Below are 57,035 nucleotides of genomic sequence, written 5' to 3'. Positions count from 1 at the left end.
GCTTTCGCCGCCAGCGCAGCTGCAAGCCTGACAGGTGCGGGTGCAACTTTCCCGGCGCCGGTGTATGCCAAATGGGCGGATACCTATCAAAAAGAAACCGGTAACAAGATTAACTACCAGGGTATCGGTTCTTCCGGTGGCGTGAAACAAATTACCGCTAAAACAGTGGATTTCGGTGCCTCTGATGCTCCGCTGGCTGACGATAAACTGGCTCAGGAAGGTCTGTTCCAGTTCCCGACCGTTATCGGTGGGATTGTACTGGCTATCAACGTTCCGGGCATCAAATCCGGTGAGCTGGTGCTGGACGGTAAAACGCTGGGTGATATCTACCTGGGCAATATCAAAAAATGGGATGACGCAGCCATTGCGAAACTCAACCCAGGCCTGAAACTGCCTTCACAGAACATTGCTGTCGTTCGTCGTGCCGATGGTTCCGGTACCTCTTTCGTGTTCACCAACTACCTGGCGAAAGTGAACGAAGAGTGGAAATCAAAAGTGGGTTCCGGCTCTACGGTTAACTGGCCGACCGGCCTGGGTGGTAAAGGTAACGACGGTATTGCGGCATTTGTACAACGTCTGCCGGGTTCCATTGGTTATGTTGAATATGCTTATGCTAAGCAAAACAACCTGACCTACACCAAACTGATGTCCGCTGATGGTAAAGCGGTAAGCCCGACGGAGACTAGCTTCTCTAACGCGGCGAAAGATATCGACTGGAGCAAATCTTTTGCTCAGGATCTGACGAACCAGAAAGGCGCAGATGTGTGGCCAATCACCTCTACCACTTTCATCCTGGTACATAAAGAGCAGGCTAAACCGGAACAAGGCGCTGAAGTCCTGAAATTCTTCGACTGGGCGTACAAAAACGGCGGCAAACAAGCGAATGAACTCGACTATGCCACCCTGCCGGAAAGCGTAGTAACCCAGGTTCGCGCTGCATGGAAAGCCAACGTGAAAGACAGCAGCGGTAAGGCACTGTACTAATAGCAGATTTTTGAAGAATATGGCGGGTGGCGCTTACACCACTCGCCTTACAGATTCTCTGTAGGCCCGTAAGCGTGCACACGCGCCGACGGGCGAATTCGTAAGACGTTAAACTAAAGAGTAATTTATGGCTGCAACCAAGCCGGCATTTAACCCACCGGGTAAAAAAGGCGACATGATCTTCAGCGCACTGGTAAGACTGGCTGCGCTGATTGTGCTATTGCTGCTCAGTGGCATTATCGTTTCTCTGATTTTTTCCGCCTGGCCAAGCATACAGAAGTTTGGTTTCGCGTTTTTATGGACCAAAGAGTGGGATGCGCCGAACGATATCTATGGTGCGCTGGTACCGATTTACGGCACCATCGTGACCTCAGTTATCGCCCTGCTGATCGCGGTTCCTGTTAGTTTTGGTATTGCCCTGTTTCTGACTGAGCTGGCGCCGAACTGGCTGAAACGTCCGCTGGGTATCGCCATTGAACTGCTGGCGGCCATTCCAAGTATCGTTTATGGCATGTGGGGCCTGTTTATCTTCGCTCCGCTGTTCGCCACCTATTTCCAGGAGCCGGTGGGCAATGTGCTCTCCAATATTCCATTTGTGGGGGCGCTGTTTGAAGGCCCGGCGTTTGGTATTGGCATTCTGGCGGCCGGGGTGATCCTCGCTATTATGATTATTCCGTACATTGCGGCAGTGATGCGCGATGTCTTTGAACAAACGCCGGTGATGATGAAAGAGTCGGCTTACGGCATTGGCTGCACCACGTGGGAAGTGATATGGCGCATCGTGTTGCCGTTCACCAAAAACGGGGTCATAGGCGGCGTTATGCTGGGGCTTGGCCGCGCACTGGGTGAAACCATGGCGGTGACCTTTATCATCGGTAACACCTATCAGCTCGACAGCGCTTCGCTGTTTATGCCGGGCAACAGCATTACCTCCGCGCTGGCGAATGAGTTTGCCGAAGCCGAATCTGGATTGCATGTAGCGGCACTGATGGAGCTGGGCCTGATCCTGTTCGTGATCACCTTTATTGTGCTGGCCATCTCGAAAGTGATGATCCTGCGTCTGGCAAAAAATGAGGGGGCACGCTGATGGCTACGCTTGAAATGCAAAGCACGGCAGAGCTGGCCGAATCACGTCGTAAAATGCAGGCGCGTCGCCGTCTGAAAAACCGGATTGCATTGACATTGTCGATGGCGACCATGGCATTTGGCTTGTTCTGGCTGGTGTGGATCCTGCTGTCTACCGTCTCACGGGGTTTCGACGGCATGTCTTTGGCACTGTTCACCGAAATGACACCGCCGCCGAATACGGCTGGGGGCGGGCTGGCGAATGCGCTGGCGGGCAGTGGTCTGCTGATCCTTTGGGCGACGGTTATCGGTACACCGCTGGGCATTCTGGCGGGGATTTATCTGGCGGAGTATGGCCGTAAGTCTCTACTGGCGGAAGTGATCCGCTTTATCAATGATATTCTGCTTTCCGCACCGTCGATTGTGGTTGGCCTGTTCGTCTACACCATTGTGGTCGCGCAGATGCAGCACTTCTCCGGCTGGGCTGGCGTGATTGCGCTGGCGCTGTTGCAGGTGCCGATTGTTATCCGTACCACGGAAAACATGCTGAAACTGGTGCCGGACAGTCTGCGTGAAGCGGCGTATGCGCTGGGCACCCCGAAGTGGAAGATGATTGCCTCTATTACCCTGAAAGCCTCTGTCTCGGGGATCATGACTGGTGTACTGCTGGCGGTTGCGCGTATTGCAGGTGAAACTGCCCCGCTGCTGTTTACGGCACTCTCTAACCAGTTCTGGAGCACCGATATGATGCAGCCTATTGCGAACTTGCCGGTGACGATTTTCAAATTTGCCATGAGCCCGTTTGCCGAATGGCAACAGCTGGCCTGGGCCGGGGTTCTGATTATTACACTCTGTGTACTGTTGCTGAATATTCTGGCGCGCGTGATTTTCGCGAAGAGTAAACACGGTTAATTTTTGCGACGCGGCGACAGCGGCGTCGAGTTGAGGAACGAAATAAATGAGTATGGTTGAGACGACGCCGGGCAAAATTCAGGTTCGTGATTTGAACTTCTATTACGGCAAATTCCATGCACTGAAAAACATCAGCCTGGATATTGCCAAAAATCAGGTGACGGCGTTTATCGGGCCTTCAGGCTGTGGTAAATCAACGCTGCTGCGTACTTTCAATAAAATGTTCGAACTCTATCCGGAACAGCGCGCCGAAGGCGAGATCCTGCTGGATGGTGACAACATTCTCACCAATACGCAGGATATCGCGCTGTTGCGTGCGAAAGTCGGCATGGTTTTCCAGAAGCCGACGCCGTTCCCGATGTCGATTTACGACAACATCGCTTTTGGTGTGCGTCTGTTTGAAAAGCTCTCCCGTGCCGATATGGACGAACGTGTGCAATGGGCTTTGACCAAGGCCGCATTATGGAATGAAACCAAGGATAAACTTCATCAGAGCGGCTACTCTCTCTCCGGTGGTCAGCAGCAGCGCCTGTGTATTGCTCGTGGGATCGCTATCCGCCCGGAAGTGCTGTTGTTGGATGAGCCGTGTTCGGCACTTGACCCGATTTCAACCGGTCGTATTGAAGAACTGATCACTGAACTGAAACAGGATTACACCGTGGTTATCGTTACCCACAACATGCAGCAGGCTGCGCGTTGTTCCGATCACACGGCATTTATGTACCTCGGTGAACTGATTGAGTTTAGCAATACGGATGATCTGTTCACCAAGCCGAAAAAGAAACAAACCGAAGACTACATTACCGGGCGCTACGGTTGATATGCCCGAGCCGCAAAGGTTTAAGCAACCTTGTATTCACGAGAATTTTGTCGGGCATTTGGAGTTGAACCATGGACAACCTCAACCTTAATAAACATATTTCCGGGCAGTTCAACGCTGAGCTGGAAAGCATTCGCACTCAGGTAATGACCATGGGTGGGATGGTGGAGCAGCAGCTTTCTGATGCGATCACCGCCATGCACAACCAGGACAGCGAGCTGGCAAAGCGCGTTGTTGAAGGCGACAAACAGGTGAATATGATGGAAGTCGCCATCGATGAAGCCTGTGTGCGTATCATTGCTAAACGCCAGCCGACAGCGAGCGATTTGCGTCTGGTGATGGCCATTATCAAGACCATTGCCGAGCTGGAACGTATTGGCGACGTGGCGGATAAAATTTGCCGTACGGCGCTGGAGAAATTTTCTCAACAGCACCAGCCACTGCTGGTGAGCCTGGAGTCGCTGGGTCGCCACACCGTGCAGATGCTGCATGATGTGCTGGATGCATTCGCCCGCATGGATCTGGACGAAGCCGTGCGCATTTACCGCGAAGATAAAAAAGTGGATCAGGAATACGAAGGCATCGTGCGTCAGTTAATGACCTATATGATGGAAGATTCCCGTACTATTCCCAGTGTTCTGACTGCGCTGTTCTGCGCCCGATCTATCGAGCGTATCGGCGACCGTTGCCAGAATATTTGCGAATACATTTTCTACTTCGTGAAGGGACAGGATTTCCGTCACGTGGGTGGTGACGAGCTGGATAAGTTGCTGGCCGGGAAAGACCCAAAGGAATAAAGACTCACGCGTTATCGCTAAAAAGAACCCCCTCGTTGCTGAGGGGGTTTTTGTTTCAGGCTTTCTCCAGCATCCTGGAGGCCATGCTTTCAATATCTTCGCACTGCCACAGCTTCTCACGCCACGGTTGCGGGATGCCCTTCACGCCGTAATAAGCACCAGCAAGCTGGCCGACAATGGCGGCAGTGGTATCTGCATCATCGCCAAGGTTAGTGGCCAGCAGGATCGTCTCTTCAAAATCATGACCCTGCATGAAACACCACAGCGCGGCTTCCAGGCTCTGGACGCAGTAGCCAGTGCCGAAGATGTCCGCCCGTGATTTTTGCAGATAGCGACCTTCTGCAATGTGGCGAAGTTTTTCGGGCTCCGGTAACTGCGGAATAGCCGTCACTATGTCGTGCTTGTTTTTTCCGTTCAGCGCATTTATCAACATTTGAGCAAAAAGGCGGCAACTGGCGACAGCTTCCGGCGCGGCATGCGTGGTGCGTGAGGAGGCTTCGGCATACTCCAGCGCTTGCGTCACATCCGGGTAATACCACAACACCACAGGAGCAAGACGCATCAGCGAGCCGTTACCCGCGGTTCGCGGATCGCTGGAACCGGCAAACGGTTCGCCATCATTGGCGAATTTTTGCAGCGCGCCCGCCACGGTCATGCCGATGTCAAAGCAGTGACCCGTTGAGCTTAAATAACCCCACTTCCACCAGTTCAGATAACGGTTCATCTGATCTTTGGCATCAAAACCGTGGCAAGAAAGCAGGCTCTCAGCCAGACACAGCGCCATCGAGGTATCGTCTGTCCATTGCCCTGCCTGTAAATGAAACGGGCCGCCGCCCACCATATCGCTGACAGGTGGGAAAGAGTCTTTCGGGCTGAACTCCACCGTGGTGCCCACGGCATCGCCAGCGGCGAGCCCAAGAAGGCAACCCTGATAGCGTTCGATCAACTCAGGCATCGGTGTACTCCTTTTGCGTTGTCATCAGGAAAAATCGGCCCACAGCCGCAGTTTTCCGCAGTGTAAACAACGGAATAAATACCCCTGGCAGTCTCCACCATCCCGCAAATATTGCGCTAATTTATCGTATTCAATACCGATCGCGTGGCAGTCAGCATGCAGATCGACAAACTGATCCAGTTTATCGGCAATTTCTTCCCAGCCGACATAACCGACAAAGGCGCAAAAATCGTTGCAGTGTGCCAGCCAGTGCTCTTGTTGCCACCCGCAGTACCCGGGAGTTCGTTCAGTAAGCTCAATCAGGCTGGCCTCAGGCCAGGGGTTTTTGAAACCGGTGAATTCACCTTCATAGTCAAATTCACCTTCTACGCCATCAATGCTGGCTTCATCCTGAAAGCTGCCATCGAATTTTTGCGCAGCAGAGCCGTCTGCAATACACCACGGGCAGAGGTAATCAATCTCTTCTCTGCTATAGAACGGATTGGTGTAATACACCCCGGTCGATTGCTGACAGCAGGCGCATGTGACGATTTTGTCGTCGAAAAAGACCCCCGTTTCAAGGGGTTGAGGGTGATATTTAAATACCGGTAAAGGGCGATTTGCCTGAGCCATAAAAACATCCTGTTTAGTGGTTGGGTTTAACGCGTAAGAGTCCACCCGCGTGCGCGCCACAGCGCTGGCAACTGCGCTAACTCCGTGAATGTCGTCACTCTCGGGTGGTCGATAGGCTTGTTATGCGGATCGGCGCAGAAGTAAAACACTTCCATTCCCGCCGCAATGCCTGACTGGGCACCGGCGGTGGAGTCATCCACCAGAATGCAGTTTACCGGATCAACCTTCAGGGCCTCAGCCGCATGGTACATTAACGCCGGATCGGGCTTCCAGCGTTGGATGTCATAACCACTGAACAGTTTGTCAGGAAAGTGATGTAGCAAACCTAATTTGCCCAGCGAGTGTTGCATTTTGCTGACCGGTCCGTTAGAAACCACGCACATGGGTACGCTTACCGCATCCAGCAGCGCCCCGGCACCAGCAATGACGTCCAGCTCTGTATCAAACAGCCGTGCCACTTCCGCGCGGTAGAGGGGCTCCAGCGCTTCTTTCGCCAGCGTTACCCCATGCTCTTGTGCAATCACATCAATAATTTCGTACAGCTTCATGCCCTTAAAGCGTTTAAAGACGGTATCCAGATCCAGGGTGATGCCAAATTCCTTAAACATATGCACGTAAGCGCGGGAACAAATTACCTCACTGTCGACCAGGGTGCCGTCACAGTCGAAAAATACTGCTTCAATTTGGGACATGCCGTTTCCTGTTTCGTGTTTAGTTTAACGTTTACTTAACGCAGATGGCGGGACGCAATCGTTGCCGTATAAGTAAATTCAATGAAAAAAAGTGTGTGATAACCGTCAACATTGTCTCATTTTGGTATAGGATAGCGACGAATTTTCCCTCCTATTCCGGAAATTGATAATGAGCCAACAACACACTACCCAGCCGTCGGGCCAGGGGATGCTTGAGCGCGTCTTTAAATTGCGCGAGCATGGCACATCGGCACGCACCGAAGTGATCGCCGGTTTTACGACGTTTTTGACGATGGTGTATATCGTTTTTGTTAACCCCCAAATTTTAGGCGTCGCCGGAATGGATACCAGCGCAGTATTTGTGACCACCTGTCTGATTGCTGCCTTCGGCAGTATTCTGATGGGGCTGGTGGCCAACTTACCCGTCGCACTGGCTCCGGCCATGGGACTGAATGCGTTCTTCGCCTTTGTCGTGGTTGGCGCAATGGGCCTGCCATGGCAAATCGGAATGGGCGCTATTTTCTGGGGTGCTGTTGGCCTGCTGTTGCTGACCGTATTCCGTGTGCGTTACTGGATGATTGCCAACATTCCGGTCAGCCTGCGTGTTGGGATCACCAGTGGTATCGGTTTATTTATCGGTATGATGGGGCTGAAAAACGCCGGTGTTATCGTGCCGAATAAAGAGACGCTGGTGAGCATTGGTAACCTGACGTCCCACAGCGTTCTGCTCGGTGTTCTCGGTTTCTTCATTATCGCTATTCTTGCTTCCCGCAGCATTCACGCAGCCGTACTGGTGTCGATCGTGGTGACCACATTGTTGGGCTGGATGCTGGGTGATGTGCAGTATCACGGCATCGTTTCTGCGCCGCCGAGCGTGGCGACGGTCGTGGGTAATGTCGATCTTGCCGGTTCTTTTAATATCGGCCTCGCTGGCGTGATTTTCTCCTTCATGCTGGTCAACCTGTTTGACTCTTCTGGTACGTTGATTGGCGTAACGGATAAAGCCGGGCTGGTGGATGAGAACGGTAAATTCCCGCGCATGAAGCAAGCGCTGTTTGTTGACAGTATCTCGTCGGTTGCCGGTTCTTTTATCGGCACCTCTTCGGTAACGGCCTATATTGAGTCATCCTCCGGCGTGTCGGTGGGTGGGCGTACTGGCCTGACGGCTGTCGTCGTGGGGCTGCTGTTCCTGCTGGTCATTTTCCTGTCACCGCTGGCGGGCATGGTGCCTGGCTATGCCGCTGCGGGCGCGTTGATCTACGTTGGCGTACTGATGACGTCCAGCCTGGCGCGAGTGAAGTGGGAAGACCTGACTGAAGCGGTACCGGCGTTTATCACAGCGGTGATGATGCCATTTAGCTTCTCTATTACCGAAGGTATCGCGCTTGGCTTTATCTCTTACTGCGTGATGAAGATCGGTACCGGACGTTTTCGCGATCTCAGCCCGTGCGTGATTGTGGTTGCGTTACTGTTCCTGCTGAAAATCATCTTTATTGACGCGCATTGATGCGTCATTCCCCTCTCCCGGCCGGGAGAGGGGAAACCCATTACCGTTTAACGCGCTGAATATAGTCGGCAAAGGCCGTTAACTGGCCTGTCAGATGGTCAAGCGTGCTTTGATCGATCACTTCCCCCATCTGCTGATCCACTTTGTTCTGGATCACGCCGCCCATGAATTCCGGTTTGTTCATTACCATTGCATCAAGGAAAACGAGGATCTGACGCAGGTGATACTGGCAGCGCGCGCCGCCAATCGCACCCATTGAGCTGGTCTGAATCAATACTGGTTTCCCGGCCAGCGGCTGTTCCGGCAGGCGGGACAGCCAGTCAATTGCGTTCTTCAGCCCGCCCGGTACGGAGTAGTTATATTCCGGCGTGACAATAACTACGCCATCGGCCGCATGAATTTGCGCGGCAATGGCCTGAACACTGTCCGGAAACCCTTCTTCCTGTTGAATGTCCGCGTCGTATAGCGGAATACCCCCGATAGACGGCAGAGGCGTGACGTCCATACCTGCAGGGGCGAGTTTCGGCAGCGTGCGGGCAACCATAGCGTTAAATGAGCCTTTACGCAGGCTCCCGAGTAGTGTCACAACTTTGAGTTCAGCAGACATTGATGACTCCTTGCTCACGGATCAGTGAGGGATCAGGGATTTTTCGGCTGGTAAGCTGGTAAATCGCATCAAGCGGGAGGCTGGATCATTGGCGCGTGTTTGCACATCGGTGAGGTAACGCCACCCTTTTTGACTGTCAAATTCCCAGATTTTCAAACTTTCGATAGCAGGTGCAACGGCGACCGACCAGATTAAAACATCTTCAGCATCACACATGACTTCAACTTGCGCCAGTTCAGCCACGCGCAGTCGCCCGGAGCCCGGCAACAATTGCAGCAGACCCGGATCATCCTGCATTTGGTGGATAAGTTTCATCACGCTCTGGCGCAACGTCAGTAGTTGAATTTGTGCCTCGTTGGGATCGTTCTGGTTATTGATCCACAGTTGCTCGTTACCGGTGAAGGTATATTGCTTTTGCCCATGAGGACTGTGAAAGCCGCGGGTGGCACGCTGAAGCTCCATATCCAGACCGCATTCGCCTTCGGTGGTAAGTGCGACCCCTACCATGTTTCCGGCATAGGCCAGCGAAAAGTGCGGCAGGCTGCTATCGGCAAACACGGGCTTGCCACCCGGCAGGATGACGATCTCCGGCAGCTCGCCGATGCCGTAAAGCATAAACATCATTTCGGCGAGCAACGCACGTGAAGCCAGGTAACGCGAGCGGCGATGCTCAGGAAGCTGACGGGCGCTGTCATGGCAGGAGAGCGGCAATCGTGTGGAAACGAGGTGCCCCTCTGAAAGAATCCCTCTTGCAAAATGCGTAGCCATTTTTCGCTCCGTGATAATGGTCTGAGTTAGTCGAATCGGTGACCAATATTATCGCCGATAGTAAATAGGTTTTAATGCGGAAATTCGCATCTGAAAAGTCCTAACGGGTGATATTTACACTTTCTTTAGATAATCCTAAATCTGACCACCACACCACACTCATTCATCGTTCCACAAGGGTTTGAGGGCAAAACTGGCAGGGTGATAAGGTTAATCGTGTGTGTGCTGTATAATATACCCGAGCCGGAGGGGTCGCTCATCTGAAGCCAGGGCGGGCAGCCGAAAACCGGTCCTGCCCGCTGTTTTACCCGGTTTATTTGCCAATACAGAAGCTGGAGAAAATACGTCCCAGTAAATCATCGGAAGTGAACTCGCCGGTGATTTCGCTTAAGTTTTGCTGAGCCAGGCGCAGTTCCTCGGCCAGTAACTCTCCCGCCCAGGCTCCTAGCAGTTGTGCTTTACCCTGCTGCAGATGCTCTGCCGCTGCTTCCAGCGCTTGCAAATGGCGACGACGTGCGAGGAAGCCGCCTTCCATGCTGGTATCAAAACCCATGCTCTGTTTAAGGTGCTGGCGCAGGATCTCAACGCCCTCGCCGGTGCGCGCAGAAAGACGAACAAGTGAGTGACTACCCACCTCGCTGATACCCAGCGTCTCGCCTGTCACATCCGCTTTGTTGCGCACAACCGTGATCGGCAACCTGGCGGGCAATCGGGCAATAAAGTCCGGCCAGATTTCTGCGGGATCTATGGCGTCAGTCGTGGTGCCATCGACCATAAACAGCACGCGATCCGCTTGCTCAATTTCCTGCCACGCACGCTCAATACCGATGCGCTCAACCTCATCGCTGGCCTCGCGCAGACCTGCTGTATCGATAATATGCAACGGCATACCATCAATATGAATGTGTTCGCGTAGCACGTCGCGGGTGGTGCCGGCAATGTCGGTAACGATGGCGGCTTCACGACCTGCCAGTGCATTCAGCAGGCTGGATTTACCAGCGTTTGGTCGACCTGCGATCACCACCTTCATTCCTTCTCGCAGCAGGCTCCCCTGGCGCGCTTCGGCACGTACTGCGTCGAGATCGGCAATCACACCATTCAATTGCGCTTCGATTTTGCCATCAGAAAGAAAGTCGATTTCTTCGTCCGGGAAATCAATGGCCGCTTCGACATAGATGCGCAAGTGAGTAAGTGCTTCCACAAGGTGATTGACCCGGGCGGAAAATGCCCCTTGCAGCGAGTTCAGCGCTGAGCGGGCGGCCTGCACTGAACTGGCATCAATCAAATCGGCAATGGCTTCTGCCTGCGCCAGGTCAAGCTTATCGTTGAGAAATGCGCGCTCAGAAAACTCCCCTGGTCTGGCGATGCGCAGCCCTGGCAGTGTCAGGATGCGTTTTAACAGCAGATCGAGGATCACCGGGCCGCCATGCCCCTGCAGTTCCAGCACATCTTCACCGGTGAAAGAATTCGGCCCTGGGAACCACAGGGCGATGCCCTGATCCAGTGCTGTACCGTCTGCATCCTGAAACGGCAGATAGTCGGCATAACGCGGTTTTGGCAGCTTGCCCAACACTGCCTGAGCAACATCGCGCGCCTGGCGGCCGGAAATACGCAGGATGCCCACACCACCGCGACCCGGAGGGGTGGCCTGGGCGACAATCGTGTCGTTATGGCTCATGGTTTGTTTTCCAAAATCTCAAAATAAAAAAGGCGGTCAGTTGACCGCCTTGTCTGAATTTTACTCGTATCAGGAGCTTTTCTTCTCGCGGCTATGCAAACCACGTTTCTCCAGACCACGATAAATCAGTTGCTGCTGAAGAATGGTTACCAGGTTGCTGACGATATAGTACAGCACCAGACCTGACGGGAACCACAGGAAGAACACCGTGAAGATGACCGGCATAAAGGTCATGATTTTCTGCTGCATCGGGTCGGTCACGGTGGTCGGCGACATCTTCTGAATGAAGAACATCGTTACGCCCATCAGGATCGGCAGGATGTAGTACGGGTCTTGCGCAGACAGGTCATGGATCCACAGGGCGAACGGCGCATGACGCAGTTCAATGGAGCCCATCAACATGTAATACAGCGCCAGGAAGATTGGCATCTGAATGAGCAGCGGGAAGCAACCGCCCAGCGGGTTTACTTTCTCCGCTTTGTACAGCGCCATCATCTCCTGACTCATACGCTGTTTATCGTCACCCAAACGTTCACGCATAGCCTGAATTTTCGGCTGCAGCATGCGCATTTTCGCCATTGAGGTGTACTGCGCTTTAGTCAGCGGGTACATGATGCCACGGACGATAAAGGTGATAGCGATGATTGAGAAGCCCCAGTTACCCAGGAAGCTGTGGATCCATTTCAGCAGTTTGAACAGCGGCTGAGAGATAAACCACAACCAACCGTAATCCACGGTCAGATCCAGGTGCGGTGCAGCTGCAGCCATTTTGTCCTGAATTTCCGGACCCACCCACAGGGTGCTGTTCAGCAGACCTGTCTGGCCAGGCTGAACCGTTATCGGCTGAGATTTATAGCCGATAGCCGCAACGCCATTGCCCAGGTTGCTGGTGTAGAAGTTGTTTGCACCATCGTTACGCGGGATCCAGGCTGTCGCAAAATACTGTTGCAACATCGCCACCCAACCGCCATTAGAGCTGACGTTCAGGTTTTCGTTATCGGCGATGTTATCGAACTTGTATTTCTCATACTTCGCATCAGGTGTGGAGTAGGCTGCGCCGCGGAAGGTATGCAGCGCAAAGTTGCTGCTGCCTGTGTCACGGTGAGCCGGCAGATTAATGGATTGTTTCAGCTGGCCGAAGGTTGCCACTTCCAGCGGTTTTTCGCTGGTGTTCTGCACGCTATAACCAACGTTCACCGCATATTCACCGCGTTTCAGGGTGAAGGTTTTGGTGAAGGTGTTGCCCGCGGCATCAGTATAGGTCAGCGGGATTGCCAGTTCGTTCTGGCCATCCGCCAGCACAAACGCATCTTTTTCCACGTTATACAGCGGACGCGGACCATTTGCCGGGTTATCCGGGCCATTCGGACCGGTCAGGCCGCTTTGCGCCTGGTAGATAAATTCCGGGGTGGTTTCCAGCAGTTGGAACGGCTCGCTGGAGCCCAACTCTTTCGGGTAACCCGGAAGTTGCGCCTGCTCAACATCACCACCACGGGTGTTGATGGTCAGATCAAGCACATCGGTCTTAACCGTTATCAGTTTCCCCTGGCCACTGGCCGGCACGCCCTGGTTGGCTGCGCTACCCGCTGCGGTGGTCGTAGTCTGCGTGGTCTGTTGCGCCGGAGGAGGATTTTTATCCTTCTCCCACGTCTGCCAGATCATGAAAGACACGAACAACAAAGCGATGATAAAAAGATTGCGTTGCGAATCCATCGTTAGTGTTCTCTGGTTTTAGAAGGTCCTGGCGGGACGGGATCGTCTCCACCCGGGTGTAAAGGGTGGCATTTTAATACGCGTTTCACTGTCAACCAACTGCCTTTTATCACTCCAAACCTGCGCAATGCCTCAATTCCATAGTGAGAGCAAGACGGCGTGAAACGGCAGTGCGGCCCAAGTAGCGGACTAATCAGGCGCTGATAGACCCTGATCAGGCCTATCAGGACCCTTGAGCCAGGCGACAATGGCGGCGCCATAATTTTTCCAACGCTTCCGAGAGAGCACGGTTATCGAGGTCGGCAACCCCTTTCTTCGCCACCACCACAAAATCCATTGCCGGCAGTTCATGCTGGCGTAAACGGAAACTTTCACGCGTCAGACGTTTAATCCGATTGCGTTCATGGGCACGTTTGACGTTTTTTTTGGCGACGGTAAGACCGATACGGGGATGCCCCAGCGAATTCAGGCGGCCGAGGATGGTAATTTGCGGCGTGCCAGCCCGTTGTGGCTGCTGGAAGACGAAAGTGAAATGAGTGGGAGTTAACAAACGTAACTCCCTGGGAAAAGCGAGCTTAACCACTCAGGGGTTAGCTTTATTACTTGGAAACGGTCAGACGTGCGCGGCCTTTAGCGCGACGACGAGCCAGAACCTGGCGACCATTTTTAGTAGCCATACGAGCACGGAAGCCGTGAGAACGGTTGCGCTTCAGTACAGACGGTTGAAAAGTGCGTTTCATGGCGATTTCTACCTAAACTTGAATAAATTCACTGACTTTTGCGTATGCCTGAACGGATATCGAACGACTGGCGCGCAAGCCATGGGTAATTAAAGAGGCCGGATTGTAATAATTGTACACTCCGGAGTCAATTCTCTTTCCTTATAGCGCACGTATTTTCGCACATAATCGCGCGAAAAATAAGCAGCATTCGACGACAGAATAAGAGCATAACGCGCCGGGGGCAGGATTATACGGAGCTCGTTACAAAGCGCAAGGATCCTCGAGGATCTTCATTAGATCGTTTAAGCCATAAATCGGCATTACTCATTAAATTTTCCAATATGCGGCCTAAATCGTCCCGCGGCTGGCCCTGGATCGTTTACACTTACCCGGTTCCAAATCGCCCTGTGGATAAATCGTGAAGAATCTGTGAGAAACACAAGATCTCTGACGCGGTTTACGCTATGATCCGCGGTCCCGATCGCGATCCAGGATCGTGAGCAGGGCAAAAAAACCGTAAATAGCGGTTCGCACGTCACCCGGTTGGGTCTTATCGACGTGTGTCAAAAAACATTAATGTTTCTGTCTTTACTATTTATCGATTTTCGTTCGAGTGGAGTCCGCCGTGTCACTTTCGCTTTGGCAGCAGTGTCTTGCCCGACTGCAGGATGAGTTACCAGCCACAGAATTCAGTATGTGGATACGCCCTTTGCAGGCGGAACTGAGCGATAACACGTTGGCTTTGTATGCGCCAAACCGTTTTGTCCTCGATTGGGTTAGAGATAAATATCTCAACAATATCAATGGACTGCTGAATGACTTCTGCGGTGCGGACGCCCCACAACTGCATTTTGAAGTCGGTTCCCGCCCGGTTAACCAGACTCTGAGAGAGCCCGCCAGTGTTGCCGCGCCCGCTCAGGCTGCTCAGGTGATCGTGCAACGCGCTGCGCCTGCCGCGCGCCCAGGCTGGGACAATGTTCCTGCGCCGGCGGAACCCACCTACCGCTCTAACGTTAATGTGAAACATACCTTTGATAACTTCGTTGAAGGTAAATCTAACCAGCTGGCGCGCGCGGCAGCCCGTCAGGTGGCCGACAACCCAGGCGGCGCTTATAATCCGCTGTTTTTATATGGCGGCACCGGTCTTGGTAAAACCCACCTGCTGCATGCGGTGGGCAACGGTATTGTGGCGCGCAAGCCCAATGCCAAAGTGGTGTATATGCACTCCGAGCGTTTTGTCCAGGACATGGTAAAAGCCCTGCAAAACAATGCGATCGAAGAGTTTAAACGCTACTACCGTTCCGTTGATGCGCTGCTGATTGACGATATTCAATTCTTTGCCAATAAAGAACGATCCCAGGAAGAGTTTTTCCACACCTTTAACGCCCTGCTGGAAGGCAATCAGCAGATCATTCTTACCTCGGATCGTTATCCGAAAGAGATCAACGGCGTTGAGGATCGTCTGAAATCCCGTTTTGGCTGGGGCTTAACCGTTGCGATCGAACCTCCGGAGCTGGAAACCCGTGTGGCGATCCTGATGAAAAAAGCCGATGAAAACGATATTCGCTTGCCGGGTGAAGTCGCTTTCTTTATTGCAAAACGTCTGCGCTCCAACGTCCGCGAGCTGGAAGGGGCGCTGAACCGTGTTATCGCCAACGCCAACTTTACCGGCCGGGCAATTACCATTGATTTTGTGCGTGAGGCGCTGCGCGATCTGCTGGCGTTGCAGGAAAAACTCGTCACTATCGACAATATTCAAAAGACGGTGGCGGAGTATTACAAGATCAAGGTGGCGGATCTGTTGTCCAAGCGTCGCTCCCGTTCGGTTGCTCGCCCACGTCAGATGGCGATGGCGCTGGCAAAGGAGTTGACCAACCATAGTCTGCCGGAAATCGGCGATGCATTTGGCGGTCGCGACCATACTACCGTTCTGCATGCCTGCCGCAAGATTGAGCAGTTGCGTGAAGAAAGCCATGATATCAAAGAAGATTTTTCCAATTTAATCCGAACTTTATCTTCGTGACGCTATGAAATTTACCGTAGAACGTGAACATTTATTAAAGCCGCTGCAACAGGTTAGCGGCCCGCTGGGCGGACGCCCTACGTTGCCGATCCTCGGAAACCTGCTGCTTCAGGTGACCGAAGGTGCGTTGTCGCTGACCGGTACCGACCTCGAAATGGAGATGGTTGCCCGGCTTGCGCTGATGCAACCGCACGAGCAAGGCGCGACGACAGTTCCCGCGCGTAAGTTTTTTGACATCTGTCGTGGTCTGCCGGAAGGCGCAGAGATCGCGGTGCAGCTTGAAGGCGAGCGAATGCTGATCCGTTCCGGGCGCAGCCGTTTCTCGCTTTCTACCCTGCCGGCCGTCGACTTTCCGAATCTTGACGACTGGCAAAGCGAAGTGGAGTTCACGCTGCCGCAGGCGACCATGAAACGCCTGATCGAAGCGACGCAGTTTTCGATGGCTCACCAGGATGTGCGTTACTACTTAAACGGCATGCTGTTCGAAACCGAAGGTGAAGAGCTGCGCACCGTCGCTACTGATGGCCACCGTCTGGCTGTCTGCTCTATGCCGATTGGCGAATCGCTGCCAAACCATTCGGTGATCGTACCGCGTAAAGGTGTGATTGAGCTGATGCGTATGCTTGACGGCGGCGATACGCCGCTGCGTATACAGATCGGCAGCAACAATATTCGCGCGCATGTCGGCGATTTTATCTTTACTTCGAAGCTGGTTGATGGCCGTTTCCCGGATTATCGCCGCGTATTGCCGAAAAACCCGGATAAAACGCTGGAAGCGGGCTGCGACCTGTTGAAACAGGCGTTTGCGCGTGCGGCGATCCTCTCAAACGAGAAATTCCGCGGTGTGCGTCTGTACGTCAGCGAGAATCAGATCAAAATCACGGCTAACAACCCGGAGCAGGAAGAAGCGGAAGAGTTTCTCGACGTGACCTATGCCGGCAGCGAAATGGAGATCGGCTTCAACGTTAGCTATGTGTTAGATGTCCTGAATGCGCTGAAGTGCGAAAATGTGCGCATTCTGCTGACCGATTCGGTGTCGAGTGTGCAGATTGAAGACGCGGCGAGTCAAAGCGCAGCCTATGTCGTTATGCCAATGCGGCTGTAGAATCTGAAAAGGGGCTGGTTTACTTGCTATTTCGTCTTCCGGCAGTGCTCGAAATGCTCACGTACTTCGTGTACGCTCCGCTTTCTGCGCGCTGGCGGTAGATGAACTGGCTGCGACACTCACGCCCCTGGACTGATGCTCTGAACTATGTCATTGACCCGCCTTCTCATTAAAGACTTCCGTAATATCGAGAACGCAGATCTCGCGTTATCTCCCGGCTTTAATTTCCTGGTTGGCGCTAACGGCAGCGGCAAAACCAGTGTTCTGGAAGCTATCTATACGCTGGGTCATGGCCGGGCGTTTCGCAGTTTACAAATCGGCCGTGTGATCCGCCATGAGCAGGAGGCGTTTGTTCTGCATGGCCGTTTACAGGGCCAGGAGCGTGAAACCGCCATCGGGCTGACGAAAGATAAGCTTGGCGACAGCAAAGTACGCATTGACGGCACAGACGGCCATAAAGTGGCGGAACTGGCGTTGCTTATGCCTATGCAGCTGATCACGCCCGAGGGATTTACATTACTCAACGGCGGCCCCAAATACCGAAGAGCCTTCCTCGATTGGGGATGCTTTCACAACGAAGCCGGTTTTTTTACCGCCTGGAGCAATCTCAAACGGCTGCTGAAACAGCGTAACGCCGCGTTGCGCCAGGTGAGTCATTACGCGCAGCTACGTCCGTGGGATAAAGAACTGATCCCGCTGGCAGAACAGATCAGCCGCTGGCGCGCCGAGTACAGCGCAGCCATTGCTGAAGACATGGCGGATACCTGCCAACAGTTTTTGCCCGAGTTTTCCCTGACGTTCGGCTTTCAGCGTGGATGGGAAAAGGAGACGGATTACGGCGAAGTGCTGGAGCGCAATTTTGAGCGTGACCGCATGCTGACTTATACCGCGCATGGCCCGCATAAGGCGGATTTCCGCATACGGGCAGATGGCGCCCCGGTTGAAGATACGCTGTCTCGCGGGCAGCTAAAACTCCTGATGTGCGCGCTGCGCCTGGCGCAGGGGGAATTTTTAACCCGAGAAAGCGGGCGCCGCTGTTTATACCTGATAGATGATTTTGCCTCGGAACTTGATGATGCGAAGCGCGGGCTGTTAGCAAGCCGCCTGAAAGCCACGCAGTCTCAGGTTTTTGTCAGCGCGATCAGCGCCGAACACGTGATGGACATGTCGGACAAAAATTCGAAGATGTTCACCGTGGAAAAGGGTAAAATAACGGATTAACCCAAGACTAAATGAGCGAGAAACGTTGATGTCGAATTCTTATGACTCCTCCAGTATCAAAGTCCTGAAAGGGCTGGATGCGGTGCGTAAGCGCCCGGGTATGTATATCGGCGATACGGATGACGGCACCGGTCTGCACCATATGGTATTCGAGGTGGTAGATAACGCTATCGACGAAGCGCTCGCAGGGTACTGCAAAGATATTATCGTCACCATTCACAGCGATAACTCGGTATCTGTTCAGGATGACGGCCGTGGGATCCCGACCGGTATTCACCCGGAGGAAGGGGTATCTGCTGCTGAAGTGATCATGACCGTACTGCACGCCGGCGGTAAGTTTGACGATAACTCCTATAAAGTCTCCGGTGGTCTGCACGGTGTTGGCGTTTCTGTGGTTAACGCCCTGTCGCAGAAGCTGGAACTGGTTATCCAGCGTGATAATAAAGTGCACCGTCAGATTTATGAGCACGGTGTTCCGCAGGCGCCACTTGCCGTAACTGGCGATACCGAAAAAACCGGTACCATGGTGCGTTTCTGGCCGAGCTACGAAACTTTTACCAATGTGACCGAGTTCGAATACGAAATTCTGGCGAAGCGTCTGCGCGAGCTGTCATTCCTGAACTCTGGCGTTTCTATTCGTCTGCGCGATAAGCGCGACGGCAAAGAAGATCATTTCCATTACGAAGGCGGTATCAAAGCCTTTGTTGAGTACCTCAATAAAAACAAAACGCCGATCCACCCGAACATCTTCTATTTCTCTACTGAAAAAGACGGTATTGGTGTTGAAGTGGCGCTGCAGTGGAACGACGGTTTCCAGGAAAATATTTACTGCTTTACCAACAACATTCCGCAGCGTGACGGGGGGACTCACCTCGCCGGTTTCCGTGCGGCAATGACCCGTACGTTGAACGCGTACATGGATAAAGAAGGGTACAGCAAGAAAGCCAAAGTCAGCGCCACCGGTGATGATGCCCGTGAAGGTCTGATTGCCGTTGTTTCTGTCAAAGTGCCGGATCCGAAGTTCTCCTCCCAGACCAAAGACAAGCTGGTCTCCTCTGAGGTGAAATCGGCGGTAGAGCAGCAGATGAACGAACTGCTGAGCGAATACCTGCTGGAAAATCCGTCGGACGCTAAAATCGTTGTCGGTAAAATTATTGATGCGGCGCGTGCCCGTGAAGCAGCGCGTAAAGCCCGTGAAATGACCCGCCGTAAAGGCGCGCTGGACCTGGCTGGCCTGCCGGGTAAACTGGCGGATTGCCAGGAGCGTGACCCGGCTCTGTCCGAACTCTACCTGGTGGAAGGGGACTCGGCGGGCGGTTCTGCGAAGCAGGGCCGTAACCGTAAGAACCAGGCTATTCTGCCGCTGAAAGGGAAAATCCTTAACGTTGAGAAAGCGCGCTTCGACAAGATGCTCTCTTCTCAGGAAGTGGCGACGCTGATCACCGCCCTGGGCTGCGGTATTGGCCGCGATGAGTACAACCCGGACAAACTGCGTTATCACAGCATTATCATCATGACCGATGCGGACGTGGATGGATCGCACATCCGTACCCTGCTGCTGACTTTCTTCTACCGTCAGATGCCTGAAATCGTTGAACGCGGTCACGTCTACATTGCGCAGCCGCCGCTGTACAAAGTGAAGAAAGGCAAGCAGGAACAGTACATTAAAGATGATGAGGCTATGGACCAGTACCAGATCGCTATCGCGCTGGATGGTGCAACGCTGCATACCAACGCCAGTGCGCCAGCTTTAGCGGGCGAGCCACTGGAAAAACTGGTTGCCGAGTACAACGCCGCGCAGAAGATGATTGGGCGTATGGAGCGTCGCTTCCCGCGTACGCTGCTGAAAGCGCTGGTTTATCAGCCGACACTGACCGAAGCCGATCTGGCCGATGAGCAAAAAGTTACCCGTTGGGTGAACACGCTGATCAGCGAACTGAACGAGAACGAACAGCACGGGAGCCAGTGGAAGTTCGATGTTCACGTTAACAGCGAGCTGAACCATTTCGAGCCGATCATTCGCGTGCGTACCCACGGTGTGGATACCGACTATCCGCTGGATAACGAGTTTATTGCCGGCGGTGAGTACCGTCGTCTTTGCACCCTTGGCGAAAAACTGCGTGGTCTGATTGAAGAAGACGCCTTTATCGAACGTGGTGAGCGTCGTCAGCCGGTTGCCAGCTTCGAGCAGGCGCTTGACTGGTTGGTCAAAGAGTCCCGCCGTGGTCTGGCTATTCAGCGTTATAAAGGTCTGGGCGAAATGAACCCGGATCAGCTGTGGGAAACCACTATGGACCCGGACAGCCGTCGTATGCTGCGCGTGACCGTGAAAGATGCGATTGCTGCCGATCAGTTGTTCACCACCCTGATGGGCGATGCCGTAGAACCGCGTCGCGCCTTTATCGAAGAAAACGCCCTGAAAGCGGCGAACATCGATATCTGATTATCCTTCAGCCGGATCGGGCGTAAACCCTGACCGGCTTCAAAAAGGGGAATTCCGGTTCCCCTTTCTGGCCCCTTTTTCCACCCGCCGCGCTGCTGTTTTTTGAGCGGAATCGCGTTAGCATGAGGCTGGAAAAATCTCATCTGGGGATCTCATGGCTATTAAACTGATTGCAATCGATATGGACGGCACACTGTTGCTGCCGGATCACACCATTTCTCCCGCCGTTAAAAACGCTATTGCCGCCGCTCGCGAACGGGGTATTAACGTTGTGCTGACCACCGGTCGCCCCTATGCCGGTGTTCACAGCTATATGAAAGAGCTGCATATGGAGCGGGAGGGCGATTACTGCATTACCTATAATGGCGCGCTGGTACAAAACGCCAGCGACGGCAGCACGGTGGCGCAAACCACGCTGAGCTATGACGATTACCGCTATCTGGAAAAATTGTCGCGAGAGGTGGGTTCACACTTTCACGCGCTGGATCGCAACACGCTCTATACCGCCAACCGCGATATCAGCTACTACACAGTGCATGAGTCCTACGTTGCTACCATCCCTCTGGTGTTCTGTGAAGCAGAGAAAATGGACCCGGCAACCCAGTTCCTCAAGGTGATGATGATTGATGAGCCGACCATACTGGATCAGGCGATCACCCGCATTCCACAGGAAGTGAAAGAGAAGTATACCGTGCTGAAAAGTGCGCCGTACTTCCTCGAAATACTGGATAAACGCGTCAATAAGGGCACAGGCGTAAAATCTCTTGCCGATGTGCTGAATATTAAACCGGAAGAGATCATGGCAATTGGCGATCAGGAAAATGATATCGCAATGATTGACTATGCCGGCGTTGGTGTAGCGATGGATAACGCAATTCCTTCCGTAAAAGAGGTTGCTGATTTTGTTACGAAATCCAACCTTGAAGATGGTGTTGCCTGGGCCATTGAGAAGTTCGCGCTGAACTGATGCGTGATACTGGCAAGGGCATTACGCCCTTGCCTCCGAAGTCGGTTTTTCTTGAGACTGAGGAATATGCGCAACACCGCTTTGCATGATCAGTTTACGCAGCCATGGTGTCGTCAGGCATTTGTTTTTGATGATTTTCCCCCACAGTTTTACCCGCAAACCCAGGGTTTTGCGATGGTAGACGGCGTTCGCGTTTTTAGGGGCTGAACGCAGAATTTCGCTAAGAATTTCAGCGCTGTCCAGCGCATAGCTAATGCCCTCCAGCGAACTGGCGCTAATAAAACCGGCCGCTTCGCCAACCAGAAATGCATCCTCTTTTCCACACACAAAATCGCCCCAGCGAGACGGGCACAACACCGTACATTTCTCGCTTTTCACCACGTCGCCAAAACGGAAATCCATCTTTTCCAGCCGTGTCTTCAGCGCGGCAAAACACTCGCGGCTGTTCTTCAGCGCAAACGCGCCGCCAAAAATAAAGTAGCCATCTTTGCTGATGCTCCACGCGTAACAGTCGGTGGTCGCATTATCAAAAACACAGGCGTAAAAAGGCCGGTCATGCTTTTCTTTAAACCACTGCTGCAACGCAACATACTTGCGGATCTCGTGCTCAGGGTAGAGTACCCGCCGTACCATGGAGTTCGCACCGTCTGCACCGATTAAATAACGACAGGTGACGGTTGTTTCTTCCCCTTCAACACAAAAAACAAGATACCAGAGCCCGCTTTCACGCCAGATTTTGCGACACAGCGCATCGTGGTGCACCGTCACAGAGGCCGGGATCAGCGACTTCATCCACAAGTCGAAGGCGTGGCGATCGATATTCAAGTAACTGCGCTGGTAGTTACGCGTGATGTTACTTTGCACATCAACCGTGCGGACGCTGAAAATTTGCGGATCGGCCATCACCTGGACCGGCAGCGTAATGCCGGCACGAATAAACGAGCGTTGAGCGTCCGGTGCCAGCAAACCACCACACGGTTTTTTAAATCCCTTATCCCCGCTGCGCTGCTTTTTATCCAGCGCGATCACACTGAGATGTCCTGCCAGTTGCCGCGCCAGCGCCGCCCCTGCCGGGCCAAGACCAATAATTGCTACATCAAAATGTTGCATCTCTTCCTCCTGTGTCAGCGAAGCGATGCTAAAACGCGTGTGTGAAGTGACCATGAAGTGAGGTGTAGGCTAACGTCTCGCATTGCTATACCCTGAAACGCCATTATCGCTTCAGGGTACTTCCATGAAACAGATCACGTTTGCCCCGCGCAATCATCAACTGACCAATATCAACTGCTGGACGGCGGACAGCCAGTGGCTGGTGTTTGACGTCCGGCCTTCTGGCGCGTCCTTTACCGGTAAAACTATCGAGCGGGTTAATGTGCAAAACGGTGTGGTGGAGGTGCTATATACCGCGTTGCAGGGGGCGCATGTTGGCGTTGTGACGGTGCACCCGCAGGCGGAAAAATATGTATTTATTCATGGGCCAGAAAACCCGGACGCCAGCTGGCAGTATGATTTTCACCACCGTCGTGGGGTTGTCACAGAAGCGGGGCAAACACACAACCTGGATGCCATGGACATCACCGTGCCTTATACAGCGGGGGCGTTGCGTGGCGGTACGCATGTGCATGTCTACAGCCCGAATGGCCAGTTTGTTAGCTTTACTTATAACGACCATGTGATGCATGAATTATCCCCGACGCGGGATCAGCGTAATGTAGGCGTAGCTACACCTTTTGGCCCGGTCACGCCGCCCGGTTCGCATGCCCGTGAATATGGTGGGAGCCACTGGAGTGTGCTGGTCAGTTGCACCACGCCCACCCCTGTGCCGGGGAGCGATGAGATTAATCGTGCTTACGAAGAGGGCTGGGTGGGCAATCAGCGCCTGGCTTTTATTGGCGACACGCTGTCGCTTCGCGGCGAAAAAGTCCCTGAATTGTTTATTGTTGCGCTACCGGCAGACGAGCAAGGCTGGAAAACCGCTGGCGCAGCGCCGCTGCAAGGCTCGCCTGACACGCTGCCTGCCCCACCTCTGGGTGTGGCGCAACAACGCCTGACGTTTACCCACTCCCGGCGCTATCCGGGGCTGGTCAATACGCCGCGTCACTGGGTTCGCGGTAATCCGCAGGGTACGGAGATTGCTTTCCTGATGCGCGATGACCACGGCATTGTCCAACTGTGGCTTATCAGCCCGGACGGCGGCGAGCCGCGCCAGTTAACGCAAACAGCTGGCGGCATCCAGTCAGCGTTTAACTGGCACCCTTCAGGCAATGCGTTAGGGTTTGTGCTGGAAAATCGTATTGCCCTTTGCGACGCGCAGCGGGGGGACATCACCTTTTTGACTGCCGATCATGAAAATCCGCCTTCGGCGGATGCCGTGGTCTTTTCGCCGGACGGGAAACACCTTGCCTGGATGGAGGAGGTTGAAGGTTTCCGCCAGTTATGGGTGACGGAAACCGGGTTCTAAGTTACTGCACGGGCATTGGTGCGGGCGGGATAACAGCGTTAGTCGCAAAATTAGCCTGCTCGCTCTTTTCCACGCGTGACTTGATGGAGTTGTCGCGGCGGAACAGATCCCACGGCAGCAGCAAGGTGTCTACAACGGCGGTGAAAGGCATATCCAGTACCACCAGCGACTTCATGCCGATGCCGGTATCATCGTCGGACAGCATGGTCGAGCTTGCGCGCGTACCCGGGTAAACCCCCTCTTTGCCGCCGGTATGAGACATCACGCTTGAGCACCCCGACAACATCATTCCGCTTAAAATCGCAAAAACTACCAGAGTATTTTTCATCATTGACTGATCATCGTTATATGCAGTGTGAACACTGTTTCCGGGTTTATAGCTTTCCTTACAGGAAAGGGACAGCGTTCTGGCTCCGCTCTGTGGCGGCATTCGCACTTTAACCATTTGTGCTGTGATCCCAGTCTATGCCTTGCTGCAGAAAGTGCAAAAAAAACTCTGGCCGATACCCTTGAAAAGAGACTTGCCAGCCACATTTTAAGAATACAGCCGGATAACACGCCGTAAGGGTGTTGGCTAACGTGTTCGACCCGGCCTGTCCATTATGGAAGGTTATTAACAATCTCGCTGATTTCAGGAGCTTTATGTATGCGTAACTTCGATCTTTCTCCGCTTTATCGTTCTGCTATTGGTTTTGACCGCCTCTTTAACCTGCTGGAAAATAATCAAAGCCAGAGTAATGGCGGCTACCCTCCGTACAACGTTGAGTTAGTGGATGAAAACCACTACCGCATCGCGATTGCTGTGGCTGGTTTCGCTGAAAGCGAACTGGAGATCACCGCACAGGATAACCTGCTGGTGGTGAAAGGCTCCCACGCTACCGAGCAAAAAGAACGCACCTATCTCTACCAGGGCATCGCGGAACGTAACTTCGAGCGTAAATTCCAGCTGGCGGAAAACATTCATGTCCAGGGCGCTAACCTGGTCGATGGCCTGCTGTATGTCGAACTGGAACGCGTGATCCCGGAAGAGAAAAAACCGCGTCGTATCGAAATCAACTAATTATCCCGGGTCGCTGCTGGCGGCCCATCCCGAACATGCTCGCCGTCAGGGAGCATATGTGAGCCGTGAGCTCGCAGGTATTCACTCGCTTCTTTGAAGGAGAAACACAATGCGTAATTATGATTTATCCCCCCTGCTGCGTCAGTGGATCGGTTTTGACAAATTGGCCAATGCCCTGCAAAGCACCACTGAACAACAGACATTCCCGCCTTATAACATTGAAAAGGGCGATGAAAATCATTACCGCATTACTCTTGCGCTGGCGGGGTTCCGTCAGCAAGAGCTGGATATCCAGCTGGAGAATGGTCGTCTGACCATTAAAGGCAACCCGGAGAAACCCGCCAATGAACCGAAGTGGCTTCATCAGGGGTTAGTGATCCAGCCGTTTAGCCTGAGCTTTACGTTGGCGGACTTTATGGAAGTGTCCGGCGCGACCTTCAGCAATGGTCTGCTGCACATTGATTTACTGCGCAACGTACCGGAAAGCGCCGAACCGCAGCGTATAGCGATCAGCAATCGCCCGGCGCTAAACAGCTAAAGGGTAATAAGAAAAAGCGCCGCATGTCGGCGCTTTTTTTATGCTCGTACCGTTTGTAAAAAACGGTGGCGCCAGGGTTTGAGCACAAACAACGCCAGCAGCGCGCAAACAATATCCAGCGTAATGGCGCAGCCAAATACCAGGCTCCAGCTTCCGCTATGTTGATACATCAGCGCAGCGAGCGGGCCGCCAAAAATAGAACCAATCCCTTGCGAAATATAGAGCCAGCCATAATTTGCCGTTGCGTGCCCGGTGCCGAAGGTATCAGTCAGCGTCGCGGGGAACAGTGAAAAAATCTCCCCCCAGCCGAAAAAGACCACCCCGGAAAGCAGCACAAACAGCAGCGGATCGTCTTTGCACATCAGCCATAGCGCCATGGCACAGCCTTCAAGACCAAACGCGATAAACATCATGTTCTCGCGACCAATACGGTCAGAGATAAAACCGCAAACCGGGCGCGTCAGGCCATTCATAAAACGGTCAATGGTCATCGCCAGCGGCAGTGCCGCCATGCCCAGCACCGTGACCGAGGTGATGCCAAAATCTCCGGCAAAAATCGCCATTTGCGATGTGACCATCAGGCCAGATGTGGACATCATAGTCATCATTACAAACATCAGCCAGAAAAGGGGCTTGCGCAGCATTTGCCGTGGGCTGAAACTTTTATTACTCATCGCTAAAGGGCTGTTCATTTCCGGGAAGCTGACTGTTAGCGGTGCGCGCAACCCCTGGCTGGCGATAAAGCCGATGACCGCCATGATTAACCCGAATTGCCACAGCGTATTTTCCAGCCCTTGAGTCGCCAGCGCCTGTGTAACCGGGAAGGTGGTCAGGATCGCACCCATCCCGTAGCCCGCCGCCACCATCCCTGTGGCAAACCCGCGTTTTTCGGGGAACCAGCGTACCATCAGGCCCACCACGCCAACATAGACAATCCCGGTGCCAAGGCCGCCCAGCACGCCGTAATAGAGATAAAGTTGGGTCAGGCTGCTCATTGTGGCCGTTAGCATCCAGCTTGCACCGCTCAGCACGGTGCCGATCGCTATCAACCGGCGCGGGCCAAATTTATCAATCAGCCGCCCCTGGAAGGGCGAGAAGAAGGTCTGCAAAATGATCAGCAGTGAAAAGGTCAGTTGTATCTCCGCCAGCGGGACGTTTAGCTTCTCCATAAAGGGACGCGTAAACAGCGCCCAGACATACTGTGGGCTGGAGATGGATACCATACACAGCAAGCCCAGTGCTAACTGGGTCCACTTTTTCTGGCTGGCCACCACTACGTTGGTCAATGTTGTGTTCGTCATGCCATCACCCCGTTTTTTAACAAAACTGAGCTTTTGCATTAACTATGCCATAACCCTTTGTTGCGGTTGCCATAATGGCAATGCTTAGCCTGCGTAGGGTTTTCGGGACCCTCAAACCGTATATTGGGTGCTTTAATTCGGTTCAGACCCCCTGAAATGGTGCAGTGTTCGCCACATGTCGAGGCAGAGAAAGCCACGCACTTTGTGCGCCATCACCCATACAACCCAGCCACGCTCTGCCAGAATCGTCATAGTCATCATGTGAGGGAAACGTTCATGAGTGATATTGCCTTAACGGTAAGCGTGCTGGCGCTGGTAGCGGTTGTCGGGTTATGGATTGGCAATGTGAAAATACGCGGTGTCGGGTTCGGCATTGGCGGGGTGCTGTTCGGCGGGATTATCGTCGGCCATTTCGTCGACCAGGCCGGCATTTCATTAAGCAGTCCCATGCTGCATTTCGTCCAGGAGTTTGGCCTGATCCTCTTCGTCTATACCATTGGGATCCAGGTTGGCCCCGGTTTCTTTGCTTCCCTTCGCGTGTCGGGGCTTCGGCTCAATCTGTTCGCGATTCTGATTGTTCTCCTTGGCGGTCTGGTCACCGCGATTCTGCATAAACTGTTTGCTATTCCGCTACCGGTGATCCTGGGGATTTTCTCCGGTGCGGTGACCAATACTCCGGCATTAGGGGCCGGGCAGCAGATCCTGCGTGATTTGGGCATCTCAGGCGGGGTGGTTGATCAAATGGGGATGAGCTATGCGATGGCCTACCCGTTTGGCATTTGCGGTATTTTGCTGACGATGTGGTTGTTACGCGTGCTGTTTCGCGTCAACGTCGATGAGGAAGCGCGTCGGCAGGATTCCACCTTAAGTAGCGGCATATCGCTTATCCGCACCATTAATATTCGCGTTGAAAACCCGAACCTTAACAATATGGCGATCCAGGATGTGCCGATCCTTAACAGCGATAAAATCATCTGCTCGCGGCTTAAACGCGGCGATTTGCTGATGGTACCGTCCCCTGGCACGCTTATCCAGGCGGGGGATTTATTGCATCTGGTTGGGTTGCCGGCGGATCTGCATAGTGCCCAGCTTGTGATCGGTCAGGAGGTCGATACCTCGCTGTCGACACGCGGCACGGATTTGCGCGTAGAACGTGTGGTGGTGACGAACGAGAAGGTATTAGGCAAGAAAATCCGCGACTTACACTTTAAAGAGCGTTATGACGTGGTGATCTCCAGGCTCAACCGAGCCGGGGTGGAACTGGTGGCGAGCAGCGATGCGAGCCTGCAATTCGGCGACATTCTCAATCTGGTTGGTCGGCCAGTGGCGATAGAAGCGGTCGCCAATGAAGTCGGCAACGCCCAGCACAAGCTACAACAGGTGCAGATGCTGCCCGTGTTTATCGGCATTGGCCTCGGGGTGTTGCTCGGTTCGATACCACTTTTTGTGCCGGGGTTTCCGGTTGCGCTGAAGCTGGGGCTGGCCGGGGGGCCGCTGATCACGGCACTGATCCTCGGGCGAATCGGCAGTATCGGCAAGCTGTACTGGTTTATGCCGCCGAGCGCTAACCTGGCGCTGCGCGAACTGGGTATTGTGCTGTTTTTGGCGGTGGTGGGGCTGAAATCCGGCGGTGACTTTATCGCCACCCTGACGCACGGTGACGGGGTTAACTGGATGTGTTACGGCATCTTTATTACTGCGGTGCCACTGATAACGGTCGGTATCGTGGCGCGAATGGTAGCGAAAATGAACTACCTGACGCTATGCGGCATGCTGGCGGGGTCAATGACCGATCCCCCGGCACTGGCGTTCGCTAACGGTCTGCACGCCACCAGCGGCGCAGCCGCACTTTCCTATGCGACCGTTTACCCGCTGGTGATGTTCCTGCGCATTATCACACCACAACTACTGGCGGTGATCTTCTGGGGAATGGGGTAACGGTACTTGTTGATGGATGCGCCGCAGGTGGTAATCCACCTGGTAATCGCGGGTGTTGCGATACATCACTGAATAATTCAGAAATTCACCGCTGTCGCTGTAGGAGAGTGAGGTAATACGCAGCAGCGGTGTCTGTTCTTCAAGGTTTAACACGCCCGCCAGTTGCTTATCCGCCAGTACGGGAGTCAGGCTTTCATAGTTGCCGCTGATCGTTATGCCGCACTCTTTCTCGATGTAATCGAATTTCGACCCTTCCAGGTGTGCCAGAGAAAGGTTGCGAAACAACTTCAAGGGCATATAACTGTCTTCCAGCATTAGCGGTTTTCCCTCTACATAACGTACCCGTCGCGAAAAGTAGATCCGCTCATTCACCTGGATGCGTAACTGGCTGGCAATCGCCGGGGGCGCGGGCATCACTTCGAACTGCAGCACCTGGCTGTACACCTCTTTGCCCTGCTGACGCAGCACTTCTACCAGCCCGGTGAGGTTAGTGGTTTCATGGTGAACATCTTTGCGCGCCACAAATGTTCCGCTGCCGTGTCGGCGTATCACCAGCCCCCACTCGACCAACAGATCAATGGCTTTGCGGACGGTCATCCGCGCGACGCCAAACTCCTGCGCCAGCGTTTTCTCACCGGGCAGCGGACTACCTACGTTGTAATCGGATGAATTGAGCCGCAGACGTAACCGTTCAGCAATGGATTTGTAGATCACTGCTAGACCTCTTTATCCCCGTTAAGCCGCAGGAGCCGTTTTGAGATGTCTATGTTTTGTGATGAAAGTAGACATCAGCAGGGAAAATAAAACCATGAAGGCTATCACGGATCGCAGCGGCGCATCCTGCCCGTAGGGAAGCAAATTCTTATCCTCAATTCAGGCCAACAAAACATAACAAGGCCTTTACCCCCTACAGGTTGTTACATGAGGATTTCAAAATGCTCAGTCAAATACAACGTTTTGGCGGCGCCATGTTTACCCCGGTGCTGCTGTTCCCTTTTGCCGGTATGGTGGTTGGAATCGCCATTATGCTGCGCAACCCGCTGTTCGTCGGCGAAGCGCTAACGACACCCGACAGCCTTTTCGCCCAGATCGTCCATATCATTGAAGAGGGCGGCTGGGCGGTGTTCCGCAATATGCCGCTGATTTTCGCTGTCGGTTTGCCGATTGGTCTGGCTAAACAGGCTCAGGGACGCGCCTGTCTGGCCGTGCTGATTAGCTTTCTGACCTGGAATTATTTTATTAATGCCATGGGCATGACCTGGGGGCATTTTTTTGGTGTCGACTTTGCCGCCGATCCCGTGGCCGGTAGCGGGTTAACGCTGATTGCCGGGATTAAAACGCTCGATACCAGTATTATCGGCGCGATAGCCATTTCCGGTATCGTGACGGCAATCCATAACCGCTACTTTGATAAACCGTTACCGGTCTTTCTTGGCATTTTTCAGGGCACCTCGTTTGTAGTGATTATCGCCTTTCTGGTGATGATCCCTTGCGCATGGCTAACGCTGCTTGGCTGGCCAAAAGTGCAGTTGGGGATTGAATCCCTGCAAGCCTTTTTGCGCTCAGCAGGTGCGCTGGGTGTCTGGGTGTATACCTTCCTTGAACGCATTCTGATCCCCACCGGGTTGCACCATTTCGTCTACGGGCCGTTTATCTTTGGTCCGGCGGCAGTGGAAGGCGGTATTCAGGTGTACTGGGCGCAGCATCTACACGAATTCAGCCAGAGTACCGAGGCGCTGAAAACCCTGTTCCCGGAGGGCGGTTTTGCCCTGCACGGCAATTCTAAAGTGTTCGGTTCCGTCGGTATTGCGCTGGCATTGTGGTACACCGCCGCGCCGGAAAATCGCGTCAAAGTCGCCGGGTTACTGATCCCCGCTACCCTCACGGCTGTGTTGGTGGGCATTACTGAGCCGCTGGAGTTTACCTTCCTGTTTATCTCTCCGCTGCTGTTTGCGGTACACGCAGTGCTGGCCGCCAGCATGGCGACGGTGATGTACAGCTTTGGCGTGGTGGGCAATATGGGCGGCGGTCTGCTCGACCAGTTCCTGCCACAGAACTGGATCCCTATGTTCCACAACCATGCGGCGATGGTCTTCACACAGATTGGTATTGGGCTTTGTTTTACCGCGCTCTATTTCGTGGTGTTCCGCACCCTGATCGTGCACTTCAAGCTGAAAACGCCTGGTCGGGAAGAGAGTGAAGTGAAGCTCTACAGCAAAGCCGATTACAAAGCTGCCCGCGGGCAAAACCCGGCAACGGCTGGTGCGCCACTGAGTCAGGCGCTGGGCTTCCTGCAGGCGCTTGGTGGCGCGACGAATATCGCCAGCATTAATAACTGCGCAACCCGCTTACGCATCACGCTGGTCGAGATGGCGAAAACCGAAAGTGATGATGTTTTCAAAACGCTGGGCGCCCACGGCGTGGTGCGGCGCGGCAATGCTATCCAGGTCATTGTTGGCCTGCACGTACCGCAAGTGCGCGAGCAGCTTGAAGTCTTGATGAAAACCCCTTTAACCAACGAACCATCCCCTATGTCGGAGGCAGTCTCATGAAAAAATTCTCTGTGGTTATTGCAGGCGGCGGCAGCACCTTTACGCCCGGAATTGTGCTGATGCTACTGGCCAACCGCGATCGCTTCCCGCTGCGTGCGCTCAAGTTTTATGACAACGATGGCGCCCGCCAGGAAACCATTGCTGAAGCCTGTAAAATCATTCTGCAGGAGCAGGCTCCGGACATCGATTTTAGTTACACCACTGACCCAAAAGCCGCTTTTAGTGATGTGGATTTTGTGATGGCGCATATCCGCGTGGGCAAATACCCGATGCGCGAACAGGATGAAAAAATCCCGTTACGTCACGGCGTCGTGGGGCAGGAAACATGCGGCCCTGGCGGCATTGCTTACGGTATGCGCTCCATTGGCGGCGTGCTGGAACTGGTCGATTATATGCAGCAGTATTCGCCGAACGCATGGATGCTCAACTACTCCAACCCGGCTGCCATCGTGGCAGAAGCGACACGCCGTTTGCGTCCGCAGGCCAAAATTCTCAACATTTGTGATATGCCGATTGGGATTGAAGGGCGTATGGCACAGATTGTCGGCCTGAAAAACCGCAAACAGATGCGTGTGCGTTATTACGGGCTGAACCACTTTGGCTGGTGGACCTCGATTGAAGATCTGGAGGGGAACGATCTGATGCCGAAGTTGCGCGAATATGTGGCGAAAAATGGCTATGTTCCACCTGCAAACGATGAGCATACGGAAGCCAGCTGGAATGATACCTTCGCCAAAGCCAAAGATGTTCAGGCGCTGGATCCGGACACCATGCCGAACACCTATCTGAAGTATTATTTTTTCCCGGACTATGTGGTAGCGCACTCGAACCCCGAGCGTACCCGGGCCAATGAGGTGATGGATCACCGTGAAAAACAGGTTTTTGGTGCCTGCCGAGCCATTATTTCTGCGGGGAAATCTTCTGCGGGCGATTTAGAAATCGACGAACATGCGTCGTATATTGTTGATCTGGCAACTGCTATCGCGTTTAACACCCAGGAGCGGATGTTGCTGATTGTGCCCAATAACGGCGCTATCCATAACTTCGATGCCGATGCGATGGTTGAAATCCCGTGTCTCGTCGGCAAAAACGGCCCGGAGCCGCTGACGGTGGGCGATATCCCGCATTTCCAGAAAGGGTTGATGAGCCAGCAGGTAGCGGTTGAAAAACTGGTGGTCGATGCCTGGGAACAGCGCTCTTATCAGAAGCTGTGGCAGGCCATCACGCTGTCGAAAACGGTGCCCAGCGCGTCGGTCGCTAAAGCCATTCTGGATGATTTGGTCGCAGCGAATAAAGCTTACTGGCCAGAACTGCAGTGATCCGCATAACCGGCATCGTCAGGTGTCGGTTCTTCGTGTAAACGGGTCGAAAAAAAACAGCGTATCCGCTACCTTGTTGACCAGACCTCTAACAAGGAGCATCCATGAAACTTTCCCGCGTCGGTGAAGCCCCGGATTACCGTTTCTCGCTGGCGAATGAGCGCACCTTTCTGGCATGGATCCGTACAGCTCTGGGGTTTCTGGCGGCAGGCGTCGGGCTGGATCAGCTTGCACCACAATTTGCCACGCCGCTGATCCGCGAAGTGCTGGCGTTATTACTGTGCCTCTTTTCCGGGGCGCTGGCGTTATATGGTTATATGCGCTGGCTGCGTAATGAAAAAGCCATGCGCCTGAAACAAGATCTTCCCTATACCCGTGCGTTGCTGGTTATCAGCGTCGCGTTACTGACCGTGGCGTTGGTGGTAATGGTGCTGGTGTTTTATGCCGGATAACCGCAAAACGCGCCGTGAAACCGATCCCGGTTTACAGCCTGAGCGTACTTCGCTGGCCTGGTTACGCACGCTCTTTGGCTACGGTGCGCTGATGGCGCTGGCGGTGAAGCACAACTGGCAGCAGTCGGGCATGCCGTTCTGGATTTCGATTGCTGTGCTGGCGCTGGTTGCGGCGATGCTCTGGCGTTACACACACAAACGCATCTTAATGGATGTGAATAACAGTGATTTCGTCTTACCTGGTGCCATTCGTGACAAATTATTGATCTCTCTCGCGGTGCTTTTACTCGCCTTGCTGTTTGCTGTAACGCATATACGTCAGTTACTTTTATTTCTCTGAGGAATAAGTCATGCAAGGCTGCCACGTTATGGTCAGGCCTGTCAGCACGCGCTGCCATCTTCACTGCTGTGACGGTATCACCCAACATATTATGGATGGCGCTACGCTGGAGGCGTTTATCCGCCAGCAGTTTGCGGCGCAACCTACGGATGCCGTGATGTCATTCGTCTGGCAGGGTGAAGAGCCAACCCTCTGCGGGCTGGACTTTTTCCACCGTGTTGCGGCTTTGCAAGCACTGTATGCCAATGGCAGATGCATAGAAAATGTCTTTCAAACCAGCGGCATTCACCTGAATGACGCCTGGTGCAGATTATTCCATGAACAGGACTGGCAGGTAGAGATCACGGCTAACGCGTGGGGTGATGCTGACTGCTGCGGTAAATCCGCGCATACAGAGGTAATAAATGCGATTGAAACGCTGAGAAAACATCGGATTGTGTTCAGTTTGCACTGCGCGGTGAATAACCTTAATAGTCAGCAGCCGTTGCATCTGTATCGCTATTTGCGCGCGCTCGGTACGCCGTTTTTGCAGTTCATTCCCTGTGTTGAACAGGATGCAGACGGAAACCTGACTCCAGCGTCCGTAAGCGCGGAAGCATGGGGGCATTTCCTCACTACGGTGTTTGATTGCTGGGCGCGGGAAGATATTGGCCGGGTGAACATTCAGCTGTTTGAATCAACGCTCAGCGTATGGCGCGGCGCGGCTTCGCCGCTATGTAGTTTCGACGAAACCTGTGAGCATATTTTGACGGTGGATGCTGACGGCGATGTGTACCCGTGCGATCGCGATCCCGGTACCGACTACCGCCCTGGTCATCTCTACCAAAGCCCGATTCACTCGCTAAACACAGACGACAACGCTTTCGCTTTCAGGCAGCGAAAAAAAAACACACTAAGCGATGAATGCCGCCATTGTGATGTGCTGCGGTTATGCGGTGGTGATTGCCCGCAACACCGTTTCATGCAGCATAAAAGCGCCCTGTGTGCGGGGTATTATCGCTTTTTCAGCCACTCCGCGCCTTATATGCGCGTAATGCGCGATTTGCTAAACCAGCGGCGCTCGCCAATGGAATTGATGGCGATTTTGCGCGAGCGCGGCTGAATTATTGCGCTTTGGCCAGATACTGCGCCATCTCGTTAGCGGGCACCATCCCGCCGCCGGTGGCCCACACCAGATGGGTTGCCTGGGCCAGTTGCGTCGTCGTGAATCCCTGTAACCGATGATAATGGTGATCCGCACAAATGCGCTGTGGCCCTGCCATACCGGCCAGCGCCGACGGCTCCAGCAGAATGTTCTCTTCCTGCGCCAGCCAGCCTAACAGAGTGTAGAGCGTGCAGTCGTCAACGGTGTAGAACCCGTCGAGCAGACGCTCCATCGCCCGGCCAACAAAACCGGACGCGCGACCAACAGCCAGCCCATCTGCCGCGGTCTGGTTATCTATCCCCACATCCTGAACGGCAATCCTGTCATGTAAACCGGTATGCACTCCCAGCAGCATGCAAGGCGAGTGGGTGGGTTCCGCGAAAATACAGTGAACATGATCGCCAAAGGCCAGTTTCAGGCCAAATGCCACCCCTCCCGGCCCGCCACCAACGCCGCAGGGCAGATAGACAAATAGCGGGTGTGCGTTATCAACGACCTTACCCAGCCGGGTAAACTGATCTTTTAGTCGTTGCCCGGCAACGGCATAGCCTAAAAAGAGCGTGCGCGAGTTTTCGTCGTCGATAAAAAAACATCTGGCATCGTTTTCAGCAGCGCGACGACCTTGTTCGACGGCGACGCCGTAATCGTCGGCATACTCCACCACTTTCACGCCATGGCTACGGAGTTTCGCCTTCTTCCAGGCCCTGGCGTCGGCAGACATGTGCACCGTGACGTTAAAGCCGAGACGTGCGCCGATAATACCAATCGATAAACCGAGATTGCCGGTAGAGCCGACGGCAATACTGTACTGGCTGAAGAAGTGGGTAAATTCGGCGGATAACACTTTACTGTAATCGTCGTGCGGGCTGAGTAAGTTGGCGGAAAAAGCCAGCTTCTCCGCATGGGTCAGCACTTCATAGATGCCGCCGCGCGCCTTAATGGAGCCAGAAACAGGCAGATGGCTGTCTTTTTTTAACCACAACTCGCCGCCATGTTGAAGCCCCAGGCGACGCTGCATCGCCGGAATTGGTACCACATCTGATTCTATAATGCCGTTGCGAGCGGCTGTTTCCGGGAAGGCCTGCGCCAGAAACGGCGCAAAACGGGCAAGGCGGGCATGGGCGTCGCTCACATCCTCTTTTGTCAGGCCAACATGCGGCAATGCATGTGCAAGCGAGGTAGTATTAGGGTTAAACCACTGCGTTTCCTGCAGGTCGATGAGTTGCTGAACCAGCGGAAATTGCTGGACGAGTTTTTGGATATCGGCGTTATTCATCTTTGGCTTATCGTCAGGAAAGGATGAGTAAAGAAAACAGGAATACGCCGTCTGTGCAAGTGTGGAGAAGGATTGAGAATTTATTACGCTTTGGCGCTACACCTGGTACGTCAAAGCATGATAAATACATGTATTCGCCCCTGATTTTCGCAAGGTCAACTGTGTTAAAGCCACTGATTGCTGTTGTTATGTTGCTGGCGGCAACCCCTGCGTTTGCTGCTGAAACCCCGCTCACGGCGGCGCGTTACGCGCAGCAGTTGGGGGTGGGGATGGATGTTGACTGGGCGCGTACCGAGCGGGGGATCCGTGAATTCGATCCGCTGATTGTGCGTGACTTTTATAATGCCGGTATACGCCATGTGCGCATCCGTGTTGCCGACCCGATGACCGAAGCGCGGTTGATCCATTTGCGTAAGCTGGTGGAAGCCTGCGAAGAGTACGGCGTGATCCCGGTGATAGCCTACCAGGCCGACAGTTTTAAAGCCGATCCGGACGCAAAAAATGAAGCGCAACTGGTGGCCTGGTGGAATACAGTCGCCACCTTTTTTGGTACTGAACACCCCATGCTGGGCTTTGATGTGATTTATGAGCCTGCCGATAAGCTCAATCATGATTTGCCTGCGCTGAACCGGGTATATGAAAAAATCGTTAAAAACCTGCACGATATCGATCCGCAACGCATGATTTTTATCGCGCCGCGCATGCGTGCGGCACCGGAAGATCTCCCCTCCCTGAAGTTGCCAGCACATAGCCAGAATTACCTGCTGGCGGAGTGGCATATTTTCCCGTGGGGGCCGCTGAAAAATAACGGCAAATATCCCTGGACCTCCGGTACAGCGGCTGAGAAAGCCGCGATCCGCGGGCGCATTAACCAGGCGCTGCACTGGCAGCAGAAAACGGGGCATACCAGCTGGGTAGGCGGCTGGGCGGTGGGCGAGTCAATGAAAAGTATGCCGACCGAGTCGCAAATGGCGTTCGCCAGTTTTATGGCGTGTGAGCTTAATAAAGCGAAAATCCCTTATGCCATTAATGCCGACACGCAATTTTATGATGGTGAAGAGGGGGCCTGGCGACCTGCGCCGGAGCCATTACTGAAGGTGATGATCGCCCCGGAATGTGAAAAGCCCGACGCGAAGTCGGGCCATCATGAGGTTAAATCGCCTGTTCGTGGTGGGCAGAGCGCGACGCCAGCGGCAACCAGCACAGCAGAATCAAAAGCCCCGCCAGCGTCATCAGCATCCCAAGGCTAAACTGGCCATTTTGCGGCAGTTGCGCCGACAGCCAGGCCAGACCGCCGGAACCGATATTTTGTAAACCGCCGACCAGCGCGCCAGCCGTCCCGGCCAGGAACGGGAAAGGTTCCATCGCGCCGCTGGTGGCCAGGGGGAACAACATACCGGCACCGAAAAAGAACAGTGCGGCGGGCACCAGTAGCGTCCAGATTGTCATCACCCCGAACCAGCCTGGCACCCACATCATCACCCCGGCCGCCAGGCAACTGAGCACCGACTGCCACATCAGTATTGAAAAACGCTTGTTCTGCCGGCCGGCAAACCATGCGCCGAAGAACGCCGCCGGGATTGGCAAAATAAACAGAATGCTCACCGTTATGCTGTTAAGACCGAGCACCCCACCCATCAGCACGCCGGAGCTGGCTTCAAACACTGCAATCCCAGCCAGGCCGCCGATCAACATCAGCAAATAGCAGGTAAATGCGCCATGACTAAACAGGGTTTTATAGCTCTCTGACAGTCGCATTCGGGTGGCTGTCACCGGTCGGGTTTCTGGCATCCAGCGGGCCATACTCCAGGTCACCAGCATGCACAGCGCCAGCAAAAAGATAAAACAGGCGCGCCAGTTCACCAGCGTATTCAATACACCGCCAATCAAGGGTGCCAGCAACGGGCTGACCAGGATGCCCATATTCAGCAGACTGTTAGCATGCCGCAATTCCGTACCGGCGTAGAGATCACGCGGGAGAGTTCTTGCCATCACGCCGCCAACCCCGGTACCCACGCCCTGTAGCGCGCTGGCAAGGATCAGAATGGTCAGGCTATGCGTGGTGATGGCAATAAGTGTCGCCAGCATAAAAATGCTCATCCCGACGAGGATCACCGGGCGCCGGCCAACCCTGTCCGCCAGTGGGCCGTAAAACAGCTGCGACACGCCATAGGTCAACAGGTACGCCGCCATCACGCTTTGCACCGCGCCTTCACGCACATTCAAATCGCGCGCCATATCGGCGATTGCCGGAATATAAATGGTTTGTGCCATCTGCCCGACGGCGACCAGGAGCACCAGCATCAATAACAAATTGACGTTTCTCTGCCTTTTCATTTCGCTGATTACTTTTAGAAAATGGGAAATTAAAGAATATGTTGCTGTGATACAGCCTTAATGCGAGAGGAATCTACCACAGGAAGATGACAGAACCACTATGCGGGGCAGCGATGAAGGGGCGACGCCAGGCAGGATTTGTAAACGATTTTCGGCAACTTTTGTTGCCAGTTTGCATCAGGACAGGCGCAACAAAATGGCGCCTGCGGCAATGCCAAACGCCGCGGCAATCCGCAGGCCAGAAATTTTTTCTTTGAGTAAGATAAAAGCGATAAAGGCGCCGAACAGGATGGAGGTTTCTCGCAGTGCTGCAACCACCGCCAGGGGAGCCTGGGTCATTGCCCACAGTGCCAGACCATAAGAACCCATGGTACCAATGCCGCCTGGCAGGCCCCTTTTCCAGTTAGCGACCAGATAACGTGAGACTTCCTGCCGACGTGCCAGCATTGCCCAGGCCAGCAGGCAAAAACCGTTAAGAAAAAAGGTCCACAGCGAGTAGCCCAGTGCACTTCCCGCCAGACGCACGCCAGTACCATCCACCAGTGTGTACCCGGCAATGAAACAGGAATTAAGCAGCGCCAGCCAGATGCCTTTTCCTGGCTGGCTACGGCCATTAAACGCCATACCGAGTATCGACAGGCACACTACGGCAATACCAACCCAGGCGGTGACGGAGAGCGAATCGCCCAGTATCAGCACGCTTATCAGCGCCACGAGTAAGGGGGCGGTACCGCGCATCAGCGGGTAGGTCTGGCTCATGTCTGATACCTGGTAAGTTTTCGCCACCAGTACGGTGTAAACCACCTGCAATACGCAACTTGCGGCGAGATAAGGCGCACTGGCAAGGTCTGGTTGTGGAGAAAAAGGCAGTAAAACCAGCGCAATGAAAGACGCCGAGCCACTTACGGCGATGGCGGAATAGAGCTTGTCGCTGCCTGCTTTGACAATGGCATTCCAGCTGGCGTGCAGCAGGGCGGCGAACAACAAAATACAGAAAACAGAAAGGGTCATAGCAGCCAGCGTGGATGAATTGTCACCAAAATGTAACACGCAGGCGATTAATGATGCCAGAAGGAGAGTGTTAAAGAGGGGCGGTTTCCCGCCCCTCTTTGGTGCGGCTTGAACCTGAATTACCGCAGGTATTTCAGGACTGCATCAAGCAGTTGCAGCAAAGCAACAATGAGTTTCAGGATGAGAATAACCATATCCATTCCGCCCATACGCGTCTCCTCTGGTTTAAGGAGCACCGACTGATGTACCTTTCCGCTGCCTGTTATCAGTCTGTTGTTGACGTAACGCAGTGTGCTCTTCAGGGGTTAAGGCGCTGACGGCACCACCCGTTTCAGCCAGGACTATGTTTGCGCCGTTGAACAAAGCGGCCCCTGCACCTTCGTTAACAGAGTTATTATATATAAATACTGTTTATGCATACAGTATTTTTTGGACAAATTTTAGCAAGTGGTCCATAGTTAATGCGGGAAAAACTGTGCTGAAATTGCGCCGCGTGTAGATTTGGCGTATAGTTTTGCCGTTGACCTAACGCAGTGTGCTTTGCGGCAACCAACCGCAAAAAGCTGTTAAAAACCTCGCTCCGGCGGGGTTTTTTGTTTTCAGAGCTTGTGCAAATTAACGTGATCCTTCCCCCATTTTTCTGCCGGTGCGTAAAAAGCAGTTGTCGGCGGCAAAAACCTGTGTTTGTATAAATCTCGTTAACCTTTTACAAACAGGTCCCTAATGAACGCTTCCACGATGTCGATGAACCTACTAAAAACCGCGCATAACGCCGCGGTGGTCGTCGTGCGTGTGGTGGTGGTCGTCGGCAATGCGCCGTAGGGTCCGGAACAACACACGATTCCAAAACCCCGCCGGCGCAAACCGGGCGGGGTTTTTCGTTTTAGCCTCCCTGGAAAGTCGGCCCAGAAGAAGGACTGGAGCATGGCAAGTTCGGGCACAACATCACAACCTACGCGCTACACCGGCGCGCAACTGATTGTTCATTTACTGGAACGTCAGGGGATCACCACCGTTACCGGGATCCCCGGCGGTACGGTGCTCCCGTTATACGACGCATTAAGCCAGAGTAAGCAAATCCGTCATATCCTTGCTCGCCACGAACAGGGTGCCGGGTTTATCGCCCAGGGGATGGCGCGTACGCAGGGCAAACCCGCGGTCTGTATGGCCTGCAGCGGACCGGGTGCGACAAATCTGGTGACGGCTATTGCCGATGCACGGCTCGATTCCATTCCGCTGATCTGCATTACCGGCCAGGTGCCGGCTTCAATGATCGGCACCGATGCATTCCAGGAAGTCGACACTTACGGCATCTCTATCCCCATCACTAAGCACAACTACCTGGTCCGTGACATTGCCGAATTGCCGCAGGTGATCAGCGATGCGTTCCGTATTGCGCAATCCGGTCGCCCTGGCCCGGTGTGGATAGATATTCCTAAAGATGTGCAGACCGCGGAAATCACCCTCAGCGAGCTGCCGGAACCCGGAGGCAAAGCGCCTGCACCTGCATATAACGCGCAAAACGTGCGCGATGCTGCCGCCATGATCAATGCTGCGCAACGCCCGGTGCTCTACCTGGGCGGCGGGGTGATCAATGCGCCGAAGCAGGTACGTCTGCTGGCGGAAAAAGCCAATCTGCCCACCACCATGACGCTGATGGCACTCGGCATGTTGCCAAAACATCACCCGTTATCGCTGGGGATGCTGGGCATGCATGGTGCACGTAGCACTAACCATATCTTGCATGAGGCAGACTTACTGGTCGTATTGGGGGCTCGTTTTGATGACCGGGCGATTGGCAAAACCGAGCAATTTTGCCCGAACGCCAAAATCATTCATGTCGATATAGATCGCGCCGAGCTGGGCAAAATTAAGCAGGCGCATGTGGCGATCCAGGGCGATGTGGCGGAAGTGCTCGATGCGCTGATCCCGCACGTTGAAGCGCATTCGCGTCATAGCTGGCGTAACCTGGTCACACAGTTACAGCAGGAATTTCCGGGGGCGATCCCGCAGGCGGGCGATCCACTGACGCACTACGGTCTGATCAATGCGGTTGCCGCCTGCGTTGATGACGAGGCGATTATTACTACCGATGTGGGTCAGCATCAGATGTGGACGGCGCAGGCTTATCCGCTGAACCGTCCGCGCCAGTGGCTGACTTCGGGCGGTCTGGGAACCATGGGCTTTGGTTTGCCAACAGCAATTGGCGCGGCGCTGGCGAACCCGGCGCGTAAGGTGATTTGTTTCTCTGGCGACGGCAGCCTGATGATGAACATTCAGGAGATGGCCACCGCCGCGGAAAACAATCTGGATGTCAAAATCATTCTGATGAATAACGAAGCGCTGGGCCTGGTGCATCAGCAACAAAGCCTGTTCTATAAACAAGGGGTATTTGCGGCTACCTACCCGGGAATGATTAATTTCACCCAGATTGCTGCCGGGTTTGGCCTGCACACTTGTGATTTGAACGAGGTTGCCGACCCGCAAGCCGCCTTGCAGGAGATCATTAACCGTCCGGGGCCGGCGCTGATCCATGTGCGTATCGACCCGCAGGAAAAAGTCTACCCGATGGTGCCGCCAGGCGCGGCAAACACAGAAATGGTGGGGGAATAAACCATGCAAGCAACTGATAACGTCATTCTCGAACTCACCGTGCGTAACCACCCGGGTGTGATGACACACGTATGTGGGTTGTTTGCCCGGCGGGCATTCAACGTTGAAGGGATCCTCTGTTTACCGCTCCAAAACGGCGAGCAGAGCCGCATCTGGCTTCAGGTCGCCAACGATCAGCGTCTGGAACAGATGATCAGTCAAATAGATAAGCTGGAAGATGTGGTGCAAATTATCCGCCACCAGACCGATCCCGGCGTGTTTAATAAGCTTGGATTGTTCTTCGAATAAACCCGCCACGGCGCGCCGCTTAAGAGGTAAGCGGCGCGCTGAGGATCACTTTTTGCGCGGCAGCGGCGCGTGAAGATAGTGTTTCATCTCTTTATCCGTGCGAAAGGCACAAATTAAAGCAAAAATGACGACACCCCATAAGGTCACAGACATTGATTAGTCCTCCTTCATTCCCAGACTTTCTAACAGGTTAAGTTGCCAGGCCGGCGCTTTTTTCTTCGCCATTTTGGCAAACAGCCACAACACCAAAAATCCACGGTATTTTCTGCTATGGCAGACGGCCATTTTTTGGTAATGCATCTCCCCTGGTGCAAGCTGCGTCGCATAACTTAACCAGTAAACCATCAGATAACAGTTTCTGCGCAAGCCGCCTCGCCGGTTATACAAACCAAACGCGTACAGATAGGCGATATAGGCCAGTTTCTCGCTATCAACCCTTGCGCCCAGTAAGACCTGTGGGCAGATCTCTTCTACCGCCAGCTTCTGGTGCGCAAGTTCCAGCGACCAGAAGAGCGCACAGGCATAATCATACTGCGCCAGCGCGTGGCCTTTTGCGGTGGCTTCTGCCAGTAACGTCAGCCGTTCTTCCAGAGCCTCCCGGCCGGACTGCATCTCCAGAATGCGGCTTTTACGAAACAGGGCTTCTGGCGAATGCGTACGACAGGCTCGTTCAAGCGCCACAGCGGATTTCTCTTGCGAAGGCGTGAGCTGTAAATTCTCTGCCGCGACCGGATCCATTCCGGCGTAGATCTCGCTCAATAAAAGCAGTGCTGGTGCAAAGTCACGCTCGCCTAACTGTGTTAAAAAAGCCTGTGCCTGCGCTTTCTGTTGAAAGAAGCATAGCCTGTTTAACGTGGTATTCAGCAGTTCAATCGGCAGCCTGTCCTCCGTTTGCAACAGACGTGCGATCCAAGGTTCAACCGGGCCAGGTAACTGAATATCCTGCAGCGGAAAGAGACGCAAATAGACACTGAACAGCATTTCCATGGCGCTTTCACAGCGCGCGCCAGTGAGGTCAAAGTAGCGTTTGAGCAACGCCTTATCATCACTGAGTTGGTATTCTTTGTGACATAGCACCGTTAACAACCAGAACAGTAAAGCCCCTTCCTGCTCGACAAGTAAACGCCATGCGTTACTGTGCAAAATAAAATGAATGCTGTCGTAAATGTGTCGGGCGAAACGTGGGCTTTCCGCATAAAAATTATTGTCGTCGTCGAGCAGGAAATGGGTACAGATATTCAAATACGTGTAATGCAGCGAGGCTTTATCCTCTTCCGACACGTCCAGCGTTAATAATTGCTGGCAGAGCTCATCGAATTTTCGCACTTTGCCGATCTTACTTTTCTCCGGCCAGTGTTGAGGGTTCGCCAGTTTATCCAGCAGTTTCACGCTATAAAGCTTATTACGCCGGGTTTCCGGTAAGGGAGCGCAGTAATCACTGGCGAGGAAGGCGTCCAGCGAGGCGTGTTCCTCATCTCCGTACCAGCGCGGGTAAAGGTAATGAATGAACTGTTCGCGTATCGGCATATTATCCGCGTCGCATTCCAGTGCCCGGTTCAGCCAATAGATAAGGGGATTACGTGTTTCCACCTCGTTGGCGACAGGAAGGCCGGTAAACACCGGGGCTTCGGACAGGGGTAATCCACCGAGCGAGCGGGCAAATGTGATGGCTTCCGGCGTATAGGCGGCAAGATCAAAATGGACAGGCTCGTGTGCCTGGTGGAACCACTCAGGCTCCTGAAAATGCCCGGTTGCGACCAGTAAATGGTAATACATGGTCGGCGTCGTACTGTTCAGCGACAGGGCTTTGGCCGCCCAGTAAAACATCAGATCGCTACTGATTTTGGCCCGGATCCACTGGTTAGCGGTGACATGATCTGCAGCGTGCGTTCCACGCGCTTTCGCCGCTATCTCCAGCCAGCGTTGCGCGAGCATTTCGCAAGGGTAGCTGGACTGCGGCTGGCTTTGATGCCAGGCCGTTAACGACAGGGCTATTGTCTCGTCGCTGAATAATAAAGGCGTGAACAGAAAGGTGTACTGGCTTATCAGCGGATAGAGGGGATCATCCTTGTTGGATTGCCAGTTTTTTTCTGCGACGCTAAAAAATTGCGTCAGTTTCTCGTACTCCCCGGCTTGCAACCAGTCACGTAGCTGCTGTCGGGCAGTCCATATTTCATCCAGTGAAATCATGTCGCCTCAGGAAAATTATTTCAGGTTTGTAGCGCAAAATTTTCCCGCAACTCTTCGATTCGGGCAAACCCTACTATTAAGTGATTTACCGCTACTCCTCATCTTTTAAGAATTTTCTTAAGCAAGCTCACTCATGCTGCTTTCCAGCAGTAAATTTCGTAGCCACAGGTGGGCTGGGTCGCGGTGGGTACGTGCATGCCAGGTCATGGTTTTGGTAAATCCCGGCACGGGCAGCGGCGTGTCCAGTGTACACATGCCGGGTGCCAGCCTGGCGAGGCGCTGCGGTACTACGGCAATCATATCGCTCACCGCCAGCAGCTCCGGCAGGATCAGGAAATTGCTCACCGACACGCCCACACGCCGCGTTCTGCTCTGTGCTGCCAGCGCGCCATCTACAACGCCGCGAAAGCGGTCGCCATCCCACGAAACCAGCGCATGCTCCAGTGCACAGAAGCGATCCAGCGATAACTGCCCTGGCGCGGCGTCGGGATGATTGGCGCGCATCATGCAGACAAAATGTTCATCAAACAGCACCCGGCTGTGCAGCTCCGGCGGTGTGCTGTAAGGCGTCATCAACGCGATATCCACTTCGCCACGTTCAAGCTGACTTACCAATCGTTGAGGCTCTACCGTTTCCACTCGCACGCGAATACCTGGCGCAAGCTGTTTCAGGCGGGCAATAAACGGCACGATCACCACTTTGAGCGCGTAATCCGTGGCGGCCAGCGTCCAGGTGAGCGTGGCGGTTTGTGGCACAAAGGCGGCAGGTTGAAGTAACACCTCGATATCCGCAAGGATGCGTTTCACCGGTTCCGCCAGCCCCTGTGCACGTACGGTTGGCACCATACCGTGCGGCGCACGAATAAACAGCGGGTCGGCAAAGTAATCACGCAGGCGCGTCAGCATGCCGCTCACCGCCGGTTGGGTTAACGAAAGACGCGCTGCGGCACGCGTCACATTACGCTCATCCAGCAGCGCATCGAGGGCTTTTAACAGGTTGAGATCGAGGTTTCTGATATCGTGATTCATGATAATGACCCGGGCTGGTGATAATAAAGATTATCGCATTTACGGCTGTCCGTGGTGCGTGTTTTACCCGTATGATGAGCCTCTTTTCTGCCCCTGGAGCGGTTATGATTTGGTTGATGTTGGCAACGCTGGTAGTTGTTTTTGTAATTGGTTTCAGGGTATTAACCTCCGACTCCCGCCGTGCAATACGCCGTCTCACCGACAGACTCACGCTCCAGCCCGTGCCGGTTGAATCAATGATCGACCAGATGGGTAAAACCGCTGGTGCGGAATATCTGGCTTACCTGGCGCGCCCGGACGAGGCGCATTTGCAAAATGCGGCGCAAGTGCTGCTGATTTGGCAGGTGTGCATTGTCGACGGTAGTGAGCAAAACCTGCAGTACTGGCACCGGCTGATGCAAAAAGCGCGGCTTGCTGCGCCCGTCACGGATGCGCAGGTACGCCTGGCACTCGGTTTTTTACGCGAGCTGGAGCCGGACAACGCCGAATTGAACAATTTCCAGATGCGCTATAACGCGTTGTTTATGCCTGAAGAAGGAGTGCACTGGCTGCACTGATATCACGCCCCGTAATAGCCCTTATAAACTATCGCGATTAGATTTATAACACGGTGCTACGCATAGTGACCCTCGTTAATCACTGACGAGGTACACCATGAATCAATCCCTGACCCAAAGCGCCATTGTCTGGCCGCAAGACTACCTGCCCGGCACAACGGATAACTTTGCCTCCAACGAAATGATTGTCCCGGGGCTTACTGCGCAGGAGATCTGGGCGCAACTGAACGACACCACACTGTGGCCGACTTATTACAGTAACGCGCAGGATATTCGTTTCCATGACGGCAGCGGCCCGCTGTTAAGCGCCAATGCCCGGTTCCGCTTTACCACGTTCGGTTTTCAGGTCGAGGCGCAGGTGAGTGAATACGTACCGCCCATGGAAGGCCAGGCCGCGCGAATAGCGTGGTACGGTTGGGTTGAAGGCGACGTCAGCTTGCGACTGGATGTGATCCATGCGTGGTTGTTCGAAGACTTGCCCGGCGGTCGCGTGCGTATTCTGACGCAGGAGTCGCAAACTGGCGTCCCGGCTCAACAACTGGCCAGTACAATACCGAACCCGATGATTAACGCCCATCAGGCGTGGATCACTGGCCTGGTAACAGCGGCACATAAAGCCCGCAACACGTAACGTCCCGCCGCCGGAAGAGTTGCCAAATTGTTAATTGCGTCACAGATTTTGAATGTTACACTGCGCGACTTTCACGAATAAAAACGACGCGGGTGATTAATGATTGAGCAATCTGTGACGCCATCTTCAACGGATGCGGTAACCCGCCCCAACTGGTCCGCCGTTTTTGCCGTGGCATTCTGCGTGGCGTGCCTGATTACGGTCGAGTTTCTGCCGGTCAGTCTGCTAACGCCAATGGCGCTCGACCTGGGCGTGTCTGAAGGCGTTGCCGGGCAAACGGTTACCGTTACGGCCTTTGTCGCGATGTTCGCCAGCCTGTTTATCACGAATATAATTCGTGCGACGGACCGGCGTTATGTGGTGATTGCATTTGCCGTGCTGTTGACCCTCTCCTGTCTGCTGGTTTCTTTCGCCAGTAGCTTCACTTTGCTGTTGCTCGGACGCGCATGCCTGGGGCTGGCCTTGGGTGGTTTCTGGGCAATGTCGGCCTCGCTAACCATGCGCCTGGTGCCGACGCGCACCATTCCCAAAGCGCTGTCGGTGATTTTTGGCGCGGTGTCTGTCGCCCTGGTGATCGCCGCGCCATTAGGCAGTTTTCTTGGCGGGATCATTGGCTGGCGTAATGTGTTTAACGCCGCAGCGGTGATGGGCTTCGCCTGTATCGCCTGGGTTTGGGTGGCGCTGCCCACGCTACCGGGGAAAACCGAGCACCATCAGAACATGTTTGGCTTGCTGAAACGCCCTGGAGTGATAGCCGGGATGCTGGCTATTTTTATGGTCTTCGCCGGGCAGTTCTCGTTTTTTACCTATATTCGCCCGGTGTATATGACGCTGGCCGGGTTTGATGTTGACGGCTTAACGCTGGTGTTGCTGAGCTTTGGTATTGCCAGCTTTGTGGGAACATCGTTCTCGTCTGTGGTCATGAAACGCTCGGTGAAAATGGCGCTGGCGCTGGCGCCGCTGACGTTAGCGGTCAGCGCGGTGGTATTAATTTTCTGGGGTTCAGACAAAGTGGTCGCCGCCGGGATTGCGATTGTCTGGGGGCTGGGCTTTGCGCTGGTGCCGGTGGGGTGGTCGACCTGGATCACCCGCTCGCTAGCCGATCAGGCGGAAAAGGCCGGTTCTATTCAGGTCGCGGTGATCCAGCTGGCGAACACCTGTGGTGCAGCCATTGGCGGTTTCGCGCTGGATCACTACGGTTTATTGTCGCCGCTGGTGCTTTCCGGCAGCCTGATGTTGCTGACGGCGCTGCTGGTAGCGGCAAAAGTGAAAGTCAAAGCATAGCCCGCCTGACAAACCGTCATCCGTGCCGCGTTCAGGCGGCGCGGATTTTACGGCGCGAGTCGAGAGAGATCAGCACCACTGACGACACAATCAGCAGGGTTCCCATCCAGTCCGGCAGTGAAAAGGCCACACCCAGAAGCGCAACGGAAAGCAGGGCGCTGCTTAACGGTTCGGCGCAACTGAGAATACTCGCCTTCGAGCCGCCAATCAGTTGAGCGCCTTTCAAATATAGGCTGAAGGTGAGCGCCGTACCGATGACAATCAGGTAGAAAAAGGCCATTAACAGGCTGCCATCAACGACAAAGTCTGTCCCTTTCCCGGCGAAGAACGGCGTCAGCATCAGTCCCGCCAGCAACATGCTCCAGCCAACGATCGGCAGTGTGCCATAGCGGGCAATCAACGCTGACGGGTAAGTGGTATAAAACGCGGCGGAAAATGCCGATACAATCCCCCACAGCAGCGCTTCGGGCGAAATGGATAACGACGTCAGATTGCCATGCGTGACCAGCAGAAATGTGCCCACCAGCGACGTAAGGATGGCCGCGCCCACCGGCAATGTTGGCCGGGCTTTACGCACCAGCGCAAACCACGCCACGATAATGGTTGGCGATAAAAATTGCAGTACCGTCGCGGTGGCGGCGTTGGATTTCTCAATCGTCAGTAAAAAAGTGAGCTGCACAATCAGTGCGCCAAATAGCGAAAAAAACAGCAAACTGAAGGTGTCTTTACGGCTTTTAAGGATGGCGAAAATCTTGTCGCCATTCACAAAGGAGAGCGTCAATAAAATCACGCCGGTGAACAACAGTCGCGTCATGGTTAACCACGGCGAGGAGATATGGCTCTTCTCCATAATGTACTGCGCGCAAACCCCGGAACTCCCCCATAAAACGGCCGCGGCCAGTACGCAAAGCATCCCTTTTTTCGTGGAACCCATTTTCTAATCCAACTCTGTCATGCTGATAACGTATGAATAGGCCGTAAAGCATAACACATGTGCAGAGTTTGACCGGAGGCGGTTGAGGGTGACCGCCCCCGGTTTTTACATCAGAACCAGGCTTCCCACATCGCACCGACGTTAAAGGAGTCGAGCGTGGTGTCATTGGTACCGTTGACACGGGCGGTACGTTTGTTATCCACTTCGCCGCCCGTGACGTAGAAGCGCAGCATCGGGCGGAACTCTGGCCCCATCGCAATGGAGATGTTTTGCGAGAGGGTCACTTTCCAGCCGTGGTTGTCGCCGCCATCGTCATAATCTACGCGCTGATAGCCCGCTTCCAGCCAGGTGGAATGCACATCGTTCCACCAGTGCATTGGGCGAACAATCACACCATAGTTGCGGCGGTTGTCCGACTTAATGTTGCTGTTGTCGTAATCATGGAATGCCAGCAAGTAATCCACCTGCGTTTGCTGCGAGAATTTGTAGCTCCCTTCGAAGCTGGCATAAATCGCAGTGAGATCGTCGGTTTTGTTAAAGACGCTGTTATCTGAATTATCGGAGTAACGGGCGATCACTTTGTTAACGCCGTGGTCATTGGTATGGCTCAGCACCACGCCGCCCTGCCAGGCTTTCAGGCGATCTTCACTCTCAATCGCTTTCGAATCAAAGCCGTAGTTGGCGTAAATCTCCAGATCGAGCGGCCCGACTTTCATACCGTGCACTTTCGAGGTAATGGCGTAATTGCCTTTATCACCCACGTTAGAGCTGCCGGTACAGGTAATGCGCGACGGGTTGGCTTCATCCTCCAGCACTTCAGGGCTACAGGACTCAATCGCGCCCACGGCGGCGACGTCAAACTGCACGCCGCCAATGTCGAAGTTTTTCACTCCGGCGCCCTGGCCATCGTGGTTCATCCAGAAGTAGTCGTTGATCCCCTGTTGTGGACGCTGGTGGAAATCGCGCCCGGCCCAGAAGTACGCATTCGGATTCGAGGCCAGCAGATTGGTGACGCCGGCATACGCTTTTTTCAGGTTAACTTCATCGCCCCAGTGGTCGAACATGACGTTAACGTCCCAAATGGCGCCGTTGTCGCCTTTAAACGCTTTTGAAAGCTGGAATTCACCGCCATTGCCTTCGTTACCGAGACGGCCAATAGCCGACGCACCATTATAGGAGCCGTCAACGCCGACATATTTTTGATCGCCGCTCTGGAAGTGCGCGCCGTAACGGGCGTAGCCGCTGAATTTCACACCGTAGGGTATTGCCATGTCTGGCGTTTGTGCCGTGCTTTGCGGTTCGACAACGACATCCGCTTTCTTATTGATGGCGGCATCCATTTTCGCCTGACGTTCCGCCAGTGCTTTATCCACCGCTTTGGCGACGATGGCGTCGATTTGCTCTTGAGTAAATTCTTGTGCGAAGACGGATCCAGAGCAAAGAGAGGCCGCAACCGCCAGCGCCACTGGAAGTTTTTGATTTATTCTCATGGTTATCTCAATTTAGTAAGTTGTTCTCAGACAATAACCTTCCCTTCCCGAACGAGCAGGGAATATTGCCATCATCAAAACCAGACTCTTTATTTTATAAACATGGGTACAGAGTTATTAAGATTTACCGTAATCAATTCTCCATTTATTAACGTTGATACAGCTGGATAATTTCCTCCGATAATTCACGCGCCAGCAACGAGGTCATTAAATGATCCTGGGCATGCACCATAATTAATGTCATCGGCTGGCGGGCTTCACCGGCATCCTGTTCAATTAATTTGGTTTGCATCTGATGCGCCTGGCGTGAGTAACCATCGGCTTCTCGCAACAGACTGCGGGCCTCTTCCATGTTCCCTTCCCTTGCCGCGCGCAGTGCTTCAAAACATAAGCTGCGTGACTGCCCGGCATTGACGATAATTTCCATTACCGCTTCTTCAAGTGCGACCATAAAATTTATTCCTGATTAAAACCATTTTGAGCGGCGGTAGCTGCGAACCACTCTCCGCTTTTCTTAATGGTACGTTGCTGGGTTTCCAAATCTAATTGCACAAAGCCGTAACGATTTTTATAAGCGTTACACCATGACCAGTTATCAATAAATGTCCACATGTGGTAACCGAGACAATGACAACCTTCGCTTATACCTTTATGCAACCATTGGAGATGTTCACGAACAAAGTTAATACGATAACTATCGTTAATTTGCCCGTTTTCCATAAAGCGTTGTTCATTCTCGACCCCCATGCCGTTTTCAGAAATAAAACAGCGTGGGTTACCGTAATTGTCGCGCAGGTTGATAAGAATATCGTAAATGCCGGGCTCATAAATTTCCCAACCGCGATAAGGATTCATTTTGCGGCCTGGCATATCGTAATAATCAAACAACCACTCTGGCATAAACGGCGCTGCGGGATTAACCGAACTGTCCCGGCACTTTACCCGCCGTGGCTGGTAATAGTTAATGCCGAGCAGATCGATTTTCCCTTCTGCAATCAGCGCAATATCATCCGGCTGGCAGGCGGGCAGCTGATCGTACTCTTTCAGCAACGCCACCAGGTCAGCGGGATACTCGCCACGCAGTACCGGGTCGAGAAAACTGCGGTTAAACAGCAAATCTGCATAATGCGCCGCCTGCCGATCCGCCGGATGCTGCGAACGCGGATAGGACGGCGTCAGGTTCAGGACAATGCCAATCTCTCCGGAATAGTGCCCGGCGCGAAACGCCCGCACCGCGCTGGCATGCGCCAGAACCGTGTGGTATGCCACCGTCGCCGCCCGTTTGAAATCCACCACATTCGGGTAGTGAAAATCGTATAAATAACCGCCTTCAACAGGCACGATAGGTTCGTTAAAAGTAAACCAGTGCTGAACACGGTCGCCGAACAGCTCAAAACAGATCTGCGCGAAGCGGCTAAAGGCCTGCACTACTTCCCGGCTTTCCCACCCGCCTTTCTCCTGCATCACCATCGGCATATCGAAGTGAAACAGCGTAATGAATGGCGTAATACCCTGCGCCAGCAGTTCATCAATCACGTCGTTATAAAACGCCACTGCCTGCGGGTTCACCTCGCCGGTTCCGTCCGGAATCAGCCGCGCCCAGCTCAACGAGGTGCGAAAACTGTTGTGATTAAGCTGCTTCAACAGGGCGATGTCCTGCCGCCAGTGGCGGTAAAACATTGATGTTTCCTGCGGCCCAATCTGCTGGTGAAAGCGCCAGGGTTCACGGGCATGCCAGGCATCCCATGTGGTGGCGCTTTTACCGCCCTGCTGGCTTTCCCCTTCGGTTTGCAGCGCCGAACAGGCGCTACCCCACCAGAAGTTTTCGGGAAAAACGTATTTCATTACCTACTCCTTTTAATTACTGCGGACGGTTTCCGTCATCGGCGCGTTGTTCTGCGCTTTTTGCTCTTCCGTTTTCATCAGCGAGCGCTCATAGGCGCGCAGGAACGGCAGATACATCAGGGCGGACATCACCATACAAACCAGACACATCACCACCGGACTTAACGCCCAGTTTGCCGCCCAGGATGCACCAATCGGCGCGGGCGTTGTCCACGGCGTCAGCGACACGACTTGCGCCAGCAGGCCCATTTTGGTTGCGGTATAGGCCAGTACGGCGTTAACCAGCGGCACGCAAACAAAGGGAACAAACAGCATGGGGTTCATGATTATCGGCGCACCGAACAGGATCGGTTCGTTGATGTTGAAAAAGCTGGGCACCACGCCCATTTTGCCAATGGTCCGCAGATGGGTAACGCGGCTACGCAGCAGCAGGAAAGCCAGTGGCAACGTCGAACCCACACCGCCGATCAGCAGGTAGTGATCCCAGAACCCTTGCAGATAAACATGCGGCAACGCTGCGCCAGCTGCCAGTGCCGCCTGGTTGGCGGAGAGGTTCGCCATCCAGAACGGGTTCATAATGCCAGTAACAATCAGCGAGCCATGAATACCGGCAAACCAGAAGATTTGGCACAGCAGCACCGAGAGCAGAATAGCGGGCAATGAATCCGAAGCCGAAACCAGCGGCTCCAGCAGGTGCATAATCGCCTGCGGCAGGATCATCCCGGTTTGCGCTTCAATGAACAGGTTCAGCGGGTGAAGCGTGCCAATGATCACCAGCACCGGGATCAGGATTTCAAATGAACGAGCAACACCCGTCGGCACCTCTTTCGGCAAGCGGATGGTAATGTTGTGTTGTTTGAGCCACGCATAGACGCGTGCGGAATAGATGGCAGTCAGCAGCGCGGTAAATATGCCCTGGCCGGAAAGGTACTGCGTAGAAATTTTGCCGTCGGCATACGGGGCGGCAACCAGTAAAAAGGCCATAAACGCCAGCAGGCCGGTCATTACCGGGTCGAGATTAAATTGACGACCCAGGCTGGCGCCAATGCCCACCGAAATAAAGAACGTCATAACCCCCATACTGAGGTTAAACGGCAACATCAGCTGCTCGCGGTATTCAGTCGAAAAATCGAGCCAGGCGCGGGCAAAACCCACGGTGGTGTCAGCGGAGAACGGCGGGAAGATAAACACCAGCATAAACGAGCCGATGATCATAAATGGCAGAGCGGCGGTAAATCCGTCGCGGATGGCGATGACATACTTTTGCTGCCCAAGACGACCGGCCAGCGGCGTAATGGTTTGCTCAATAACCGTAATCATTGATTGATATAAGGAACTCATAAGAACACCTTGTTAATGTGCCGCTGCAATCAGCGACAGAGCATAGTCCAGCACCTTTTCGCCACGTTGCATGCCGTAATCCATCGGGTCGATGGGTTGTACCGGAATGCCCTGAGCGGCGGCCTTTTCTGACAGCGTTTTTAACATGTATTTTACTTGTGGTCCGAGAAGTACGACCTGATAACGCGGAAACTGCGTGTCAAACTCCGCTACGCCATACGCATTAATCTCTACCGATAAATCGCGTTCCTTCGCGGCTTCTAGCATCTTGCTGACCAGTAAACTGGTGGACATCCCGGCTGAGCAACACAACATAATCCTGTACATCGTTAATCATCCTCGAAATGTAAATAGTTATTGCGGGGATGATTGGACATCATACGGAAACCGGTTTCCATTTGTTCGGTATAGAAGTGTGATTGCTGTCAATATCTGATCACTAAGAGGTCTGTTTATTGGATTTGCATCACGGATTTTGGCGGTTAAATGAGAGCAAAAAGGTAAAAATGGAAAATCGGTTTCCATAAAAAAGCGAAACCGTTATACTGCCGACGGTTATAGATTAACCGTTGCTGTAATGGGAATATGCAGATGCGAAGGGCGTCTGTTTGGGGAGAAAGATGTCTACAATCAACGATGTATCACGTTTAGCTGGGGTGTCCAAAGCCACAGTCTCACGGGTGTTGAGTGGTTCGCGCGGCGTTAAGGAAGCCAGTCGCCTCGCGGTACTGAAAGCGGTTGAAGAGCTGAATTACCGGCCCAACGTTATCGCGCAGTCATTGCTCAGCCAGTCGACAGGCTGCATCGGTGTTATTTGCGCCCAGGACAATATCAACCAGACCACCGGCTACCTTTATGCGTTGGAAAAGCATTTAAGCCAGAATCAGAAACACCTGCTGTTGCGTTTCGCCAATACCAAACCCGAGGTAATGAGCGCGCTGGAGGAACTGACGTGTGGCCTGTGTGATGATGTGCTGATTATCGGCGCGCGTTTTCCGCTCAATATTGAAGATGAGAATGTCATTCTGGTGGACTGCGTCGAATCCAGCGGAACCTCGCCAAACAGCATTCAGTTAGATCACGCTTTCGCAGCCGAAACAGCCTGTAATTATCTGATCAGCCAGAGCCGCCGGCAAATTGCTGTTATTCATCCCAACAGTGCCGCTGCCGACCAGGTTTTGCTGGGGTATAAGCTAGCGCTGGAAAACAATTTTCTGCCGTTTAACCGCAACCTGGTGTTTATGGATGGCACCACTTCCTCGGTAGCGCTTCAGGTTTTGCTTAATAACGCGACTACGCTTAATTTCAATGCGTTACTGGTAGCCGACGAACAGGAAGCGCAGCGGGTTATCCCACAGTTGCAGGCGTTTAATAAATCGGTACCTGGCGACATTATGGTCTTCAGTCTTGCCGGTTCGCTGCATTTGCCGGGCATACCCACTATTCCGGCCATTGAATATTCCATGGATGCAATGGCAGCGAAGATCGTGGCCTGGCTGAATGAAAAAACCCAAAACGTACTGGGGGCGTATCGCGTTCGCGGCGATTTAATTATTCCTGACATCCGTAAACGCTAAACGTCTGTAATCGTATCGTTAAAGCCTCCTTCCGGAGGCTTTTTTATTGCTGCATTAACTCTATTTCGCCGATATCAATGATTATTGCCTGAATATATCTTTATCTAATCCTAAATTTTTGTCTGGATATCATATTTACGTCGAAGAATATTGCTTTGTAATTTATTCCATAGGATTATACTCAAAACTAATAATTAAATGATACTTAACCGAAATTTGCATTTCCTGGTTAAGCATTTTTCTCATGGATGGTTATCGTGCGTTATCTGGCCTTATTGTTATTATTTGTAGCGACAGCGCATGCTGCGCCTTTATCTCCTGCCGACAGAGATGCCGTGCTTCAACAACAGGAGCAGTTGCTGCGCCAGAACCAGTTGCAGCGTGAGGAGTTGGATCGCAGCACACCGTTGCCGCGCGCCAGCCAGAGCGCGCCCGACACCCCCGCGCAAGGCCCCTGTTTTACCATCCGGACTATTACCCTTTCTGGCGTAACCCTTATTAGCGCGAAGGCGCAGCAGAAACTTATCGGCCCCTGGCAGAACCGCTGCCTGGACATGGCGAAAATAACCGAACTGACCACCGCCATTTCCGACTGGTATATTAGCCGGGGTTATATTACCAGCCGCGCTTTTCTCACCGAGCAGGATCTGTCGCAAGGGGAACTGCGCATTGTGGTGCTGGAAGGGAAATTAAGCCAGATTCGCCTGGAAGGTGACTCGCCGCGCATGCTGAAAATGGTTTTTCCGGGTCTGGAAGGGAAAGTATTAAACCTGCGGGATATTGAGCAGGGCATGGAGCAAATTAACCGTTTGCGCGCCAACCCGGTACAAATTGAAATAGTACCGGCGGAACAGGCGGGTTATTCCATTGTAAATTTAACAGCTACGCCGGAATTTCCGTTAAGTGCTACGATTTCGCTGGATAATAGCGGGCAGAAAAGTACCGGGGAAAACCAGTTAAATGGTGTGCTCAGCGCCAATAATCCGCTGGGCCTTGCCGATAAATGGTTTGTTAGCGGCGGGCGCAGCAGTGATTTTGCCACGGGTTATGATGCGCAGAGTTTCCAGGCAGGCGCCAGCATTCCCTGGGGTTACAGCCTGCTGGATTACAGCTATGCCTGGAGCAATTACCGCACCACCATTATCAATATGGGGTTCCCGTGGATCTCAACCGGGGACACCAAAACCCATCGCCTGAATTTTTCCCACGTGGTGTTTCGCAACGGCGACGTGAAAACCGCGCTGATGGCGGGCATGACGCAGCGCTCAAGCCGCAACTGGCTTAACGATGCGCCGCTGGTCAGCAGCACGCGTAACCTTTCCAGTCTGCAGCTTGGCATCAGCCATACGCAGAAAATGTTCGGCGGCGTAGCAACCTTCAACCCGACTTACAGCCACGGCACGCCCTGGTTCAATGCTGAAACGGACGAAGACAAAATCGGCGATGTGCCACGCGCAGAATTCCGTAAATGGAGCCTGAGCGCCAGTTTCCAGCGCCCGGTCAGCAACAATATGATGTGGCTGACCAGCCTGTATGGGCAGTGGTCGCCAGATCGTCTCTATGGTAGCGAACGTCTGACCATCGGCGGAGAAAGCTCTGTACGCGGTTTCAAAGAGCAATATCTCTCTGGCGACAACGGCGGCTACTGGCGTAACGAACTCAACTACAACCTGTTCACCCTGCCTGTTTTCGGGCAAATCAGCGCCACGGCGGCGCTGGATGGCGGCTGGCTGGAAAAAGACCGCCTCGATCATTACGCCTCCGGCACGTTATGGGGCGCTGCGGCAGGGCTTAACAGCGCCGGTCGCTGGTTTGCTACCCAGCTTTCTGTGGGAACGCCGCTCGACTATCCCGACTGGCTGGGGCCGGATCATCTTAGTCTTAACTGGCGCGTGGCTGTCTCTTTTTAAAGGAATAAGAAGATGAATACTGATAA

General features: G+C 53.7%; 56 protein-coding genes (1 of these 56 running past the window's edge). 29 read left to right on the top strand and 27 right to left on the bottom strand.

What is annotated here, in order from left to right; translation table 11 throughout:
- The 5 genes from pstS to phoU all read left to right on the top strand — a co-directional run.
- Window positions 1–984 carry the 3' portion of a phosphate ABC transporter substrate-binding protein PstS gene (gene pstS, locus RTX30_RS19315; protein WP_312691783.1) on the top strand. Its footprint begins 57 nt before the window's first position, so only the last 984 of its 1,041 coding nucleotides appear in the window; its start codon lies off the left edge, out of view; it ends in the stop codon at window positions 982–984.
- Between the two features lie 127 nt (window positions 985–1,111).
- Window positions 1,112–2,071, top strand: a complete 960-nt coding sequence (pstC, locus tag RTX30_RS19310; protein WP_312691782.1) for a phosphate ABC transporter permease PstC — start codon at window positions 1,112–1,114, stop codon at window positions 2,069–2,071.
- Entirely contained in the window at window positions 2,071–2,961 is an 891-nt protein-coding gene (gene pstA / locus RTX30_RS19305) for a phosphate ABC transporter permease PstA (protein WP_312691781.1), read from the top strand. Before pstC ends, pstA begins: the two co-directional genes overlap by 1 nt.
- A gap of 46 nt (window positions 2,962–3,007) precedes the next feature.
- Complete coding sequence (pstB, locus tag RTX30_RS19300; RefSeq protein WP_312691780.1) at window positions 3,008–3,781, top strand: phosphate ABC transporter ATP-binding protein PstB; 774 nt, start codon at window positions 3,008–3,010, stop codon at window positions 3,779–3,781.
- Window positions 3,782–3,852: 71 nt separating this feature from the next.
- Complete coding sequence (gene phoU / locus RTX30_RS19295; protein ID WP_017458061.1) at window positions 3,853–4,578, top strand: phosphate signaling complex protein PhoU; 726 nt, start codon at window positions 3,853–3,855, stop codon at window positions 4,576–4,578.
- Between the two features lie 55 nt (window positions 4,579–4,633).
- Here the strand turns inward: phoU and RTX30_RS19290 are convergent, their stop codons facing one another.
- The 3 genes from RTX30_RS19290 to yieH are packed head-to-tail and all read right to left on the bottom strand — an operon-like array spanning window position 4,634 to window position 6,837.
- On the bottom strand, window positions 4,634–5,533 hold the full coding sequence (locus RTX30_RS19290; protein ID WP_312691779.1) for an ADP-ribosylglycohydrolase family protein: 900 nt from the start codon (window positions 5,531–5,533) through the stop codon (window positions 4,634–4,636).
- A gap of 24 nt (window positions 5,534–5,557) precedes the next feature.
- Window positions 5,558–6,145, bottom strand: coding sequence for a PF03691 family colicin E2 tolerance protein CbrC (gene cbrC, locus RTX30_RS19285; RefSeq protein WP_312691778.1), 588 nt, complete (start codon window positions 6,143–6,145; stop codon window positions 5,558–5,560).
- A 26-nt stretch (window positions 6,146–6,171) separates the two neighbouring features.
- Window positions 6,172–6,837, bottom strand: coding sequence for a 6-phosphogluconate phosphatase (gene yieH / locus RTX30_RS19280; protein ID WP_312691777.1), 666 nt, complete (start codon window positions 6,835–6,837; stop codon window positions 6,172–6,174).
- 169 nt (window positions 6,838–7,006) lie between these two features.
- Between yieH and RTX30_RS19275 the strand changes: the two genes are divergently transcribed.
- Window positions 7,007–8,344, top strand: a complete 1,338-nt coding sequence (locus tag RTX30_RS19275) for an NCS2 family permease (protein WP_312691776.1) — start codon at window positions 7,007–7,009, stop codon at window positions 8,342–8,344.
- A gap of 40 nt (window positions 8,345–8,384) precedes the next feature.
- Here RTX30_RS19275 and RTX30_RS19270 read toward each other — a convergent pair whose 3' ends face one another.
- The 7 genes from RTX30_RS19270 to rpmH form a co-directional block, all read right to left on the bottom strand.
- Window positions 8,385–8,951, bottom strand: a complete 567-nt coding sequence (locus RTX30_RS19270; RefSeq protein WP_409429833.1) for an NADPH-dependent FMN reductase — start codon at window positions 8,949–8,951, stop codon at window positions 8,385–8,387.
- A gap of 21 nt (window positions 8,952–8,972) precedes the next feature.
- Complete coding sequence (locus tag RTX30_RS19265; protein ID WP_312691774.1) at window positions 8,973–9,719, bottom strand: hypothetical protein; 747 nt, start codon at window positions 9,717–9,719, stop codon at window positions 8,973–8,975.
- A 313-nt stretch (window positions 9,720–10,032) separates the two neighbouring features.
- Complete coding sequence (gene mnmE, locus RTX30_RS19260) at window positions 10,033–11,397, bottom strand: tRNA uridine-5-carboxymethylaminomethyl(34) synthesis GTPase MnmE (protein WP_312691773.1); 1,365 nt, start codon at window positions 11,395–11,397, stop codon at window positions 10,033–10,035.
- 69 nt (window positions 11,398–11,466) lie between these two features.
- Window positions 11,467–13,110, bottom strand: a complete 1,644-nt coding sequence (gene yidC, locus RTX30_RS19255; protein WP_312691772.1) for a membrane protein insertase YidC — start codon at window positions 13,108–13,110, stop codon at window positions 11,467–11,469.
- 2 nt (window positions 13,111–13,112) lie between these two features.
- Complete coding sequence (gene yidD / locus RTX30_RS19250; RefSeq protein ID WP_312691771.1) at window positions 13,113–13,370, bottom strand: membrane protein insertion efficiency factor YidD; 258 nt, start codon at window positions 13,368–13,370, stop codon at window positions 13,113–13,115.
- On the bottom strand, window positions 13,334–13,693 hold the full coding sequence (gene rnpA / locus RTX30_RS19245; RefSeq protein ID WP_017458071.1) for a ribonuclease P protein component: 360 nt from the start codon (window positions 13,691–13,693) through the stop codon (window positions 13,334–13,336). The genes yidD and rnpA overlap by 37 nt, the downstream gene beginning before the upstream one ends.
- Window positions 13,694–13,709: 16 nt before the next feature.
- Entirely contained in the window at window positions 13,710–13,850 is a 141-nt protein-coding gene (gene rpmH / locus RTX30_RS19240) for a 50S ribosomal protein L34 (RefSeq protein WP_000831330.1), read from the bottom strand.
- A gap of 607 nt (window positions 13,851–14,457) precedes the next feature.
- Between rpmH and dnaA the strand changes: the two genes are divergently transcribed.
- The 5 genes from dnaA to yidA all read left to right on the top strand — a co-directional run bounded on the left by dnaA (window position 14,458) and on the right by yidA (window position 21,591).
- Complete coding sequence (dnaA, locus tag RTX30_RS19235) at window positions 14,458–15,855, top strand: chromosomal replication initiator protein DnaA (RefSeq protein WP_312691770.1); 1,398 nt, start codon at window positions 14,458–14,460, stop codon at window positions 15,853–15,855.
- Window positions 15,856–15,859: 4 nt separating this feature from the next.
- Window positions 15,860–16,960: a DNA polymerase III subunit beta gene (gene dnaN, locus RTX30_RS19230; protein WP_312691769.1), complete on the top strand. Its 1,101-nt coding sequence runs from the start codon at window positions 15,860–15,862 to the stop codon at window positions 16,958–16,960.
- A 147-nt stretch (window positions 16,961–17,107) separates the two neighbouring features.
- Window positions 17,108–18,181 (top strand): DNA replication/repair protein RecF, encoded by a 1,074-nt coding sequence (recF, locus tag RTX30_RS19225; protein WP_312691768.1) that lies wholly within the window; start codon window positions 17,108–17,110, stop codon window positions 18,179–18,181.
- Window positions 18,182–18,209: 28 nt separating this feature from the next.
- Window positions 18,210–20,624, top strand: a complete 2,415-nt coding sequence (gyrB, locus tag RTX30_RS19220; protein WP_312691767.1) for a DNA topoisomerase (ATP-hydrolyzing) subunit B — start codon at window positions 18,210–18,212, stop codon at window positions 20,622–20,624.
- Window positions 20,625–20,778: 154 nt separating this feature from the next.
- Window positions 20,779–21,591 (top strand): sugar-phosphatase, encoded by an 813-nt coding sequence (gene yidA, locus RTX30_RS19215; RefSeq protein WP_312691766.1) that lies wholly within the window; start codon window positions 20,779–20,781, stop codon window positions 21,589–21,591.
- Window positions 21,592–21,612: 21 nt separating this feature from the next.
- On the opposite strand, the gene RTX30_RS19210 is transcribed toward yidA, so the two are convergent.
- Window positions 21,613–22,701: an FAD-binding protein gene (locus RTX30_RS19210; protein ID WP_312691765.1), complete on the bottom strand. Its 1,089-nt coding sequence runs from the start codon at window positions 22,699–22,701 to the stop codon at window positions 21,613–21,615.
- Window positions 22,702–22,825: 124 nt separating this feature from the next.
- Between RTX30_RS19210 and RTX30_RS19205 the strand changes: the two genes are divergently transcribed.
- Complete coding sequence (locus tag RTX30_RS19205) at window positions 22,826–24,052, top strand: DUF3748 domain-containing protein (RefSeq protein ID WP_312691764.1); 1,227 nt, start codon at window positions 22,826–22,828, stop codon at window positions 24,050–24,052.
- Between the two features lies 1 nt (window position 24,053).
- On the opposite strand, the gene RTX30_RS19200 is transcribed toward RTX30_RS19205, so the two are convergent.
- Complete coding sequence (locus RTX30_RS19200; RefSeq protein ID WP_312691763.1) at window positions 24,054–24,383, bottom strand: YceK/YidQ family lipoprotein; 330 nt, start codon at window positions 24,381–24,383, stop codon at window positions 24,054–24,056.
- 315 nt (window positions 24,384–24,698) lie between these two features.
- On the opposite strand from RTX30_RS19200, the gene ibpA reads away from it, so the two are divergent.
- Both ibpA and ibpB read left to right on the top strand, forming a co-directional pair.
- Entirely contained in the window at window positions 24,699–25,112 is a 414-nt protein-coding gene (gene ibpA, locus RTX30_RS19195; protein WP_312691762.1) for a small heat shock chaperone IbpA, read from the top strand.
- Window positions 25,113–25,221: 109 nt separating this feature from the next.
- Entirely contained in the window at window positions 25,222–25,650 is a 429-nt protein-coding gene (ibpB, locus tag RTX30_RS19190) for a small heat shock chaperone IbpB (protein ID WP_312691761.1), read from the top strand.
- Window positions 25,651–25,688: 38 nt separating this feature from the next.
- On the opposite strand, the gene oxlT is transcribed toward ibpB, so the two are convergent.
- Window positions 25,689–26,951 carry an oxalate/formate MFS antiporter gene (oxlT, locus tag RTX30_RS19185; RefSeq protein ID WP_312691760.1) on the bottom strand — a complete coding sequence of 421 codons (1,263 nt, stop codon included), beginning with the start codon at window positions 26,949–26,951 and terminating at the stop codon, window positions 25,689–25,691.
- A gap of 132 nt (window positions 26,952–27,083) precedes the next feature.
- The gene (locus RTX30_RS19180) at window positions 27,084–27,212 is read right to left on the bottom strand and encodes a hypothetical protein (RefSeq protein WP_312691759.1); all 129 of its coding nucleotides are present in this window, start codon (window positions 27,210–27,212) and stop codon (window positions 27,084–27,086) included.
- A 15-nt stretch (window positions 27,213–27,227) separates the two neighbouring features.
- Between RTX30_RS19180 and RTX30_RS19175 the strand changes: the two genes are divergently transcribed.
- A complete protein-coding gene (locus RTX30_RS19175; RefSeq protein ID WP_312691758.1) occupies window positions 27,228–28,889 on the top strand; it encodes a putative transporter in 1,662 nt (553 codons plus the stop codon).
- Here the strand turns inward: RTX30_RS19175 and RTX30_RS19170 are convergent.
- Window positions 28,857–29,603, bottom strand: coding sequence for a GntR family transcriptional regulator (locus RTX30_RS19170; RefSeq protein ID WP_312691757.1), 747 nt, complete (start codon window positions 29,601–29,603; stop codon window positions 28,857–28,859). The genes RTX30_RS19175 and RTX30_RS19170 overlap by 33 nt on opposite strands.
- Before the next feature lie 221 nt (window positions 29,604–29,824).
- Between RTX30_RS19170 and RTX30_RS19165 the strand changes: the two genes are divergently transcribed.
- From RTX30_RS19165 to RTX30_RS19145, 5 genes are all read left to right on the top strand, one after another.
- A complete protein-coding gene (locus RTX30_RS19165; RefSeq protein ID WP_312691756.1) occupies window positions 29,825–31,441 on the top strand; it encodes an alpha-glucoside-specific PTS transporter subunit IIBC in 1,617 nt (538 codons plus the stop codon).
- On the top strand, window positions 31,438–32,760 hold the full coding sequence (locus RTX30_RS19160) for a 6-phospho-alpha-glucosidase (protein WP_312691755.1): 1,323 nt from the start codon (window positions 31,438–31,440) through the stop codon (window positions 32,758–32,760). Before RTX30_RS19165 ends, RTX30_RS19160 begins: the two co-directional genes overlap by 4 nt.
- 104 nt (window positions 32,761–32,864) lie before the next feature.
- Entirely contained in the window at window positions 32,865–33,212 is a 348-nt protein-coding gene (locus RTX30_RS19155) for a YidH family protein (protein ID WP_312691754.1), read from the top strand.
- Complete coding sequence (locus RTX30_RS19150) at window positions 33,202–33,552, top strand: DUF202 domain-containing protein (protein WP_312691753.1); 351 nt, start codon at window positions 33,202–33,204, stop codon at window positions 33,550–33,552. The genes RTX30_RS19155 and RTX30_RS19150 overlap by 11 nt, the downstream gene beginning before the upstream one ends.
- 10 nt (window positions 33,553–33,562) lie before the next feature.
- Window positions 33,563–34,654, top strand: coding sequence for an SPASM domain-containing protein (locus RTX30_RS19145; protein WP_312691752.1), 1,092 nt, complete (start codon window positions 33,563–33,565; stop codon window positions 34,652–34,654).
- 1 nt (window position 34,655) lies between these two features.
- Here the strand turns inward: RTX30_RS19145 and RTX30_RS19140 are convergent, their stop codons facing one another.
- Window positions 34,656–35,972 (bottom strand): D-serine ammonia-lyase, encoded by a 1,317-nt coding sequence (locus RTX30_RS19140; RefSeq protein WP_312691751.1) that lies wholly within the window; start codon window positions 35,970–35,972, stop codon window positions 34,656–34,658.
- Between the two features lie 161 nt (window positions 35,973–36,133).
- On the opposite strand from RTX30_RS19140, the gene RTX30_RS19135 reads away from it, so the two are divergent.
- Window positions 36,134–37,222 carry a cellulase family glycosylhydrolase gene (locus RTX30_RS19135; RefSeq protein WP_312691750.1) on the top strand — a complete coding sequence of 363 codons (1,089 nt, stop codon included), beginning with the start codon at window positions 36,134–36,136 and terminating at the stop codon, window positions 37,220–37,222.
- On the opposite strand, the gene emrD is transcribed toward RTX30_RS19135, so the two are convergent.
- From emrD to tisB, 3 genes are all read right to left on the bottom strand, one after another.
- Window positions 37,125–38,309: a multidrug efflux MFS transporter EmrD gene (emrD, locus tag RTX30_RS19130; protein WP_312691749.1), complete on the bottom strand. Its 1,185-nt coding sequence runs from the start codon at window positions 38,307–38,309 to the stop codon at window positions 37,125–37,127. The genes RTX30_RS19135 and emrD overlap by 98 nt on opposite strands.
- Window positions 38,310–38,486: 177 nt before the next feature.
- A complete protein-coding gene (locus RTX30_RS19125; protein WP_312691748.1) occupies window positions 38,487–39,320 on the bottom strand; it encodes a DMT family transporter in 834 nt (277 codons plus the stop codon).
- Window positions 39,321–39,439: 119 nt separating this feature from the next.
- Window positions 39,440–39,529 carry a type I toxin-antitoxin system toxin TisB gene (tisB, locus tag RTX30_RS19120; RefSeq protein WP_312691747.1) on the bottom strand — a complete coding sequence of 30 codons (90 nt, stop codon included), beginning with the start codon at window positions 39,527–39,529 and terminating at the stop codon, window positions 39,440–39,442.
- 514 nt (window positions 39,530–40,043) lie between these two features.
- Here tisB and ivbL point away from each other — a divergent pair.
- The 3 genes from ivbL (at window position 40,044) to ilvN (ending at window position 42,221) form a co-directional block, all read left to right on the top strand.
- On the top strand, window positions 40,044–40,142 hold the full coding sequence (gene ivbL, locus RTX30_RS19115; RefSeq protein ID WP_139227959.1) for an ilvB operon leader peptide IvbL: 99 nt from the start codon (window positions 40,044–40,046) through the stop codon (window positions 40,140–40,142).
- A gap of 102 nt (window positions 40,143–40,244) precedes the next feature.
- The gene (gene ilvB, locus RTX30_RS19110) at window positions 40,245–41,933 is read left to right on the top strand and encodes an acetolactate synthase large subunit (RefSeq protein ID WP_312691746.1); all 1,689 of its coding nucleotides are present in this window, start codon (window positions 40,245–40,247) and stop codon (window positions 41,931–41,933) included.
- 3 nt (window positions 41,934–41,936) lie between these two features.
- Entirely contained in the window at window positions 41,937–42,221 is a 285-nt protein-coding gene (gene ilvN / locus RTX30_RS19105) for an acetolactate synthase small subunit (protein ID WP_312691745.1), read from the top strand.
- A 156-nt stretch (window positions 42,222–42,377) separates the two neighbouring features.
- Here the strand turns inward: ilvN and RTX30_RS19100 are convergent, their stop codons facing one another.
- Window positions 42,378–44,411, bottom strand: coding sequence for a DUF4034 domain-containing protein (locus RTX30_RS19100; protein WP_312691744.1), 2,034 nt, complete (start codon window positions 44,409–44,411; stop codon window positions 42,378–42,380).
- Window positions 44,412–44,528: 117 nt separating this feature from the next.
- On the bottom strand, window positions 44,529–45,440 hold the full coding sequence (locus tag RTX30_RS19095) for a LysR family transcriptional regulator (RefSeq protein WP_312691743.1): 912 nt from the start codon (window positions 45,438–45,440) through the stop codon (window positions 44,529–44,531).
- Between the two features lie 104 nt (window positions 45,441–45,544).
- Here RTX30_RS19095 and RTX30_RS19090 point away from each other — a divergent pair, with 104 nt between their 5' ends.
- From RTX30_RS19090 to nepI, 3 genes are all read left to right on the top strand, one after another.
- A complete protein-coding gene (locus RTX30_RS19090) occupies window positions 45,545–45,997 on the top strand; it encodes a DUF1198 domain-containing protein (RefSeq protein ID WP_312691742.1) in 453 nt (150 codons plus the stop codon).
- A gap of 97 nt (window positions 45,998–46,094) precedes the next feature.
- Window positions 46,095–46,628 carry an SRPBCC domain-containing protein gene (locus RTX30_RS19085; protein WP_312691741.1) on the top strand — a complete coding sequence of 178 codons (534 nt, stop codon included), beginning with the start codon at window positions 46,095–46,097 and terminating at the stop codon, window positions 46,626–46,628.
- A 99-nt stretch (window positions 46,629–46,727) separates the two neighbouring features.
- On the top strand, window positions 46,728–47,912 hold the full coding sequence (gene nepI / locus RTX30_RS19080) for a purine ribonucleoside efflux pump NepI (protein ID WP_312691740.1): 1,185 nt from the start codon (window positions 46,728–46,730) through the stop codon (window positions 47,910–47,912).
- Window positions 47,913–47,943: 31 nt separating this feature from the next.
- Here nepI and RTX30_RS19075 read toward each other — a convergent pair whose 3' ends face one another.
- From RTX30_RS19075 to RTX30_RS19050, 6 genes are all read right to left on the bottom strand, one after another.
- A complete protein-coding gene (locus RTX30_RS19075) occupies window positions 47,944–48,846 on the bottom strand; it encodes an EamA family transporter (protein ID WP_312691739.1) in 903 nt (300 codons plus the stop codon).
- Window positions 48,847–48,956: 110 nt separating this feature from the next.
- Window positions 48,957–50,336: a carbohydrate porin gene (locus RTX30_RS19070; RefSeq protein WP_312691738.1), complete on the bottom strand. Its 1,380-nt coding sequence runs from the start codon at window positions 50,334–50,336 to the stop codon at window positions 48,957–48,959.
- Window positions 50,337–50,484: 148 nt separating this feature from the next.
- Window positions 50,485–50,787, bottom strand: a complete 303-nt coding sequence (locus RTX30_RS19065) for a PTS lactose/cellobiose transporter subunit IIA (protein ID WP_312691737.1) — start codon at window positions 50,785–50,787, stop codon at window positions 50,485–50,487.
- Window positions 50,788–50,792: 5 nt separating this feature from the next.
- Window positions 50,793–52,181 carry a glycoside hydrolase family 1 protein gene (locus RTX30_RS19060; protein WP_312691736.1) on the bottom strand — a complete coding sequence of 463 codons (1,389 nt, stop codon included), beginning with the start codon at window positions 52,179–52,181 and terminating at the stop codon, window positions 50,793–50,795.
- A gap of 12 nt (window positions 52,182–52,193) precedes the next feature.
- Window positions 52,194–53,522: a PTS transporter subunit EIIC gene (locus RTX30_RS19055; protein ID WP_312691735.1), complete on the bottom strand. Its 1,329-nt coding sequence runs from the start codon at window positions 53,520–53,522 to the stop codon at window positions 52,194–52,196.
- Window positions 53,523–53,534: 12 nt separating this feature from the next.
- Window positions 53,535–53,849 carry a PTS sugar transporter subunit IIB gene (locus RTX30_RS19050; protein ID WP_312691734.1) on the bottom strand — a complete coding sequence of 105 codons (315 nt, stop codon included), beginning with the start codon at window positions 53,847–53,849 and terminating at the stop codon, window positions 53,535–53,537.
- A gap of 293 nt (window positions 53,850–54,142) precedes the next feature.
- On the opposite strand from RTX30_RS19050, the gene RTX30_RS19045 reads away from it, so the two are divergent.
- Both RTX30_RS19045 and RTX30_RS19040 read left to right on the top strand, forming a co-directional pair.
- Window positions 54,143–55,099 carry a LacI family DNA-binding transcriptional regulator gene (locus RTX30_RS19045; RefSeq protein WP_312691733.1) on the top strand — a complete coding sequence of 319 codons (957 nt, stop codon included), beginning with the start codon at window positions 54,143–54,145 and terminating at the stop codon, window positions 55,097–55,099.
- 248 nt (window positions 55,100–55,347) lie between these two features.
- Window positions 55,348–57,009, top strand: a complete 1,662-nt coding sequence (locus tag RTX30_RS19040) for a ShlB/FhaC/HecB family hemolysin secretion/activation protein (RefSeq protein WP_312691732.1) — start codon at window positions 55,348–55,350, stop codon at window positions 57,007–57,009.
- The last annotated feature ends 26 nt before the right edge of the window (window positions 57,010–57,035 follow it).

Origin of the sequence: Kosakonia sp. (assembly GCF_032052965.1) — a bacterium.
Taxonomy (GTDB): domain Bacteria; phylum Pseudomonadota; class Gammaproteobacteria; order Enterobacterales; family Enterobacteriaceae; genus Kosakonia.
This window is presented reverse-complemented; position numbering and strand designations above follow the sequence as displayed.

Bases quoted from the DNA above. Each gene is read 5' to 3' on its own strand.
- pstC (WP_312691782.1), top strand. From the start codon at position 1,112: ATGGCTGCAACCAAGCCGGCATTTAACCCACCGGGTAAAAAAGGCGAC.
- pstA (WP_312691781.1), top strand. From the start codon at position 2,071: ATGGCTACGCTTGAAATGCAAAGCACGGCAGAGCTGGCCGAATCACGT.
- pstB (WP_312691780.1), top strand. From the start codon at position 3,008: ATGAGTATGGTTGAGACGACGCCGGGCAAAATTCAGGTTCGTGATTTG.
- phoU (WP_017458061.1), top strand. From the start codon at position 3,853: ATGGACAACCTCAACCTTAATAAACATATTTCCGGGCAGTTCAACGCT.
- RTX30_RS19290 (WP_312691779.1), bottom strand. From the start codon at position 5,533: ATGCCTGAGTTGATCGAACGCTATCAGGGTTGCCTTCTTGGGCTCGCC.
- cbrC (WP_312691778.1), bottom strand. From the start codon at position 6,145: ATGGCTCAGGCAAATCGCCCTTTACCGGTATTTAAATATCACCCTCAA.
- yieH (WP_312691777.1), bottom strand. From the start codon at position 6,837: ATGTCCCAAATTGAAGCAGTATTTTTCGACTGTGACGGCACCCTGGTC.
- RTX30_RS19275 (WP_312691776.1), top strand. From the start codon at position 7,007: ATGAGCCAACAACACACTACCCAGCCGTCGGGCCAGGGGATGCTTGAG.
- RTX30_RS19270 (WP_409429833.1), bottom strand. From the start codon at position 8,951: ATGTCTGCTGAACTCAAAGTTGTGACACTACTCGGGAGCCTGCGTAAA.
- RTX30_RS19265 (WP_312691774.1), bottom strand. From the start codon at position 9,719: ATGGCTACGCATTTTGCAAGAGGGATTCTTTCAGAGGGGCACCTCGTT.
- mnmE (WP_312691773.1), bottom strand. From the start codon at position 11,397: ATGAGCCATAACGACACGATTGTCGCCCAGGCCACCCCTCCGGGTCGC.
- yidC (WP_312691772.1), bottom strand. From the start codon at position 13,110: ATGGATTCGCAACGCAATCTTTTTATCATCGCTTTGTTGTTCGTGTCT.
- yidD (WP_312691771.1), bottom strand. From the start codon at position 13,370: ATGGCGCCGCCATTGTCGCCTGGCTCAAGGGTCCTGATAGGCCTGATC.
- rpmH (WP_000831330.1), bottom strand. From the start codon at position 13,850: ATGAAACGCACTTTTCAACCGTCTGTACTGAAGCGCAACCGTTCTCAC.
- dnaN (WP_312691769.1), top strand. From the start codon at position 15,860: ATGAAATTTACCGTAGAACGTGAACATTTATTAAAGCCGCTGCAACAG.
- recF (WP_312691768.1), top strand. From the start codon at position 17,108: ATGTCATTGACCCGCCTTCTCATTAAAGACTTCCGTAATATCGAGAAC.
- gyrB (WP_312691767.1), top strand. From the start codon at position 18,210: ATGTCGAATTCTTATGACTCCTCCAGTATCAAAGTCCTGAAAGGGCTG.
- yidA (WP_312691766.1), top strand. From the start codon at position 20,779: ATGGCTATTAAACTGATTGCAATCGATATGGACGGCACACTGTTGCTG.
- RTX30_RS19210 (WP_312691765.1), bottom strand. From the start codon at position 22,701: ATGCAACATTTTGATGTAGCAATTATTGGTCTTGGCCCGGCAGGGGCG.
- RTX30_RS19205 (WP_312691764.1), top strand. From the start codon at position 22,826: ATGAAACAGATCACGTTTGCCCCGCGCAATCATCAACTGACCAATATC.
- RTX30_RS19200 (WP_312691763.1), bottom strand. From the start codon at position 24,383: ATGATGAAAAATACTCTGGTAGTTTTTGCGATTTTAAGCGGAATGATG.
- ibpA (WP_312691762.1), top strand. From the start codon at position 24,699: ATGCGTAACTTCGATCTTTCTCCGCTTTATCGTTCTGCTATTGGTTTT.
- ibpB (WP_312691761.1), top strand. From the start codon at position 25,222: ATGCGTAATTATGATTTATCCCCCCTGCTGCGTCAGTGGATCGGTTTT.
- oxlT (WP_312691760.1), bottom strand. From the start codon at position 26,951: ATGACGAACACAACATTGACCAACGTAGTGGTGGCCAGCCAGAAAAAG.
- RTX30_RS19180 (WP_312691759.1), bottom strand. From the start codon at position 27,212: ATGATGACTATGACGATTCTGGCAGAGCGTGGCTGGGTTGTATGGGTG.
- RTX30_RS19175 (WP_312691758.1), top strand. From the start codon at position 27,228: ATGAGTGATATTGCCTTAACGGTAAGCGTGCTGGCGCTGGTAGCGGTT.
- RTX30_RS19165 (WP_312691756.1), top strand. From the start codon at position 29,825: ATGCTCAGTCAAATACAACGTTTTGGCGGCGCCATGTTTACCCCGGTG.
- RTX30_RS19160 (WP_312691755.1), top strand. From the start codon at position 31,438: ATGAAAAAATTCTCTGTGGTTATTGCAGGCGGCGGCAGCACCTTTACG.
- RTX30_RS19155 (WP_312691754.1), top strand. From the start codon at position 32,865: ATGAAACTTTCCCGCGTCGGTGAAGCCCCGGATTACCGTTTCTCGCTG.
- RTX30_RS19150 (WP_312691753.1), top strand. From the start codon at position 33,202: ATGCCGGATAACCGCAAAACGCGCCGTGAAACCGATCCCGGTTTACAG.
- RTX30_RS19145 (WP_312691752.1), top strand. From the start codon at position 33,563: ATGCAAGGCTGCCACGTTATGGTCAGGCCTGTCAGCACGCGCTGCCAT.
- RTX30_RS19140 (WP_312691751.1), bottom strand. From the start codon at position 35,972: ATGAATAACGCCGATATCCAAAAACTCGTCCAGCAATTTCCGCTGGTT.
- emrD (WP_312691749.1), bottom strand. From the start codon at position 38,309: ATGAAAAGGCAGAGAAACGTCAATTTGTTATTGATGCTGGTGCTCCTG.
- RTX30_RS19125 (WP_312691748.1), bottom strand. From the start codon at position 39,320: ATGACCCTTTCTGTTTTCTGTATTTTGTTGTTCGCCGCCCTGCTGCAC.
- tisB (WP_312691747.1), bottom strand. From the start codon at position 39,529: ATGGGCGGAATGGATATGGTTATTCTCATCCTGAAACTCATTGTTGCT.
- ivbL (WP_139227959.1), top strand. From the start codon at position 40,044: ATGAACGCTTCCACGATGTCGATGAACCTACTAAAAACCGCGCATAAC.
- ilvB (WP_312691746.1), top strand. From the start codon at position 40,245: ATGGCAAGTTCGGGCACAACATCACAACCTACGCGCTACACCGGCGCG.
- ilvN (WP_312691745.1), top strand. From the start codon at position 41,937: ATGCAAGCAACTGATAACGTCATTCTCGAACTCACCGTGCGTAACCAC.
- RTX30_RS19100 (WP_312691744.1), bottom strand. From the start codon at position 44,411: ATGATTTCACTGGATGAAATATGGACTGCCCGACAGCAGCTACGTGAC.
- RTX30_RS19095 (WP_312691743.1), bottom strand. From the start codon at position 45,440: ATGAATCACGATATCAGAAACCTCGATCTCAACCTGTTAAAAGCCCTC.
- RTX30_RS19090 (WP_312691742.1), top strand. From the start codon at position 45,545: ATGATTTGGTTGATGTTGGCAACGCTGGTAGTTGTTTTTGTAATTGGT.
- RTX30_RS19085 (WP_312691741.1), top strand. From the start codon at position 46,095: ATGAATCAATCCCTGACCCAAAGCGCCATTGTCTGGCCGCAAGACTAC.
- nepI (WP_312691740.1), top strand. From the start codon at position 46,728: ATGATTGAGCAATCTGTGACGCCATCTTCAACGGATGCGGTAACCCGC.
- RTX30_RS19075 (WP_312691739.1), bottom strand. From the start codon at position 48,846: ATGGGTTCCACGAAAAAAGGGATGCTTTGCGTACTGGCCGCGGCCGTT.
- RTX30_RS19070 (WP_312691738.1), bottom strand. From the start codon at position 50,336: ATGAGAATAAATCAAAAACTTCCAGTGGCGCTGGCGGTTGCGGCCTCT.
- RTX30_RS19065 (WP_312691737.1), bottom strand. From the start codon at position 50,787: ATGGTCGCACTTGAAGAAGCGGTAATGGAAATTATCGTCAATGCCGGG.
- RTX30_RS19060 (WP_312691736.1), bottom strand. From the start codon at position 52,181: ATGAAATACGTTTTTCCCGAAAACTTCTGGTGGGGTAGCGCCTGTTCG.
- RTX30_RS19055 (WP_312691735.1), bottom strand. From the start codon at position 53,522: ATGAGTTCCTTATATCAATCAATGATTACGGTTATTGAGCAAACCATT.
- RTX30_RS19050 (WP_312691734.1), bottom strand. From the start codon at position 53,849: ATGTACAGGATTATGTTGTGTTGCTCAGCCGGGATGTCCACCAGTTTA.
- RTX30_RS19045 (WP_312691733.1), top strand. From the start codon at position 54,143: ATGTCTACAATCAACGATGTATCACGTTTAGCTGGGGTGTCCAAAGCC.
- RTX30_RS19040 (WP_312691732.1), top strand. From the start codon at position 55,348: ATGGTTATCGTGCGTTATCTGGCCTTATTGTTATTATTTGTAGCGACA.